The sequence below is a fragment of the Pseudoalteromonas sp. G5_S1_54_S4 genome (assembly GCF_054968565.1).
Genome location: NZ_JBQKUL010000008.1, coordinates 57,672 through 111,201, shown reverse-complemented (window position 1 = coordinate 111,201; position 53,530 = coordinate 57,672). Strand labels below are relative to the sequence as shown.

Genomic DNA, 53,530 nt, shown 5'->3' with positions numbered 1-53,530 from the left:
GTTAAGCAAATAGCATAACTTTAGGCTTTTTGGTTTTAACCCTTTAATTGTTATATTTACCCAAAAAACAGTAAGTTGGCACCCAACGCAGACGTGGGGTAAACCTGCTAAAAAATAGAACCTGTAACGGATTCAGTGTAACTACCGGTGTTTAGTTTTTCTAACCTAATATCTAATACCTAATACCTAATACCTAATACCTAAAATATAACACCTGCACTTTGCTCTTAATCCCTAGACAAGTTATATTTTTTCATTTTTTCGACCAGTGTGGTTCGCCTTACGCCAAGTACTTCAGCAGCACGGGCGACAACGTAATCAAAGCGCTCTAATGCCTGTGTGATTAAGTTAATTTCAAGCTCAGCTAAGTACTCTTTAAGCTCAATACCTTCATCGGGCAATAAACCAGGTGCGGCCTGAGCAAAGTCATCTTCTAGATCTATTTCGTCTTCACTAAATCCGCCGCTAAAAATATCATTAAACGCATCACGCTCCATCAGTTCTTCTGGATACTGAGGCTCATAGGCTTCAACTTCAATGTAGCGGTATTTGTTAGGTAAGTCAGGAACATCCACCACCTTATCTGGGAACATAATAACCATACGCTCAACTAGGTTCGCGAGCTCACGGATATTACCCGGCCAAGAATGTTCTTTTAAACTATCAATAGCACGCTCTGTAAACTTAGCCGTAGTACCGCTTTGCTCATTTACGCGGCGCATAAGCTCTTTAAGTAGTAATGGTATGTCTTCTGCGCGTTGAGCAAGAGATGGGCTCTCAATAGGAAAAACATTTAAGCGATAGTATAAATCTTCTCTAAATGAGCCTTTTTCTATCATGTTTTCAAGGTCTCGGTGGGTTGCGGCAATAACACGCACATCAGCTTGAATCGCTTTAGTACCACCAACGCGCTCATAGCTGCGCTCTTGTAGCACTCGCAGTAACTTAACCTGCATTTGCAGTGGCATGTCGCCGATTTCATCTAAAAATAGCGTGCCACCTTGCGCTAACTCAAAACGGCCTTTTCGTGCTGAAATAGCCCCAGTAAACGCGCCTTTTTCATGACCAAATAGTTCACTTTCTAGTAGCTCTGCAGGAATTGCCCCACAGTTTACTGGTACAAATGGGCCTTTGTTACGCTTAGAAAGCAAATGTACGTTTCGGGCAACTACTTCTTTACCTGTGCCCGACTCACCTAAAATAAGTACGTTAGCATCGGTTTTAGCAACCTGCGTAATTAAAAAGCGTAAATCTTTTACGGCTTTGGTTTCACCAACAAGACCATCAAAGGTGCTTTTCTCTTTATTATTTTTATGTTCATGCGGCAACATGCGCTGATATTGCTGACAGTCGTGTAACAGCTGTGTGGTTATTTCATGAGTAAATGGCTCACATATCAACCCCACAACATTAGCCAAACTCAACAAAGGTTTAAGCGTTTCACCAATGAGTAAAAAAGGAAATGTTGGGTATCGTTTAATTAAACTTTCGTGATCTAAAGACTGCAAAGCACCTAACACCACAATACATTCTTTGTTTTGATAGTGGCTACATGCCTGTTCAAAGTCAGCTTCTGTTTGCAACTGTACCGCCTCACCAATAAAAGTAAGCGATGCGTATAATCCAATAGAGCGATTGTTATTATTATCTAAAATTAAGATCATCTTTAGCGAGCCATTTATTTCACTAATTTGTTTTATTAATCAAATTGTAAGCCAGTTGGGTTTGGATGCAAGCAATAGCGGCGATTTTTTGACATTAACGCCAAAAAACAGACACTGGCCGCACAAAGTCAATACTTTATAACTATTAATTGCCTGGGTAGTTTTAGTGACATACATACTTAGGATGAATTAAACGACATATAATGCGATTTTCAATGATACGATTTCACACAGTAAAAACTCATAAAAACTGCTATTATTATTTAAAGGTGTGACTGTTTTGGCCGATAAAGTAATAGTCAAACTTATGTTGGAACTAAACTTGCTTAGAGTTCTGAACATGTAATTAAAATTTAAGGAATTACCTATGGCTCATGCATCAATCAATAAATACCGTCAAATAACAGTTAGCAGCGTTAAAGAGATGACACCTTATGATCAAGTCAAACTCGTGTTTGTAAATATTGTTGGCAAGCTCTCTGCTGCAAAAGGATTTATTGAACGTAAAGAGTTAGAAAAAAAAGGCAACGCAATCTCTGATTGTATTGTGCTACTTGGTGCGTTGCAGCAAGTGTTAAATTTTGAAGACAATAATGAAGTATCAACTAACTTAGACTCTTTGTACGATTACTGTCAGCGTTGCTTATTAACTGCAAACCTTGAAAACAACATTGATAAAATTGATGAAGTAATTACCTTAATTAAAGAGATTAAGTCAGGCTGGGAAGCAATTCCATTCGAACAAAGAGAACCACAACTGTAATGTCTTTAAATCGGGTTACAAGCTCACAAGTTAAAGATAGTGAGACTCGAGCATATTGCAATGAGCTAGTAAGTTTGATTGCTGACTCAGAAGATTGGGATATTGAGCAAGCGCTGAATATTCATAATAAACTTGATATTCACATAAGTAGCTCACTTTCTAGAGAAAAAACTCATTATTCAGCTACTGAACTTGAGTTTTTAATTAACCTAATAGAACAGCTATCTGTTAAAATAGATAATCAAAAGCAACTATTAGCGGTTAAAATAGTTGGTAATCAAAAAAATAAAAAAGCTGTAAATAAGTATAAATCTAATATTTAAAAACACTTCTTGCCTTAGCTAACCCCCTATTTTATTCCCCTTTACAGAGTGATTAAGCAGATTTTTCACTCTGTATTTTTATTTCCTCAAACCTCACTATAAAACAACACAGTTAGTTACTAACAATCGAACAAACATAAAAAAACCTGACTCATAAGCCAGGCTTTATTTGCTAAACAAAGTTAATTGTTTAGCTAGACTTTTTAGCCACACCCGGTAGGTTAGCTAATTGCTGCTGCAAGTAACCTCCTGTCGAGTTTAGGTTAGCAACTAATATATCCATGGCATTGTATTGGCTATATAGTCGCTCTTCATACTTTTTCATTCGGCTATTAAATGCATCAACTTCATCTTGTAGCTTATCGAGTTGTGTTTCACGCCCTTCAATACGTGAACTAAAAATACCATCAGAGGCCGTATAACCTTTAATAACAGTATCTAACTGGCCAACAAAACCATCACCGTCATTTTCGCCAACAAAAAACGTTTGGATAGCTTGTGGATCACTTTCTACGGCAGCTTTAAGAGCGTCAGAATCAATACTTAACTTACCTGAGCGCTCAGTTCTAATACCAAAGTTAGCTAAAAAGTCGGTATTACCATTACCCGTGCTAAATTCAGATGTTAACATCGAGCGTACTTGGTTTACAGAGCCTCTAAGTAATGAATCACCCGCAAGTGCACCAACGCCCTCTTCAGCGCTAGAGCGACCGAGCTGATTTGATAAATCAATAAATGCATTAAACTTCTCTACAAACGACTTTAATCCAGCAGCAACATTATTATTATTTTCAGTGATAGTTGCTTTACTTAAATCATCGTCTGCATTGTGAGTTTTTTTGGCATTAATGGTGACGCCCTCAATGACATCTTTAAATTCATTTGTACTGCTTGTCGCAACAAGCGTCCCATCAATCGTAATTGAAGCATCCGTCGCTGCTGTTACTTCGTTTAAGTTTTCAGCATACGTTGTTGATGTTGTATCACTATCATACGCAAGACGAGACAAGCCAGACAAGTCTGTATTACCACCATCACCGACATCATCAACTACAATTTTTATTGCGTTTTCTGCGCCGGTTTCTTTACTTGATAACACTAATCGCTGCCCCGTATCATCGGTAATAATAGTAGCATTAACTGAATCATTGTCAGCAGAGTCATTAATCGCGTCACGTATATCAGCCAGCTTTGCTGTGTCTGACACATTTATGTCAAAACTGTTAGAGCCAGAACTAATCGTGAGCTTACCCTCTCCCACCGCTTCATCGCCAGCTATAGCATTTGATGTTAGCTTTTGGTTCTCAGCCAAACTATTAACTTTAATAGAGTAATTATTGGTTTGCGCGTTTTTTTCAGAGCTTAAAGAAACAAAGTCGTCACTGCCACTGATAGTGCGCTTTTGAAAGTTTTCGATGTCACCCAATGATTCTAGTGAACCATTAAGCTCTTCCAAAGAGGCTTTTAGGGTCCCTACTGCAGATATATCGGTAGTAAAGTTTGCTTGCTGTTTAGTTACTCGAGCTTGGTAAGGGCTTTTTTCAGCATTCACTAAAGCAGTTACAATTTCATTAACTTGCAGCCCTGAACCTATACCTTTAAATGAAATATCCATAATAATTACCCTCTTAAATTACTGAAAACTAAACTTTAAAATCAACCAATACACCGGTGGCTTCCGCTAATTTAGCAACGATACCTAACACTTCTTCAGAAGGATACTGCTTAACTAAATCACCACTTTCTTTATCAATCACCTTAATAACATTACGGCCAGAATCCTCATCCACTTTAAACTGTAGACTACGGTTCATTTCGCCCATAAAGTCCTGCAATTGCTGTACCACCTTCTCTAGTTTTTCAGGTGATAACTCTGTTTCAGAAACTTCACTATTACTTGCAGTGATGGTGATGGGTGTATTCTTTTGTTCATCAGCATTTTGCTTAACTTGTGATGGGGTTTGGTAACTTGAGGTAACCTCACCTTTTTGCGCTGAGCTGATATTTAGATTTAAACTTTGCGTTTCCATAATTCGCTCCTACTATAAAGCGATATAAAGCTTTATACCTATACAAGAAAGGAAGGGTTGCCCCTTCCTTAGTAGTTAAGTATAGAGCTTATTGTTAAATTAACCTAATAAGCTAAGTGCTGCCTGTGGCAACTGGTTAGACTGAGCTAAGATTGTTGTACCAGCCTGTTGCATAATCTGGTTCTTAGTTAGTTTAGCCGTTTCTGCTGCGTAGTCTGTATCTTCGATACGACTTTTAGAAGCCGACACGTTTTCTGATACGTTTGCAAGGTTCGCAATAGTGAAGCCAAAACGGTTTTGCACCGCACCTAAGTCTGCACGTTGTGCATCAATTTGCGCAAGCGCTGCATCAATTGTTTGAATTGCATTTTGCGCACCTTCGCTAGTCGAACCAGAAATATCAATAGATTCAATGCTAACAAGACCGCTGCCCGCACCTGTTGTAGTCACAGAGGAATTTGCAGTATCATCACCTAAATATTCAGTTACATCGGCACTTGCTGTTGAATCACTAATCGCTATTTTATTAGCAGAAGTAAGCGACAATGTTGATGCTACTGCTTGATCACCATCTGCTGTACCTGTATATGCAGCGGCTCCCTCATTAGCATTAACTAGCTGCACTGTACCTGTCCCCGTGCCTGCAGCTGTGTTAACTTGAACCCCGTTAACTCCGGTTGCATTTAAGGTAATAGTTTTGTCATCTGAGTTATAAACGGCATCATAACCGTCAGCCACCATAGCTTCAGCTAGTCTAGCACCATCCCCACCGAAATCACCCAAATCGTAATCATCTCCGCCAACAGATAACACGTCATCATCCGCTGAACTCAAATTTTGGATTGTAACGCTTAATTTGGCTTCAGCTGTTACACCCGTTGCAGCAGCATTTATTTTTTCTGCCATATCATTTGCGCCGTCAGTACCTCCAAAAGAAACTGCAGTACCATTAACGCTCCAGTTTGCTGCTTGAGTTTGAGTGGCTAACTGAGCCGATAAAAGAACATCATCACCAGAGCCTAAAACCGAACCTGAACCTGTTATATTATTTGCACCGATCGCATCTGCAGATACATCACGCAAAGTTACATTGATTGTTTCATTTGCGTTAGAACCAACTTGGAATTGTTTAGTACCGAACGAGCCATCTAGTAAGCTTGTACCACCAAATTTAGTCGTTTCAGCGATACGAGTAAGCTCTTGCTGTAATGCGCCCACTTCTTTTTGTAGTGCTGCACGAGCGTTAGCATCGTTTGAACCATTAGCTGATTGTAGAGATAGATCACGCATACGTTGTAAGATGTTTGATGACTCTTGCATCGCACCCTCAGCAGTTTGCGACATTGAGATACCATCGTTAGCGTTACGCTGAGCAACACCTAAACCATTAATTTGTGAAGAAAGACGGTTAGCAATTTGTAGACCTGCCGCATCATCTTTCGCGCTATTGATTTTCATACCAGATGAAAGGCGTTGCATTGATGTACCTAACGCATCGCTAGATTTTGATAAGTTTCTTTGTGCATTTATTGATGCAACGTTAGTATTTACTGATAAAGCCATGTTATAACTCCTGATTACTTTCGTAATGTAACTAATTGATTTTAACCAAGAGCCATCACAATAAAAATCTGTTCAAGCTCCGTTCTAATTAAGTTAACGGCCGTTATAAAATTACCTTTAGCTTTTTTTTAAAAAAAATAATAAAAACTTTTAGTTGATTGAAATACAAACAAAAAAGCCAAGCAATATCGCTTGGCTCTTTTATAGTTAGCGGGTATTAGCCACCTAAAAGACTTAATGCGGCCTGTGGTAACTGGTTTGCCTGAGACAAAATAGTAGTACCGGCTTGTTGCATGATTTGGTTTTTAGTTAACGTTGCGGTTTCAAGCGCGTAATCGGTATCTTGAATACGACTACGCGAAGCTGACACGTTTTCAGATACGTTAGCAAGGTTGGCAATGGTAAAGCCAAAACGGTTTTGCACCGCACCTAAGTCTGCACGCTGGGCGTCAATTTGCGCTAATGCAGCATCAATAGTTTGAATTGCAGATTGAGCACCTTCACTAGTTGTACCACTAATATCAATCGCCTCCACTGATGACAATTGACTTAATGAGCTATTAAACATCTGGAGCTCATTTGCTGCTCCATCGTTTGAAATACCAATTTTGCTCGGTGATGACAAATTTATTTCCGATGTTTTTGAAGCTGTTGTTGCTCCCGCAGCAGTTCCATCAAACGTTAATCCACCAGCAGGCGTACCAACTGCTTCCATTACAGATTCAATACCATCAACACCTGTTGCTTTTAGGCTAATATTGCCTGCAGCTGGGTCATAAACAGCATCATAACCGTCAGCCACCATCTCTTCTGCTAGGCGCGCCATATCACCACCAAAAGTGCCTAAGTCATATTCATCATCGCCAATTTTTATAGTTGCATTATCGGTACTCGTTATCCCTGCGATAACAACATTTAGACGAGCCTCAGCTGTAACACCAGCCGCAGCTCCATTAATAGAATTAGCTACACCATCAGCGCCATCATTTGCTCCAATTAAAACATCAGTACCGTTGATATTCAGTGATCCAGGAGCTACAACTTCATTTGCAGCCATACTGCCTGCAGCTACTACACCAAATACAGTTCCTGGCCCATCAATTTCGTTGGAACCAATAGCATCGGCAGCAACATTACGTAAACTTACATTAATGGTTTCATTCGCGTTTGCGCCCACTTGGAATTGTTTTGTACCAAATGTACCGTCAAGTAAGCTGGTTCCACCAAATTTGGTGGTGTCTGCAATTCGAGTAAGCTCTTGTTGCAGGGCTGCTACTTCTTTTTGTAGGGATGCACGGTCAACCGCACTGTTTGAACCATTCGCTGATTGCAGTGATAAGTCACGCATACGTTGTAAGATGTTTGCAGACTCTTGCATCGCACCTTCAGCAGTTTGCGCCATAGAAATACCATCATTGGCATTACGCTGAGCTACTGTTAGACCATTTACCTGAGACGTTAGTCGGTTGGCAATTTGTAAACCTGCAGCATCGTCTTTTGCGCTATTAATACGCAAACCAGATGATAGTCTCTGCATTGAGGTTTCAAGTGCCATGCTAGATTTAGATAGATTGCGTTGCCCATTAAGTGATGCAACATTTGTATTTACGCTTAAAGCCATTTTACCATCTCCTAGTTTCAATCAGAATGTGGTTCAAAATATTTAAGCAAAAACCACACTTTCTATGACTAGTTGAATGCATTACTTGTGCCAACTAATAATAAAACATTAAACCCATGTTTTATAACAACTAAATAACATTTATTACGGTATTTAATGAATAGTGAGCATTTTTTTGACAGGAGAGAAAAAGAGGGGTGACAGTTTTTTGCCGCTTCGTTAAGGCAAGTTATTACCTATTTTTCCTAAAAGTAATAACCTGCCTTGGATGGTGTTTATAAATAATCGAATAATGAGAGTTTAGCCAAACGACCAAAAGTCGCTTGTGAAGCCTGTAAACCAGACTCTTGTTTAGTAAGTTCGCTAATCGCTTCAGCGGCATCAATTTCAATCAGGCTGGATCTGTTTTCTTGATTATTGATATCTAGTGCACTGTTTGAATCGGTCACACGCTCCACCACGTTCATACGCCCACCTAGGCCAGCCTGAGTAAACACAATTTGCTCACTGGCATTTTTAAGCTGAATTAACCCATCCGATAACGCTTGGTTAATTTGCGCTCCATCAAGTTGATCGTCATTTAGGCTGATGATCAGATCTTGCAGCGTATTTAACACATTTTCTTTACTTGGTTTTTCAAGGGTAAAATCAAGCTGCCCTGGTGCTGCTCCTTCGAGTTGAATTTCCATACCAGCAAACTCAATCGGTTCGTCGGTTACTTCACCCGTAACGGGTGGCACAAGCGAGGCGCCGTCTCGTAATATTTCATACTGTTCAGGCGATGAAGGGGTTGCACCTGGGATCACATTAACATTATAGGTATTGATCGTTGGAGAAATAAGCGGATCTGGGTCTGAGTTATAATTACCTTTGTGAAAGCGGTCAAACTCACCTTGGTTTTCAACATACACAGTACCCGCAGTAATACCGCCGCTTGGGGTGCCTTGATTTGAAATAACATCAAGACGTGCATCAACTCGTTCAAATACATTAAAGCCATTATCGCTTGATTTGATCTCAACGCCTTTGGCGATCGTCACTTCGTGCTGACCTTGATCGCCTTGGTATTCATATTTGCCATTAGTGCTATTAAAAGTATATGTTTGAATATTATCTTGATAGCCAGAGAATAGGTATTTCCCCCCTTCTGATTGACTATTCATTAAGTTAAGCAGCGATTTTTGCAATTCTTTTAGTTCACTGGCAACTGAAGCCAAATCACTTTGACCTAACGAACCATTGCCCGCTCGTATGGTTAGCATTTGCGCTTCTAAAATAGTGTCGTTCATACCCTTAAGTATGCTTTCTTCGGTTGATAAGCGACCATTTAGCTGCTTTATATTTTTAGTTAACTGCTCATTGGTTTCTATTTTATTGGTGTACAACATCCCTTGCGATATAGCAGCTGGGTTTTCAGAGGTACTCAAATACTTTTGACCTGTGTTTGCTCGCTCTAAAGCGCCTGCAACGCCCTGTTGATTATCTAAAATTTTATTAATTTGACTTTGATACATTAAATTATTTGATAAACGCATAATTACCTCGCCGCACTCAGTAAAGTGTCAAAAATAGAACGTGCTGCAGACAGTACTTGAGCCGATGCAGCATAAGATTGCTGAAAACGCAGCAAATTAGCCGCCTCTTCATCTAAGTTTACGCCCGACAATGATTCATACCAGGCTTCTGATTGTTGTGCTAATGCATCAAATGCAGCACCGTTGGTCATTGCTTGGCTGGTCACTACCCCAACATCAGTTACCAAGCCTGCATAGGCCTGATTCAACGTTTTATGATTATCGGCTGAGGCACTTGCCACTACATTTTGACGTACTAAATCGGTATTTTGTAAATCTGCGAGCTTTTGGCCATTACGGTTATCATCAAAACCGCCTTCATTAAATTCTAAATTAAAGGTATCACCTGTAGCCGGTACACCTTCAATATTAAAGTCAAAACCATAGCCATCGTAAGGCGCTCCAGCTTGAGCGAGTATATTATTAGCAGGCGGTGTAACTGTAAACGTGGTCGTGCCATTACCGTCAGTCAGTTGATATTCGTTAGCATTAGCTGTTTTAACAATGCTAATAGGGCCATTAGCTAGCCCTAGAGGGTTACTAAAACTGCCAGTGGTTACATCGCTCACATCACCCGGTGAAATAGTACCTGTCCCTGTATTATCTAGGCCGTCAGCTGTTCTAATTGGAGAGGCTAAGGCAATGTCTTCACCTCGACCACTGGTCAACGATATATTACCCGCAGCGCCACTATTGAGTTTTACCTGAAATTGATCCCCAGCATTACCGGCTCCCGTTACATTAAGCTCTAAGCCAAACGATTCCCCACTAGTAATCGCTGCTGAATCGATAATGCCGCTGGGTGGGATAGTTGCTAAAGACGCTGTACCTAAAGGCTCACCTTTATTATCAATAGGCTGAATACTTACTTCGTTAGGGTTACCCGTATAAGTGATCACAAAGTCACTGGCTGGTAGTTCACTGCCTTTACCAGCCTCAACGGTTGCTGACATATTAGCTGTTCCGGTATTTGCTTGATAAACATAAGCACTGACCGTTGGAATTTCAAAAATATCTCCACCTAATTCACCATTAGCATCCATCCCTAAACGGTTTTGCTGATTAAACGAATCGGCAAGTGCAATGCCCATCTGGCCAATTTGATTTTGTGCAGGCACCAAAATATCGTCTCTAAATGCCAATAAACCGCCAATTTTACCTTTTAATTTAGTGGGGTCTATTTCAAGTGGTACAGCCTTACCGCCATTTACATCTAAGCGTAGCTCTTTAAAATTAGCATCAGGATCGCCACTAATAGAAAACAAGTTAAATGACCCATTTTGCATAACAACGGCTTCACCTGTACCCATAAACACTTGTTTTTCACCATTAGGGCCATCAAGTGTTTCTATATCAATTAGCTCAGATAAATCACGTATTGCTTTATCACGCTCATTATAAGCTGAGCTCGCATCCGCTTCGTTCTTGGTACCATGAACACCCGCAATTTCTTGATTTAACGAACTAATACTTTCGATTAACGTATTCGCCTCTTCAGAAAAAATTTCTAATTGCTCATTAACCACCGCTTTTTGCTCTGAAACAATACCTGCAAGCCTGTCCATTTGATCAATCAAATTTTGCGCATCACTCATCACTAATGAACGAGCAACCGTTGATGAAGGTTGATTAAGAGCTTCTTGTACGTTATTGAACATTGAGTTGATACTAGTTGATAAGCTGTTTGATTTTTCTGAAAAGATTTGATCAACTCGACTCGCTTCACTAACAAATTGATCAAAAAAGCTTTTATTTGAGGTATCTCGGTTTAATTGCTTTTGCGCAAACTCATTCAATAATCGATACGTTTGGCCACGGCCTACCTGATTATCAATCATAGTGGTAAACTCGGTGCGCTCACGTACATACCCTTCAGTATTAACGTTTGCGATGTTTTTACTTGTCGTTTGCAATAACTCAGAGTTTGCTCTTATTCCTGAATTAGCAATATTTAATAAATTAAACGACATGTTACTCTACTCCTTGGCGGATAACGCTTGTGGCGATATTCTTTAACTCGTTACTGTTAAGCACTCTTTTTATTTTGTCTGCATAGTTAGGGTCGGTTGCATAACCTGCTTGCTGTAGAGAGTCTAAAAATTTATGCGGCTTTGCTGTATTGTTTAATGCATCTTGATAGCGAGGGTTCTGCGTTAAAAAATCCACAAAGTCATTTACGCTATCTTTTATTGAGTCATACGCTCTAAAGCTTGCTTGCTTTTTAACTGCAGCGCCTTGCTCAAACTCTAAAGTGACCTTACTGGCTTTTTCGCCCTGCCAACTTTTATCTGACTTTATATTGAATAAATTATTGGAGCTATTGCCATCGCCCTTATTAATAATATGCTTACCCCAGCCGGTTTCTAATGCCGCTTGAGCGACCATAACCGCCGGATTTAAACCAATTTTTTTAGCCGCTGTTTTTGCGTGTTCCCACACTGTGCTTACAAATTCCTCAGCATTTTCAAATGTGCCAGACGCTATGTTTTGTTCGCTTTTTTCAGTTGAATCAACGAGCGGCACTTTTTCAGTGACCTTTTGGTTTTCTTGATGAGGTAAGGTGCTACCCGCACGTTGGTCACTAAAGAAATCTGACGTTGTACGAAGAACAGAGCCTGGCATAAAGTTTTTTCCATCTGGCGATAGTTGCTGCACAATTAAATCAGCAAGCCCTAATGAGCCATTTGATGAAAGCTCTGTAGCTAGCTGTTGATCGTGCATTTCTTCAAAAAACTTCACGCCACTTGCATTAAATGGGCTTTCTTTGTCTTCAAAAGCCTCATTGGCTTTACGCATACTTTTCAGTAGCATTTGGGTGAAGATAGCTTCAAATTGTGCCGCCGCTTTTTTTAACGCCGCTTTAGATGCATCGGTTGATGCATCACCGCTGTTTAAAGCATCTCGACGCAAAGAGTCTAAGTTGCCTAAATCAAAAAAGTTTTGCTTATCTAGATGATTTGTTTCCATCAGCTTTTTGACACAATAATTAATAATACCTAGTTAAATGCAATAATTGAGCCAAAAGAAGAGTAGCGATGAAAGGTTAAGGGTTAAGGGTTAAGGGTTAAAGACCCTAGGGCTTAGGGTCTAGAATCTTATAAAACTAAATTACAACAAGCTGACCGTTAATTGCACCGGCTTCTTTAAGTGCTTCAAGAATCGCCATTAAATCGCCAGGGGCAGCGCCAACTTCATTAATAGCACGAACTAAATCATCAAGGCTTACACCTGGGTCAAATACAAATGCCCGTGAGTCATCTTGGTCAACGTCAATAATACTTTGTTGGGTAACCACTGTTTCCCCCTCAGCTAGAGGATTTGGCTGCGCCACATTTTGTTGCTCAGCAATGGTCACAGTAAGGCCACCATGGGTAATTGCCGCTGCTTGTAACTTTACATTTTTACCTATTACTATAGTGCCTGTGCGTGAATTAACGATAATTTTTGCCGAGGTATCGGCTGGTTTAAACTCGAGGTTTTCAAGAGTCGATAAATAAGCAACACGCTGCGATGCATCACGCGGTGCAATCACCCGAATAGATGCTGCATCGAGTGCTTGAGCGCTATTTGGGCCGATTAAATCATTTATGGTTTTCTCTAAACGTTTAGCAGTAGTAAAGTCAGGGCGGTTTAAATTAAAGGTAATATAATCGTTTTGCATAAATGGGCTTTTAACAGCACGTTCAACGGTTGCACCATTTGGTACGCGTCCTACCGTTGGCGTATTAATCACAACGCGACTACCATCAAGGCCTTCAGCGCCTAAGCCACCTACAATTAAACTGCCTTGAGCGATGGCGTAAACATTACCATCAACCCCTTTTAGGAATGTTTGTAATAATGTACCACCACGTAAACTACCTGCACTACCAATAGATGATACGGTAATATCTATAGTTTGCCCGGGCTTTCTAAAAGGCGGTAGCTCAGCATGCACTGCAACCGCAGCCACGTTTTTAATTTTTAGTTTTAAGCTTGCCGGTAGCGTAATGCCAAAGCTGTTTAACATGCCTTTAAAGCTTTGCTCGGTAAATCGGTTTTGCTCGCCCGTACCAGGCTCGCCCGTACCAGGTAAGCCAACAACTAGGCCATAGCCTACTAATTGGTTTGAGCGCACCCCTTCAACCGTAGACACATCTTTAATGCGCTCGGCCATGGCAGGAAGTTGCCAGCCAAGTAACACCATTAAACAAAGAACTTTAAATACATTCATAATGAATGTCCTCTAAAAAGGAAAAAGTGAGCTACTAAAAAAGCGTGTTAGCCAACCGGCACTTTGCGCTTCTTGAGTTTGCCCTTTGCCCGAATATTGAATTCGTGCATTAGCAATACGATTAGACTCAACGGTATTATCAGCATTAACATCTTGTGGACGCACTAACCCCTCTAAGCGAATAAATTCTTCACCGGTATTTAGCGTTAGCCATTTTTCACCGCGAATCACCAAATTACCATTTGGTAATACTCGCATCACGTTAACCGAAATATCGCCAACTAGGCTGTTTGATTGATTTGATCTTGAGTCACCTTTAAACGACGCATCACTACCAACCCCAAATTGAATACTATCGCCGCCAATATTAACTGGTAGTCCGCCTAAACCAATGACAGGGTCGAGGCTAGCATCGCTTTGTTTATCCGTTTCAGTTTTAGCTGCTTTTGATGATTGCGTTGATTCTTGCAGTTTAACTGTAATGATATCCCCGGTGCGTAAGGCTTTTTTGTCTGAATATAAATCGTTTGATAATTGTGTACTGAATAAAGAGCCAGTTGCTACCACTGGCTCCATATTAGGCTCAGGATACATAGGTGCATAGTAGGGATCGTCCTGCACTACTTCATTATTTTGTGTAGATACACAACCGCTTAACAGTAAAGTCCCTACTGCAAATAACATGATATTACGCATACAATCCCCCAAGACTATAATTGTTGATTGATGTAGCTCATCATTTCATCAACCGCTGAAATTACCTTTGAGTTCATTTCGTAAACTCGTTGAGTTTCAATCAAATTCACCAACTCTTCGGTCACATTTACATTTGATGTTTCAAGTGAACCTTGAATAATTGTACCTAAGCCCTCAACTCCCGGATTACCTTGAACAGGCGCACCACTTACCGCAGTTTCGGTATAAAGGTTTTGCCCTATAGGCTCAAGGCCCGACGGATTGATAAAATCACTAATAGTAATTTGACCAATAACCACGTTTTCGGCTTGACCTTTAATGCGAACTGACACTTCACCATCTTGAGATACGGTGATTGACTGTGCATCATCAGGCACATTCATTTCAGGCTGAACAACATAACCAGCGCCCGAGGTTACAACACGCCCGTCGCCGTCGGTAGTAAACTGGCCATTACGCGAATAAGCAATATTGCCATCAGGCTGTAAAACTTCAAAAAAGCCAGGACCTGAAATCATCCAATCTAATGAATTTTCAGTGGTGAGCATATTACCTTGCGAAAAGTTTTTTTGGTTAGCCACCACCTTAGTACCCGCGCCCAACATTAAGCCTGACGGCATTTCGGTGTCTTGCGATGAGCGACCGCCTGGTTGATTAATATTTTGGTAGAGTAAGTCTTCAAAAATAGCGCGGCTTTTTTTGTAACCCACTGTACTGGCATTCGCTAAGTTATTTGATATAACCGATATATCTGTTTGTTGAGCGTCAAGCCCTGTTTTACTTATCCATAATGCTGGATTCATAATAATATCCTCACGTTATAGTTAAACGATGCGCATCAGCTGTTCTTGACGTTGATCAATCTCTTCAGCTGTTTTCATCAGTTTTACTTGTAATTCAAATTGGCGTTGATGACTGATCATATCGACCATTTCATGCACAGGATTTACATTCGATTTTTCTAATGTGCCACCTAATACTTGTACATTGGCTGATGTTTCAACTATTTGGCCTGGTTTAGCTCTAAATAAGCCATCGTTACCCTTCTCGAGTGTAGCGTTGTTTGCATCAACCACTTTTAGCCGATCAACTTCTTCTAAAAAGTTAGCCGGTGCACCTTGAGGGCGAACTTGAATAGTGCCATCTTTGCTAAATTCAATTTTTTCAATCGGTACAGGTAATATGACTGGCCCACCTTCGCCAATAACTTGACGACCGTCGCTGGTAGTCAACATTCCTTCAGCCGTTATATTTAACGAACCCACTTTTGTATAGGCTTCATTACCGGAGGCATCCTGAACACTCAGCCATGCATTATCACTCATAGCAATATCAAGGCTGCGACCTGTTTCGACAACACCGCCCGATGTCATGTTAGATCCTGGGCGCTCCTGCATAGCAAAAACACGAGTCGGCAAACCTTCACCGAAAGCCTGCATTGACCGTGCTTGCGAAAAATCAGATTTAAACCCAGTGGTATTCGCATTTGCCAAATTATTGGCTTTAAGAGCAAGCCCTTGCATGCTTTGTTTAGCGCCAGATGCCGCTATGTAGACCATTTTATCCATAACATCGACTCATTAAGAAATCTATGTATGAGTAAATGCAATATAAGTGCCAAATTAAATTTAAGTGTGAATAAGATTTTAGGAGAGGAATAAAAAAGGCTGCACTAAGCAGCCTTAGTAAATCAAAATATGATTATCTGATCTGAAGGATGTTCTGTTGAATAGTTGAGTTAACCTCAAGCGCACGAGAGTTTGCTTGGAAGTTACGCTGCGCACTAATCAAATCAACCAGCTCATTGGTTAAGTTTACGTTAGACTGCTCAAGAGCTGACGAATTAATGTTGCCTAGTGTGCCTGAACCTGGCTCACCCGCAATTGGTTCCCCCGAGGTCAAACTTTTTTTCCATGAAGTGTCACCTACTTGCTGCAAACCTTGTGAGTTTGAAAAGCGCACCATGGCAACTTGACCTAAGTAAGTTGAATCACCATTACTGTAAGATGCAACAACTTTTCCATCTGTACCAATATCAATACCCGCTAAGCGACCTACTGTCGCACCATCTTGCTCTAGTGCTTTCACCTCAAAGCGACTCGCATATTGAGTAGGCGTTCTATTTGCAGTACCGGCCTCATCGCGCCAATTAATCGCAATATCATCAAATTGGGCGCCATTAGATAAAATACCCGATAAATTAGCTCCGGTTAAATTAACATCAGTAAAGGTTGGACCAACATTTGGAGCACCATTAGTCGTTGCAGGCAAACCGCTAGCATCAAACCCAAAGGTACTTAGCGGGCTTGGTGTTGCTGTCGCGGCACCAGTTGCATCAAAGGGAGTTTTGTCAAGCGTACCATGTACTTGCCATTCATTAGGCGCTGTTTTTACAAAAAAGAATTGTAGAACATGTGGCTCACCAAGTGAGTCATACATTGTGGTCGATGTCGAAGAGTTATAAGTAGTACTGTCTGTTGCATCAAAAGGGACAGCTATTACATCTTCTCGAGAATCGACGTTAAATGATGTATAAACGTTTGAAGTAGAGCGCGGAGAGCCCGAAGAATCTGGTATTTGTAAAGCAGATGAAGTACTAAGACTTACAGAGGTCGTATCACCACTAACTTCATCAACTGGGAAGCTTTGTAAAAAATTACCTTTAGCATCTACAACAAAGTTATCTTTATTAAGCTTAAATGCACCCGCACGCGTGTAGGTAAAGTCTTGTGCGCCTAAGTCTTGACTGGTAGCAAAATACCCCTCACCTGTGATCGCTAAATCCAGTGAATTATTAGTAAACTGCAGCGAGCCCTGATGAAACTGCTGGGCAACCATGGTGGTTTGCACACCATCACCATTTTTTGTTTTACCGGCGCTAAATACTGATGATGCGTATACATCAGCAAACTCGGCGCGAGACTCTTTAAAGCCCGTGGTATTTACGTTGGCAATGTTATTGGCGGTAACATCTAAATCTTTTTGTGCGGCAGCAAGGCCTGTTAATGCAATATTGAAGCTCATAATTAACCTCTAACCTAAAAAATATTTAGCCTATTGGCTAAAAAATACATAAAATCTATTACGCGATTTCTGCGACATCAGTCAGCCTAACCGCACCTTCTTTAGTATTAATAATAATGCCGCTTGAGCCGTTAATATTAACACTTTCAATATTTTTGAATGTAGCTAATGGGAGGCTTGAAAATTCCCCATTTGTACTACCCTCTGCTTTGATGTTGTATTCACCAGGTGGTAGCCGTTCACCCGCTTCATTTTTACCATCCCATGCAAAACGGATGGCTCCTGCAGGCTGAGTGCCTAAATCTATAGTTTTAACCAACTGCCCGGATGCATCTTCAATGCGGATCATTAAACTATCGACTGGCTTTTCAGCTACAACAGAACCTCTTGATTCACCCGACTCATTAAGCTCCAGTGTATCCGACTCCAACAAAGCTTGTTTGCCTACCAGTGTTGATGCTTGCAATGCCGAATTTGATGTCATCGACGCGGCTAAAGACTCAAAGTTAGAGTTTAAATTTGAGATCCCTTCAGCCATGGTAAAGTTTGTCATTTGTGCAATCATCTGATCGTTATCAGCTGGTTTGCTGGGATCTTGATATGACAACTGCTGTGTTAACAACGAAAAGAAATCTTCTTGGGTTAACGCATCACTCTCTTCTTTTTTTGGCACTTGCTTATCTTGCCAACGTAAAGAGTCCATGTAGGATGAAGAAGTACTAATATCGTTACTCATGAGCTACCCTCAGTTACCGCTGACCTAACAGCAGTGTTTTACTTAACATTTGCTTAGCTGCATCAGCAACTTGAACATTTGTCTGATAAGAGCGAGAAGCAGAAATCATATTTGCCATCTCCTCCACAACATTCACGTTGGGTTTGTAAATATATCCATTTTCATCCGCACTCGGGTGATTTGGGTTATATTCGATTTGTAGTGGTTTATTACTTTCAACCACTCCTAACACTTTTACACCAACGGCAGAGCCCTGTGGGTTGCTTGCTGACGCTGACGCTTTTGTAAGCTCCGCAGCAAATACAGGTTGTCGCGCTCGGTACGTCTCATTTTGCGAAGAGCTAATTGTATTGGCGTTAGAGATATTACTTGCCGTGGTATTTAATCGCACGTTTTGCGCGCTCATACCTGAACCAGCAATATCAAACACATTATATAAACTCATAATTAGGCTCCTTGACTACCGAGGGCTTTTTTTAGGCCTTTAAATTTACCATTAAGAAACTGGACACTGGCCTGATACTCCATAGCATTCTGTGTATACAAGTTCCGTTCCACTTGTATATCAACAGAGTTGCCATCACCTGTATCTGTTTGATTTGGCGTACGAAATAGTTCATTACTACCTACACTACGGGTACCACCGGCAATGTGTTTTTCATTGGTTCTTACCATGGTATTGCCGCTTAGTTGGTTGGACTTTGCCGTTTTTAATGCTGAGGCAAAGTCGATATCTTTTGCTTTATAGCCGGGCGTATCAGCATTTGCGATATTAGTAGCGAGCATTTCTGCTCTTTGCGAACGGATCAACATCGCATGCGGATGCACGCCTAATGCTTTATCAAAACTGATAGCCATAACTACCTCCAAAAAATTGACTCAGTACCGATAAAGCAATAAATGAGCCAGCAGTGAAAATAGTGATGATAAAAACAAAAAACGACGCAATAGGCGTCGTTTAGAGGAGGGATAATATATTAATGAAGGTCATTTCTTTTGATAAATGATACCAGGGTTACAACGCACCATATCAAAGTCAGTACTTAAACCAGACATAGACTCCGACGCACCTAAAAATAAATACCCCTTAGGGTTAAGTGCTTGAGAGAATTGTGCAATTATTTTGGCTTTCACCTCAGGTGAAAAGTAAATTAAAACATTACGGCAAAATATAATATCGAACTTACCCATTAAAGCGTACGAATCGAGCAAATTTAAATGCCTAAAGCTCACTTGCTTTTTCAATGAATCAACCACTTGTGCCATACCATTGCCGCTGTCTTTAAAAAACTTTTTACGACGTTCAGCAGAGAGTCCGCGAGCCAATGCCAATGCATCATATTCAGCATGTTTACACATATCAAGCATGGTATTTGATATATCTGTACCAATTATTTGTGCACCCATTTTTAAAACACCAGGGCTGCTGGATTGAAACTCAGCAACCGACATCGCTATTGAGTAGGGTTCTTGTCCTGATGAGCTCGCCGCAGACCATATTTTTAATGGCCTATTTAACGTTTTAAACTCAGGGAATAATCTGGTTTTAAGTAACTCAAACGGATATTGATCTCTAAACCACAATGTCTCATTGGTTGTCATGGCATCAACAACGGCTGCGCGCAACTGGCGCTCATGCACACCGAGAGTTTTACTTACCAATTCAGACAACGATTCAACATTAAATCGAGACATTAATGGTGCCAAACGGCTCTTTACCAAATACTGCTTATTTTCACCTAAAACAATACCGCACTGTTGTTCTAAAAATAAGCGAAATTGATCGTATTCGTTTTGCTGCAAATCTTTATTAGTCAAATCAATAACACCTATGTTTATTAATCACGATGAACCCATTTATTAACGGCTGTTGCAAGCTCGTCTGGGTTAAATTTTGCAATAAAATCATCTGCTCCTACTTTTTCAATCATCGCTTGATTGAAAACACCACTCAATGATGTGTGTAAAATCACATGTAGTGGCGCAAGTTTAGGATTAGCTTTGATTTCTGCAGTCAGCGTGTAACCATCCATTTCTGGCATTTCTACATCAGAAATGAGTAGCCCTACTCGCTCTGTAATATCATTTACGCAATCGAGCTCTGCAATTTCTTTTAATCTTATTAAAGCTTCTTTACCATTTTTAGCCAACTCAGTTGTTACACCTAATGGTTCCAATGCTCGTTTTACTTGATTTCGCGCAACAGCCGAATCATCAGCAATAAATACTATTCTCTCGCCTAAATCTTTTTGTATATTACCTTGCGAGGCAACATCATCGCTCACGGTAGTATTAACTGGGCAGATTTCGTTTAAGATTTTTTCTACGTCGAGTATCTCAACGAGCTCATTTTCAATTTCAGTGACGGCTGTTAAATAAGAATAACGACCCGCTCCTGACGGCGGTGGCATTATTTTTTCCCAGTTCATGTTAACTATACGTTCAACACCACCTACTAAGAATCCTTGCACTGTACGGTTATACTCAGCAATTATTATAAAGCCATCTTCGATGCTTTTTATTGGGCGCCCGCCTACGGCCATAGATAAATCAATCACCGAAATAGTTTGCCCACGAATATGTGCTACGCCACGGATATAAGTGTTAGATTTCGGCATGCTAGTCAATGGAGGGCATTGAAGAACTTCTCTTACCTTGAACACATTAATACCAAAGCGCTGACGCCCATTAAGCTTAAATAACAATAATTCCAAGCGGTTTTGCCCAACCAACTGTGTACGTTGGTTTACTGAGTCTAAAATGCCGGCCATTTAAATCTCCTAAGAAAACAAATATAAGGAACGATAATTGCTTTCAATTAATAAAGCGTCATAACACAACGGGGGCGTCTAAATTCTGACGCAAAATATTTATACCCTGTTTGCAACCATAAGCATAGTCGAAACATTATGAGTTTGTTAAAAAAAACCAGAAGATACAGTGTTTTTTATTTTCTTGCTAGCCTCTGCTTCGCTTTGCCACTAAAGGCACAAGTATTTAGTAAAGAGTTATTGCAAGAAATGGCTGTATCTTATGTTGCTCAAAAAGCAGTGACTACAAATGATAACAAAATACAGTTTAGCGCATTACCGCTAGATAGCCGCATTCCCGATCGCCAATGTAATTCTGAGCCTGAGCTAATAACGCCAAGTGAGCCTCCCTTTAATCGCCAAGTCACTATTCAAATAAAATGTAACGATAGTGACAACTGGGCACAGTACGTTCATGTCAGAATCACTGAATCAGCACCTGTTGTAGTTGCAACTACCAATTTAGCACGAGGTGAAGTGATTACTCCATCCCATTTAAGTATTGATATGCGCCCTGCACACTTTATCAGAGCGCAGTACCTTGAAGATACAACGGCTCTTATTGGTAGTCGTAGCAAACGCAACATCCGTGAAGGAATGCCCGTTTTACTTAATCAAATATGTATGGTGTGCAAAGGTGATTCTGTTACAATTTATGCTAATATCAAAGGGTTAAGAGTAAAAACGACGGGTATTGCATTAGAGGATGGCACCTTGGGCGAGCAAGTAAGAGTAGAAAACCAAAAGACAGGTAAAGTTTTAAATGCGCGTGTAGATGGTGTAGAGTCTGTGCAAGTAAATATTTAATATAAATTTATGCTAAAGTATCTTTAATAAATGCCGATATAAAGGCATCAGTTGGGCAATATACGGATTTTTATTATGGTCGGTCAAGTAAATAAATCAAATCAACAACCGAGTGTTTTAACAAACACTCAACAGCAAAAAGTTGATTTAAAAAGAGATAATGCAAATACACAGGCGGCACAAACGCCTTCACCTAAAGCTGCCAGCGATTCGGTGAGCTTAACACCGCAAGCTAAGCAATTAAAATCGTTACAAGAGAAAGCGCAGCAGTCTTCTGGTTTTGATAGCAACAAAGTTGCTGAGCTTAAAAAAGCGATTACTGAAGGTAATTATCAAATCGACAGTGAGAAGCTTGCCAAAAATCTAGCAGACTTTGAGTTTAACGTTTATGGCTGATCACAATAGTTTAATTACAATTAAACTAAATGAGCAAATTACTTGCTTAACAAAACTGAGCGAGTTACTCACTCAGGAGCTTACAGCGATTGCATCTCGAAGAGGTGAAGGTTTAAAAGAAATTGCCCAACAAAAAATGTCTTTTTTAACCAGTATAAGCACCCTTGATAAAGAACTCAGCAAACTTATTGCCAGTAATGATCAGCAAACAGATGAAAACGCTGACTTAATAAAGCTAACTCGAGAAAAGCTTGAGCAGTGTCAAAAACAAAATGAAGTTAACGCTCATGCAGCGCACCAGGCGCAGTTAAGTGTAAAGCAATTAAAGGGTATTTTAATTGGCGCACCTTCGTCTATGACCTACGATCAAGCCGGTAGCGTAGTTAATACTGACAACAGCATTGTGCGTAACCTAAAAGCCTAAAGAATACTCATAAAAAAACGCCTAAACGATTATTCGTTTAGGCGTTTTTTTATGAGTAATAATTTGTCGGTTAGTAATAAGTGACTTTTTTCACTTCCCGTGGTTTTATCTCACCGATGTACAAGTCGTGTACGCGCTTCATATTAAGCTCAAGCTCAGTAATATACATATCATTAACAGCATAAGTTTTTATAATTTGCGCGCCTTTTATAATACCTTGTACTTTGCTTTGTAAATAATCATCTTGGGCAACAGAGCCTGCGACGGTTGTGCCTGCGGTAATTTTTTGCCCGTACACTTGTTCCGTTAGTTCGCGGTATGCTTCTAGCTTGGAGGCTTTAATTGCCATAAGCTGTTTTTGAGTGTCATTACTTCCCGACTGCAAACTAATGGGCGCGTACCCTATTGCTTTTAATACAGGGTAATTATTTGGCTCAACATATTTATATTCAACGTGCTTATCAAATATATTGCTACAACCGCTTAACGTTAAGCAGCCTAATGTGATCATTAATGGCATTACTCGCATCATACAGGGCCTTTAAAAACTAATTAAACTCAGTTATGCATGTTTAATGCCAGTGATACATATATTCTGTAACAACAAATAATAGTGGTACATTACTTGCTGAGACTCATTAACGCTAACGTTTAATTGGAGTAAGAGTATGAAGTCGTTTTTAAAAGCAGTATTGGCAGGATTAAGCACCACTGCTGTATTAACGTTTTCACCTTTTACCCACGCTCAGTGGTATGAGTCTACAGGCCATGCGGTTATTCAAAATAGCGACATTCCCGGTGCAAAGGCCGCTGCAATAAAAGATGCGATTACCCAAGCCCTTGTATTCTCTGGTGCGCGGGTGAGCTCCGTGCAAACACTTGTTGATGGTGTTTTAACCCAAGATCAGCTAAAAATAAGTAGCCAAGGCGAAATTCAAAAAATAGAGCTTGTCAGTGAAAATCGCAGTAGTGATGAGTTTGCAATTACCTTACGCTTAGATATCTTTGCGCAAACAGAGCAATGTCCACAAAGTAACTTTAATAAGTTTATAGCCGTCACGCAAAGCCAATTAACAAATCGTGAACAAGCGAGAATGGGTCAAATATTTGACATTAACAAAGCAGTCAGTAAAAACATTTATACCTCGTTGCAAAAATCAAAAATGAGTGCAATACCCGTTGCCTATTTCAACAAAGCTATAAAGGTTGATACCTACTTTAATCAACAGCATGACTATTCAAACAGTCAGTTAGAAGAAATTTCATCACGCAGCAACGCGCAATATGTGCTGTTAAGTCAAATAACCAGTTTATCTACCAGCGATAAACTCAATAGCGACTATGCGTTTTGGCAAGATGAAAGCTATCAGCGCCACTACCAAATAGAGTTTAGCTTATTTAATGGCACCACTTATGAGCCTTTATGGCAAAATAGCTATCAAAGCCAAGCAATTTGGCCATTTGAAAAAACAGCCATTATTGATGTAAATAGTAATCGGTTTTGGCAATCACCTTTTGGCCAAAGCATTAGTGATATAAACCAAACCTTAAGTTACGACCTACAAGCTGCCATGGCCTGTCTACCTACTCAAGGTAAAATAATGCATATGGAAAACAATAAATTAGTGATTAATTTAGGTAAGGCTCATGGCTTAGAAAAAGGCCAACAACTGAGTATTGCCCATCATAATTATTTAACCGACGCACAAGGCAACACTATGCCGCATACCATCACTACACTTAACCGTATACGAATTGAACAGCTTTATCAGCACAGCGCTATTGCCGTTAGTATTAATGATCAGCCTTTGCCGGGCGTACAAATTAATGACATTGTAGAAATTGCCGAGCAATAGCCGCATGTAAAATGCTAAAGCGCCTCGCTTAGTTTAGCCCTTAAATTAGAGTGGGCGCTTAACCACTGAGCCAATTGCTCAACCCCAGATAAGTGCGGGTAATGCTTTCTGCATGCAAACACAATATTACGTTGTTGATTAGGAAAAATAGGCAAATAATGAATACCCACTCGTGGTATTGCTGCAAGTTTTGGCACAAATGTAATTCCATCATCCATCGCCACCAGCGCTAATAAAGTCTCAAGGCTATTTCCTTGATACTGGCTGGAAACATCGACTCCTGCCGAAAAACAAAATTGCTGGGCTTGATCTTTAAAGCAATGGCCATCACTTAACATTAATAGGTTGCAACCTTGCAGGTCTTGCAGTGCCACTTTTTTATGCTTACACAATACGTTATCGCTTGATACGGCAACTAAAAAGTCTTCTTTATATAAATCAATGGTATGGTAACTTTTAAGTTCAGGTACATCCGCTAAAATTGCAAAGTCGACTTCACCACTTTCTAGCGCAGCTAAAATAGTGGTTGTTTGCATTTCAATAAACGAAAACTGGCTGTTTATAAACGCTGCTTTCATTGATGTTAGTAGCGTAGGTAATAAATAAGGCGCAATCGTTGGAATAATACCAATGGTAAGCTTGCCCTGCAGTGGTTCATTAGATGTTGCTGCCAGCTCTTTTAATATTTGTGTTTGCTCTAGAACGACAGCTATTTGTGTCAATAAACGTTCACCTTTGGCAGTTAAGGTAACGTGCTTGGTAGAGCGATCAAAAATAATAACACCCAATTCTTGCTCAAGCTTTTTAATTTGCCCGCTTAAAGTAGGCTGGCTCACAAAACAGGCATCGGCCGCTTTACGAAAATGCTTATAGTGGGCAACCGCTTTGACATACTCTAAATCTTTTAAGTTCATATTCACACTCAACCTGATAGTTTACATCTATCAGTTTAATACAAACAAACGATTGGAACTATATTTAAATACTCGCCATAATGGCTATCAACAAATCAAGAGGAACTAAAAAACATGTTAAACAATATTGAAGGTCAAACAATCCCAAACGTAACATTCGCAACGCGTCAAAACGACGAATGGAAATCAGTAACTACAGACGACATTTTTAAAGGTAAAACGGTTGTTGTATTTTCACTACCAGGTGCATTTACACCTACGTGTTCATCAACGCACTTACCACGCTATAACGAACTAGCTGGCGTACTTAAGCAAAATGGCGTTGATGACATTGTTTGTGTATCAGTAAACGATACCTTTGTAATGAACGCATGGGCTGAACATCAAGAAGCGCAAAACATTACCTTACTACCAGATGGTAACGGTGAGTTTACCGACGGCATGGGCATGTTAGTTGATAAAAACGATTTAGGTTTTGGCAAGCGCAGCTGGAGATACTCTATGCTGGTTAAAGATGGCGTAGTAGAGAAAATGTTTATTGAGCCAGATTTACCAGGCGACCCATTTGAAGTATCAGACGCTGACACTATGCTTGATTACATCAACCCAACTCAAGTAAAACCAGAAGCGGTTACTCTATTTACTAAACCAGGCTGTCCTTTCTGTAAAAAAGCAAAAGAGCTACTTACAGCTAAAGGCTTTGCTTTTGAAGAAATTGTAATGGGTGCTGGCGCATCACTTACCAGCCTTAAAGCGGTATCGGGCCGTGAAACCGTACCACAAGTATTTATAGGCGGTAAGCACATTGGTGGCTCAGACGACCTAGAAAAATACTTTGCTTAATTAAGTAAATAAAACAGGGGCGCAATGCCCCTGTTTACTAAAGGATAAACACTATGAAAGAATTGCAAACCGACGTTGTTGTTATAGGTGCAGGTACCGCTGGTTTAAGTGCCTATCGTAATGCTAAACAATTTACTCAAAACGTACTTATGATTGAATCAGGCCCATACGGTACAACCTGCGCACGTGTTGGTTGCATGCCAAGTAAATTATTGATTGCCGCAGCAGAAGCCGCCCATTCAATAGAAATGGCCCCTGCCTTTGGTGTTCACAGCTCAAAACCGGTTATTGACGGTAAAGCCGTTATGGCACGAGTAAAAAGTGAGCGCGATCGCTTTGCAGGATTCGTAGTAGAAGCGGTAGATGAAATACCTAGCGAAGATAAAATTCGTGGCTATGCACAATTTTTAGACGCCAACCGCGTACAAATAGACGACCACACCATTATTACTGCCAAACGCTTTGTAATTGCAACGGGTTCACGCCCTTCTTACCCAGGCGTATTTAATAACTTTGGCGACCGACTGATTATAAATGACGATGTATTCGACTGGGATGATTTACCAGAATCAGTAGCCGTATTTGGCCCAGGTGTTATAGGCCTTGAAATTGGCCAAGCGTTACACAGATTGGGTGTAAAGGTAAAACTATTTGGTGTAGGTGGTGCCATAGGTCCATTAACCGACCCAGTAGTTAAAGATTACGCTAATACCGTATTTGCAGAAGAATTTTATGTTGATACCGACTCAAACGTATCAGACATGAAAAAAGTTGGTAATAAAGCAGAGCTCACCTACACCAACAAACAAGGCATTAAACACACTGAACAATTTGACTACGTGCTGGCTGCAACAGGGCGAGTACCAAACACAGATAAACTAGGGTTAGAAAACACCGGCATAGACCTCGATGAACGTGGCGTACCAACGGCCGATGCCCATACTATGCAATGTGGCGACTCACACATATTTATAGCCGGTGATGCCAGTAACATGATCCCACTGCTTCACGAAGCATCCGATCAAGGAACAATCGCAGGGCAAAACGCAGGCCGTTATCCTCAAGTGCGTGCTGGTTTACGTAGAGCTAAAATTGCCGCTGTGTTTAGCGACCCACAAATAGCCATGGTTGGTGAAAGCTTTAAAGAAATTAGCGAACGATTAGGAAGCTGTGACTGCTTTGAAATAGGCGAAGTCAGCTTTGAAAACCAAGGCCGTAGCCGCGTTATGCTAAAAAACAAAGGGCACATGCGTGTGTATGCCGAGCACGGTACCGGCTTATTTTTAGGTGCTGAATTTATTGGCCCACAAGCAGAGCACATAGCACACTTACTTGCATGGGCTGTACAAAACAAAATGACTGTACCACAAATGCTAGATATGCCTTTTTATCACCCTGTTATTGAAGAAGGTCTACGCACTGCACTGCGTGATTTAAACGCTAAATTAAAATTTGGCCCAGACATTCTTAACCATTGTATGGAATGTGGCCCAGGCGCATAACACATCACTAATACACACTTGCTACTCAAAGCCAAAACCATTGTTTTGGCTTTTTTTATGTTAAAAACTGGTATATAAAATGGAGTTTAAACTGCTACAATCAGATTAATAAACAAACAAAAATGGACCGAAAATGAGCAATAATAAATATAGACTTGTCACTCGAAGCGATTTTGACGGCCTAGTGTGTGCCGTATTACTTAAAGATTTAGATTTAATCGACGATATTTTATTTGTGCATCCAAAAGACATGCAAGACGGTAAAATAGCCATTACCAGCAACGACATTACCACTAACCTCCCCTATGTTGCCGGTTGTCATATTGCATTTGATCACCACTTGAGTGAAACCGTTCGTAACGAAAGCGATATTAAAAACCACATTATTGACCCAGATGCGCCCTCTGCAGCACGCGTTGTATACGACTATTATGGCGGTGCAGAGAAATTCCCTAATATTTCAACTGACATGATGGAAGCGGTCGATAAAGGGGATTCTGCACAATTTTCAAAAGATGAAATTTTAAACCCAACTGATTGGGTACTGATGAACTTTATTATGGATGCGCGCACAGGGCTTGGTCGTTTTCGTGAATTCAAAATTTCTAATTACCAGTTAATGATGAAGCTAATTGACGCCTGTAAAGATCACAGCATAGAACAAATACTAGCAATGGAAGATGTTGCCGAGCGTGTTGCTTTATATCACGAGCACAACGCACAAGCTAAAGAGCAAATAGACCGCTGCTCATCAGTACACGACAACTTAGTGGTCCTTAATTTAACCGAAGAAGAAACCATTTACGCCACTAACCGCTTTGTTATTTACGCCATGTTCCCCGAGTGTAATATTTCAATTCATAAAATGTGGGGGCTTAAAAAGCAAAACGTGGTGTACGCCATTGGTAAATCAATCACCAACCGCAGCTCAAATACTAATGTTGGCGAGTTATGCCTTAAATACGGCGGCGGCGGCCATTTAAATGCCGGCACTTGCCAAGTAGAAACCAGCAAAGCCGAAGAAGTATTGAGTGAGCTGATTGCTACGATTACCAGTGATGGCTGATTTATAGCCTCGGGGTTCGGGGTTCGGGGTTCGGGGTTCGGGGTTCGGGGTTCGGGGTTCGGGGTTCGGGGTTCGGGGTTCGGGGTTCGGGGTTCGGGGTTCGTGGTTCGGGGTTCGGGGTTCGGGGTTCGGCAAAGTATTTTATAAAGCGGGCTAATTGATAGCTCGCTTTTTTATTATGAAAAATTTAATGGAGGGCTTCTTTGAGAGAAATATAGCCATTCGGGTGAGTCATCATTAACTTAGTAAGAATAAGAGGAAACTTTCCTATTTTTACATGTTTATATAAGCTACATAAGGCATAATATTTATAGCTGGCAATAGCTTACACTATTTGCTATTAATACAAGTTCATAAAATAAGGATGTTTTAGCGCTAAAGTAGGGGAAGTGTTCTCTGATAAAGCTGTTATGTTTCAAGGAGAGTTTGTGAGTCAATATGAAATAATAAGCACTTCAATTGCTTTAATTGCAGTATGTGTTTCTTTTATGGCAATAGTACGAACTCGTAAACTATCAGAAAAACAATTAGCGTTTGAAAAAACAAATGCTAAGTTGTCTGCTCTAGCTATTCTAGTTTCAGAATATAAATCTGAAGCAGAATCAATTAGAGTTGCGTTAAATGATGGCACTATCGAGATAGAAAACCTATCTAGAATTTGTATGGAAAACGCTTTAGATGAAGTTCTCGACAAGCAATATAAAGCTATTGGGGATATAGAAAAAATACTAATTACTCATCAAGCAACTGAAACATAACAAGCGAATAAGTCAGGACTAAAAACTGTTGGCTTTTGCTCCTGCCCCGCTTATTTTAGTCAACCATTTTTAGCCCATGATTATGGGCGTTACCAATCTAAACTGTTGGCACTCAGCCGATAGTCGTTATAGAGTGGTTTAACTTACAGTGTAAAGCCGTTGTTTCTGGTAGATTCATCATTTTTGTCGGATGGCGTGGCTCTGCCACTTATCCGACCTACGTCAAAATGTAGGTTGGTTAAGCCGAAGGCGCCACCCAACAGGCTTTCAAATTCACTTTTTATCCGCAAATGCCACATTGCTGACATTGCTGACATTGCTGACATTGCTGACATTGCTGACATTGCTACAAATATACTACATAGAGTTGGGATAGGAATAGAAATAAAACCATAACCTGTTGATTTCATTGGTAGCCCCTGCAGGAATCGAACCTGCAACTGCCCCTTAGGAGGGGGCCGTTATATCCATTTAACTAAGAGGCCACGCTGGGTGCTAAGTACTAGGTGTTTGGAAATTATAACGGCATCTGGTTTTTTATACCAAGCATCAAATTAAGTTAATTGCTTGATAAATATATATCTTCTTTATTTAATACGTAAAGCGGTATGAATGTTCGGCTGCTGGCTGCTAAGCGTTTGCTTTGAATATCAATAACGCGTGCGTTTATTTCTACGCCGTCCTCTCTATAAATAAGGGTGCCTGACAATACATGGCTGGCTATACTGGTACCTGCAAGTTTGCGAGTGTTTCGTGTAAAGGCAAAATCGCCTTGCTTATTTACGGTAATTAAATTGGCTGTTTTAAAATCAACGGCGCTATAACCAAACTTTTGTAGCTGATGTATAAAGGTTTCTGATAACTGATTACCTAACTGGCTTGCTGTAGTTAAACTTGCGTCTAAATCAACGAACGACGTAACCGCAATCGCTGCATCTTGAGGGGCTACTTGCATGGTGTCGGTTAAATCAAGTGCCATTTGCTCAACGTAATTAACTAAGCTTTTGTGGTGCTTGTTTGGATTAAATTGCGTTGTATCAGCATATTGCTCTTGCTCGTCATTGCGCTGCATTTGCGCCATGATCTGGTTAAAATCAAGATCACTTACCACTGTTTTCTCTGGCTCAGATTTGGCGGGTTCGGCCATGCTAGATTCACCAAGTAAATTACAGCCTGAAAGTAATAATGATAATGCACTTATGCTAATTAAAGCTGAGCGCTTAGCTAAGTTAGCCATGATAAACCTCACTTACTCGCTTGTTTTAGCATGATGCCATCAGCACTGTTACTGCTATTTAACGCGTCGATCACTGATTGCGGAATAAAGCCCTGTGCAGAGCCTACAACCGCTTTACTCGCTAAACCAACAATACGTGCGTTTACTAGTATGCCACCTTGGTGGTTTACTAGCGTGCCGGCTAATACGTAACTAAAATTTTGTTCTTGGTTAAGCTCTAAGTAGTCGCGACTAAAAACAAAATCGCCGCCAGGTGTTACACGCATATAATCGGTGGTTTTAAAATCGATTACCGGTACACCAAAATTATGCAGCTCATGCATAAAGCTCTCTGCTATTTGGTTACCCACTAAGTCAGCATTGTTGTAGTCACGGTCTAAAAAAACAAAGCTTGATACCGCTAATGGCGTTTTAGTATTTACGTACTGTAAATTTTCAGCCATGTCTTGCATGATGCCACGCACATAATGATTAATATTTTTACGTGTTGGCGTGTTAACTTGTTTGTTTTTATTCATCACTGCTGTTTTATTTTGATACAGCGAGTCGCTTTGTGTAGGTGCGGCTACAGGGCGTTGTTCAAAAAACATAGGCGCATCGTCGGTAATTTGTGTGTCACTATGGTTTGTCATTTGTGAACAACCAAAGCCTAGTGGCAAACATAAAGTTAATAGTAGGCGTTTCATGTGTGCTCCTAATTAATATTCACTGCGGTAAATATAGTCACCGCGCTGCTGTATTTTTTCATTGCTCCACATCACATTGATGGGAATTTCAGTACTGCCGGCAGATACAACTTGGTTGGTTTGCATATTTACCATTCGTGCATTAACAATATAAGCATGCTCTTGGCGAGTTAAAGTACCGGTGATGACAAAGTCAATAATCTGACGCTGCTTTAAGTTGCCAGTATTGCGGCTAAGTACTGAGTCTGCACTCGCTGATAAGTTAAGTTGGTTTTCAAGCCGATATTCAACCGTGTTATAACCTAATTGGGTGAACTGGGTTATTAAGCTTTCCTGAATCTGCTGGCTAAGCCCTGCCCCCTGCCCTTGAGCAACGTGAGAATCTAGGGCATCTGCTAAATAAAAGCTACTGACCGCAATTGAAGCAGTGCTTTTAAAAGGCTCTTTAATATGGCTAAGCTGGGCACTTAAGCTACTTACGTACTGGTTCACCGTATAAGGTGCCATAACCGCTTTAGGCGCATCAGTGCCTATACTCGGCTTTGGCTGAGGTGTTAAACTACAGCCCGCTAAATTTAATAATAGTAAGGGTAACAAAAGGCGCATAGTTGCCATCCTCTAAAAACATAATAACAACAAAGCAATTATTATGCCGAATACCCTTATCACATATTTATTTTAAAGGCTGCTGGGTGTAATGACTCACAATACAGTTAATTTGGCGCTGTTTAAGTTTATCGCAATCAGCAGCCGCATTCGCTTGTTCCTGATAAGCCCCAAGCTTTAAACGGTAGTAAGTAACCCCACTTACATTAATAGTTTCTACATTCGCCACAAATTCACCCTGAAATAATGAAGATGCGCTGGCTTTTATTTCATTTAAACTTTGGCTAAGTCGGTCTTTGTCGGTAACGGCTGCAACTTGGAGGGCAAACAGCGCTTTAACGGCTTGTTTTTCATCAGCTGCTGCATTCGTTGCCACTTGAGCTTTTTGTGCTACTTTTGGTGATAACGTTTCAGCTGAAGCTTTAGCTGTTGGTACTACAGGCGTATTTGTTGATGCGGTGTCTTGATTTGCCACCGCATTTAATTGGCTTATTAATAGCTTTAAGTCTTGTTCAATCACTAATAGACGCTCAACACCTGCTTTGGCTGCTTGCCACTGCTGAGACGATGCTTTTAGCTGCGCTAACTCCTCGTCAGAAAGGCTTACACTGGCTTGTTTAGGCTGAGGCGACTCTACTGTTGTTTTGGGACTGCTGCATCCAGATATAAAAAGAGCACCAATACAGGCGATGAGTATTGAATAGCGTCTATATAAATTAGCATGTTGCATGGTTAAACCTTATTGTTATTAGTGGCTAATAAGTTGCGCTTGGACTTGGCAGTTCAAGCCTTTCACTTTTAATTCTGCGCATACTTGTTCAAGCTCTCCTTGGGCAGACTCGGCATAAGCGACGGCTAAAATATACCGCTTTTGTTTATCGTCTTTAATATAAAAAGCATCACGCTTTGATTGCTCATTTAGATGGCGCTTAATTAATTGATAATACGCTTTCATAATCGGCAATGATGAAAACCCACCCGCATTAGCAATATACGCTGGCGTTTGTGTTTTTTCTTTAAGCTCAAAGTCAACGCCCATTACCACTTCACCTTGTGCTGGTAATTTAACCACCACCTGTTGCGTATCTTTTAAGGATTTACGTTGCTTAAACTCATCATCTATAACCGCTTTATATTCGCCAGGGCGTAAATCGGTAAACAAATAATAGCCATCATAGGCAGCTTGCGTTTGCGCCACTTGCTTACCTTGTTTGTCGAGTAATTTAATGGTAGCAAAAGGCTGTACTTCACTGCTGCCTTGCTCATCTTGTTTGTAAACAGTTCCCTCCAATTCACTACTGTGATTAAGCGGTATTTCCATATATTCAACAAAACCGGCACGCGGTGTAATAGAAAAGCCATCGTTGGCGGCAACTAAAAAAGGCTCACTAATACTACCAGGCTCAATCACTATGTCGGTGGTTAAGTTAGCCGGCATACCCGATAATAAAGCCATGCCATTTTTATCAGTAACAGCTCTTCGATAGTTTTGTAGCCCTTTAACTTTTACGCCTTCTAGATTTTGTTCGCCTTGGTCAAATACACCATTATTATTTTGATCTAAGTATACATGTACCATCAACGAACCAGACTGCACCAAGCTGCGCCTATTAATAAAGTAATCGTTGTTTTTATTATCAAATCCTAAACTAAAACGACCGAATAAGCCTACACGCCAATTATCATCTGTATCGTAGTTGACGTTGCTGTTTAAGCTAAATAAATCTGTTTGCCAGTTTAATCCCAGCTCAGCAAACTTAACCTCTGTTTTTAACTCATGAGTAAGTTTTAGCTCTGCCTGTAGGTTTGATGTCAGCGAGCGGCTAAACTCGGTTTCATAGCTGGTAATTTCGCTTGTTGGCTCTAAGGAGTAGTTAATACCAAAACGAGTACCTAAACGCCCGAATCTTTTTTGCAAACGGCTACTACCAAAAAAACGGTTATTATTGGCCCATTGAAGATTATTGTTAAACGCATATCCGCCCGCAGTATAATTTAAAATATTACCAAACATCGTAATGCTATCTTGAAAGTCGCTATCCGTGTAATTGGCTGTGTTTTGATAACTTAATCGGCCATAGGGATTTTCCATTAAGTTACCTGAAAAAAATAATTCATAGCTATTTAAGTTATTAAAGCTCTTACTTTGTTGTGTTTGACTTTGTAATTGTGATATTTTTCGCACGCTAAGCCTGACTGATTGGCCTAACAATTCAGAGCGTGTAGAGAGTCTTAGAGCTTTTTCTTCAAGACTATTTTGTTCATAGTCAAAATTAACTAACACTCTGTTTAATATACTTAAATTAGAGCCAAGCGCATAATTAGTTAGGTTTTCTGTTTCATCACTTTTTAATGCAGAAACTCCCGTATAAACAGAGAAATAATCGGTTATACCTTTTTCGTAGCGCCCTGATAAAAGCCAACCCTCTTCACCTGCAACGGTATTGCCAGAATTTAATAACAGCTCTCCTTGCTGGGTAAGTGATAGTTCATAAAAACCATCTCCCCTTTCTAAGCTATTACCATCAATGAGGTATTCTTCAACTTTACGCTCCACCTCTCCTTGTGGGCCATAAAATATAAGCTCAAAAGTGTTAGTACCAAATAATAAGTCAACATTTTCAAATAGGTAGCGCCCATCAGGTAAGCTAAGCTGCTGATCGATCAGAATATTATTTCGATATAACTCTACATCCCAACCGGCTTGCACTGCTCCCGTTAAGGTTATTTGATTGCTGTTTATTTCTTTGTAAAGCGGTTTATTATTTACTTTAACGCCGCGCGCATAATTGCTTTTAAAGCGAGTGCCAATTTGTGTTGCAAGTACATCACCAAACTCAATACTTGTCGCGTTGAGTGGGCCAAGTAAATTACCTTCAGCGTTTTCCCGGTTAAATGAAAGCCGTGAATCTTTTAATAAATCGCCATTGCTACCCGCTAAATAATATTCACTATTGAAGTAGGCTAAATCTTGCGAACCTAATATGGCATAGTTTAATATGTTGTCATTATTTGTAGCTGTATAGCTGAGTTGTAAGTCAGCCACAGGTGACGACATTGCTTTATAAGGACTAGGTTTCCAAGGTAATGTAGGGGTATTATTTTGGCTACCAGTGTAAAAACTACGTTTTTCGCGTGCCAGCTTTTTTTCTATGGGTAATTGAATGTTTGGGGAAAAAACCATTTCTAAGCTACTGTAGTTTAACTGTATATTTAATCCAAACCACGTATTGAGTAAGTCATAATCTACAAACAGTTCGCCAGTATCAGTATAGTAATCTTGTGCATTTAAAGAATAGCTATCACCTCTAATACGCACTGTTTTATCTGTTAAATTTAAATCAAACTCGTTATCTGGCGATATATACCAGCCTTTAGCATTTAGCTTTTCATTATTTACGTTAATAGCAAAATTAAGTAACTCAAATAAACTGTTTAATTCAACCCATGCGCCATTTTCACTTTTAATTGCAAACAACTCACCTAAATAATACTTGTGTAAATAGGCCGAAAAAAACAACAATTCGCCTGCAGGTATACCTACATCATTAGCCTGTTCAGTACTAACTAGCTCATTATTTTTGATTAGAGATGTTTGGCTAGTATCGGTGTCTAACTGCTTCCATTTTTTTTCAATATTAAAAAGCGTGTTGTAAACAGCCTCATTATTTTGCTGGGCAGCAAACACACCAAAGCCCAATACCCATAAAGGTATTAGACTTGTATATAAAACGGAGCGAGTAAGCAAGGTCAGTTTAGCAATCCTATTGAGTTTGCATCTACATTCACCACTTTTTCGGCAAATACTTGGCCACGATATTCTTTAAGTCCTGAATATACGATGCGTAATTTACCTGGGGAAGTAATAACCGCAGGATCAAATATATTTAAGGCTAATTTACCTAATGAGACCTCTGGGTAAATACTGTAATCGTTCACCATTGCAACGGTTACTTCTTCGTTACTGTTGTTGGCTTTATAAAAAACCTCTACTTTGCCAAAACTACTGTATTTACCCTCTCTGGCTATTGCCATTAGCAATGACTTTTTATCGTCACTTTTATCAAGCGATACACTTTGAATATTAACCTCTGGCAAACTTGTACCTTGGCGTAAAATAACAGGAATTGAGTAGCTTAAAATTAAATCTATTTTAATCCCCACCCCTTGGCCTTCACGTTGGCTTTTGCTCTCATTAGGTAACGCTTGAAACAATAAGTGTGAACGATACTCTTGCTCTGCTAAATTTTGTGGTTTTCTCAGTGCTAATTTTACTATTTGTCTTTCCCCTGGTGCTAAGCGTACCTGCGAAGGGCTCATACGTACCATATTACTCAGTGCAGCTGGGTGAGCTACACCCTCTTCTAACCTTGTATAGCCGCCTACTGGTTTGGCTTTTTTTTCTTCCCACGCAAGGCGATACGTTTTGTATTCATTACTGTTGTTAATAACAATAACCTGGGCAACTCGTTGTCGCTCATCAAACGCTATACGGGTAGGTGAAATAAGTAAATTTGCATGTGCATGATAGCTGGTTACTAATGCGTTAAAACACAAAAATAACGCAATAATTTTAAATACCTTCATTCATATTCTCAATAATCAATGGTAACTTCTACTATTGCACTGTAACTACCGTCTAAATAAGGCAACCCGTTACCGCTAGTAGTTAATTGCCCGCCTATTTTAACCGTTGCCATACCATAAGCATTAGTTGTTACAGTAGCAGGTAAAAAAGTTAAGTTAGACAAAGTAAATTCGTTACCGCCGTTTACTCTTCTAAATTGTGTAGGGCTTGCAAAGTCATTTACGGTAATTTGTATCCGAGGTGCAAGCCCCTCAAACAATAGCTCGGCAGGTTGCCCAACTTGCATTATATGTATATTTTTACTTGTGATTGACCCATTGGGAGACAGTGTAACTGAGGTGTCAGGGGCATTTTTAACCACAACAATAGTGCCAAAGCTGAGTGGCTCTATAACACTAACTTGACCATATACTTTACCGATAAGGCTTATACATATTATTAAATAAAATTTAGTCATAAAAATGCCTACCATAAAATGATGGTAGGCAACCCTAAATTAATATTCAAGTGTTAACGCAAATGTGCCACTGTAATCGCCATCTATATAATCAGAAGTTGTAGTATCATCAGTATTATTAGACGTAGTTAAAGTTGCACCTAAACTAAATGTTGCAGCCCCTGTACCATCAACTTGCAGCTGCCCAGCAGGGATAGTAAGGTCTGTAAGGTCAAGTGTTGTATTAGCATTACCACCAGTTAAAACACGAATACTAGGATCAGATACTTTAAAAAAGGCTGCACCTGTTGGTACAGGGCTTACCGAGGTAATATTGCCCTCAGCATCATCTATATTAAAGGTTAAAAAAGCAAAAGCAGAAACCCCTGAAACAGTAAACGTAGCAGGCTCACCTTTTACTAACTCAGCAATGGTTGCACCAGTACCATTTGCAATAACCGATGCAGCCGTTGAGTTTGGTGATAACGTAAGTGTAGCCTCGGTGGCTGCAGCAGTATCCGCATTAGCACGCAGTGTACCAAAGTTTAAAGGCGTATCGTTTGTTAAGGTAAATGCATTTTGCACTGTAACCGTGCCGTTAAAGCTTACATTTTCTACTGCTACAGCTCCAAAAGAAAGAGCAGCCATTGATGCAGCCAATGCTGCTTTAGTAAATATTTTGTTCATAGTTTTCCCTTAGATATATGTTATTAACCTTTTGTTCAGGTTAATTTAAGTATCGGCCAAAATCACTAAAAATTTAGAAAATATTTACTTTATTTTTGATTTAAATTAATTAGATGAAAAAGCAATCGTTAAAATAACCTCAAATTCCCTCTGAAAATGCTGCTAAGGTACATTTATTACCCACCTTATAAAAAAACAAACACAACTGCGCTGCTTGCTGTTGATTTTTCAGCGGACCGGCTACAACACTATAAAACGTAGTTGATTCTTTTTGTTGCTCATCAATGCGGTATTGCAAAATACTGTTTAATTGAGGGTATTGCTCTTTTAGTCGCTGCACTTGCCTTTTGGCCCCATTAGAAATTAAATAGCGACCAATTTGCACACCGTACATTGCTTCGTTTGTACTGGTAGTGTTATCAGCTAAAGCGGTTTCTGATGAGGGTTGTAAAGGTTGCTTAGAGCCATATTCAACACGTTTTACCTTCTCTTTCATCGGCTCTGGTACGGTATCAATATCTGTTTGAGCAGAAAGAGCTTGAATCAATAACGATAAGTCTTCTTCCATGGTGCTTAAGCGCGCTATTTGCTCTTTGTTGTTATCCCATTGCTCTAGGTAAGGTTTTATATCTTTTTCACGCACAAGCTTGTCGCTTTGTGAATCTGAGGGCATTAGCTGGTTGCTGCAACCAGCTAATGCAAATGGTATTAATAATGTTATTAAATGAAGTTTCACTTTAGGCACCCATTACAAAAGACTAGCTATCTAAAGCTATTATGCAATAAAAGCGCCAAGTAATACTGTTTTATAACCTGATTGGTCCGTCAGTGTAGTTACTCACAAAACAGTCAACTTTATAAAATTTAAATACTTCGCAATCATCCTCTGCACTTTTAAAGTTAAAATACTCACCTAATTTTAGTCGATAATAGGTTTTGTTATTAACCTTTGCTTTTTCAATATTTGTCGTGATTTTGTCCTTAAACAAAGGCGCTGCTTTTTTGTTAATTTGCTTCCATTCTTTAGCAACACTCTCTTGTGAATCGAGTGACGCAACCTGCAATGCAAATACTTTTTTGTTGGTATCAACCATTGCCACTTTTGTTAGCTTCGATGTTTGAGGGAATACTTTTTTCTTCACGATTGAGTTCGTTGCTTTCACAGGCAAACTAACAGCGCGCTTACTGTAGCTTTTTGAAGGGGCTGTAATCATTTTTGTAGGCACGCTAGCATAGCGACTACTGTGTCGCTGATTGTATGGAGCGTCCCCTTTAGAGGATTTTGCGTAGCGATTACTATACCTTTGCCTTGGTCGTTCAACTTTATCTGAGGTGCTTGCGTAATTATTACCATACCTAAGATTTGGCGGCGCCTTTGTGTTTATTACTGAGCGAGCATAACGATTGCTAACAGCCTGATTAGATTGCGCTATTGCTTTACTGTTAATAATATCCAGGTTATCAACTAAATATGTGAGCTCACGTTCTAACTTTAATAGCCGCTCTATGCCAGAGCGTGCTTGCTGCCATTGCAAGGCGGCATCTTTTAGTTGAGCAAGCTCAAGTGCAGTGATAGTTACATATTCAGGTGAATCTTTAACTTGTTCATTTAATGATGTTTTATCAGGCGATATCGTACAACCAGTACTTAATAACAACAGTAATACGACTAATAGATATCGGTGATACTTTTTGCTGTATTCACACATTGATTGTTTCTCTTTCAATAGTTTAGACCGCTCAATTAAGTCAATTTTCAATTGAATCAATAAAGCACGTTAACAACAAAACAACTTGGGTTAACATAAAGATTACAACACAATGTTAAATATGTCTGTATAACTGCAAAAATAGTGATAATTTAAAATACTAAAAAAGCTATTTTACAATCAAAAAAAGCGCCATATAAGCGCTTCTAATAATGATAAGTTTATTTAAATTAACGTTTTAATAAACGTTTTAAGCTCACCGGCGAATTCATCACGACGAAGAGCAAATTCAATGGTTGCTTTTAAATAACCAATTTTACTGCCACAATCATGGCTTCGGCCTTTCATTGCGTAGGCATCTACTTTTTCATCTTGCATAAGCATGGCTATTGCATCTGTTAGCTGAATTTCATCACCAGCACCTTGAGGGGTTTTAGCCAGTAATGGCCAAATATTTTTACTCAACACGTAACGACCAACCACAGCAAGGTTTGAAGGTGCCTCGTCAACGGGTGGTTTTTCTACCATGCTTTGAATGGGTGAGCTTTCACCTTGGTTTAACTCAACATCACCTAAATCCACAACACCAAATTTATCTACGTCATCTTTAGGGACTGGCTCAACCATAATTTGACTGTGTTTAGTTTGCTCAAAGCGAGTAATCATTTCAGCTAAGTTGTCTTTTGTTAGGTCACTTTCTACATCATCAATAATAACGTCGGGTAAAATAACCACAAAAGGTTCATTGCCAATAATAGGAGCGGCACAGTTAATAGCATGACCTAGGCCTTTTGCTTCACCTTGACGTACATGAATAATGGTCACATCTTTAGGGCAAATAGACTGTATTTCGGCAAGTAATTGCCGCTTTACACGTTTCTCTAACGTTGCCTCTAGTTCAAAGCTGGTATCAAAATGGTTTTCAATTGAGTTTTTACTCGAATGCGTTACTAACACTATCTCTTTAATGCCAGCGGCAACGGCTTCGCTAACAACGTATTGAATTAGTGGACGGTCTACAACTGGCAGCATTTCTTTTGGAATTGCTTTAGTGGCCGGTAACATACGTGTTCCAAGGCCCGCTACAGGGATCACTGCTTTCATTATGCTCTCCTTATTTTTTAAACTGAAAATGGGTACTGAATCGCTTCATGGCATTGATAGCCAACCACCTCAAAGTCATCACGTGTTACCCATGTTTCTATATCTTCGAGTGATTTAATCTCTGGGTTGATTTTTAATTGGGGAGAAGCAAATGGCTCACGCTTTAACTGCACATCTCGCATTAAATCGAGCTGGTTTTCATAAATATGAGCATTGGTAATTTTATGATATGCCTTACCCGCTTTATGGCCGGTAATTTGGGCAACTAATGCAAGCAATACAAAACATTGAATTTGATTAAAATTAAGCCCCAATGGAACATCACAACTGCGTTGATATGAGGTTAAATACAGGGTGTCGCCCAATAATGAAAAGGTATGTGTGTGCATACATGGGCGCAAGCAACCAAGTTCAAATTCACCAGGGTTGTAAAATGTAATAATTTCGCCGCGATCATCTATGCCATTTTTTAAATTATTAATGACCTTTGCCAGTTGATCCAGTGTTGAACCATCAGGGCGTTGCCAGCCACGTCCTTGAACGCCATAAACGCGCCCCATATCATCCTCACCTTTACGGTTAGGATTATTGAGCCAGGCACTATTTTCATTGGCGTTAGCATCCCAGGTTTTACAGCCTATACTACGAAACTGCTCAGCACTGTCATAGCCTCTTAAATAACCTAATAATTCAGCAATAGCCGCTTTGTAATAGCTTTTTCGCGTAGTGATCATTGGGAACTGATTATTAGCCACATCGTATTCTAAATCAGCGTTTATAACCGTTAAACAACGTGTACCGGTACGCTTGTTTTCAATCCATTGTCCTTGGTCAACAATGCGCTGACATAATTCTAAATATTGTTTCATCTAACTTCTTCTTTTAAGCTTTTGCCGCTGTTTTTGATTGTGGTTGTTTATAGGCCCAAATAAGTAAGCCTAACCCGCCAATTATCATTGGTAACGATAGAATTTGCCCCATAGAAATGAAATCAGCAAATAGCCCCAATTGCGCATCTGGTTGGCGAAAATATTCAATACAAAATCTAAATACGCCGTAACCCAGTAAAAACAAACCCGACACACTTCCCGCAGGACGTGGACGCTTAATAAACCACAATAATATGACAAACAATACAAGCCCTTCAAAAAAAGCTTCGTAAAGTTGTGAAGGGTGGCGTGCAAGCGGGCCTCCGGTTGGAAACACCATTGCCCACGGAACATCAGTGGTACGCCCCCATAATTCGCCGTTAATAAAGTTACCTATACGCCCAGCCAGTAAACCAACAGGCACTAAAGGTGCTACAAAATCACCGACTTGTAATAACGATTTTTTACGCTTGTAAGCAAAAATAGCAATTGCAGTGATCACCCCCAGTGTTCCACCATGAAACGACATGCCACCTTGGTCGATTCTAAATAAATATAAGGGGTTTTCGATAAAATAGCTAAACTGATAAAACAGAACATAACCAATACGCCCACCTAATATAACGCCCAGCATGCCGTAAAAGAGTAAATCGCTGACTTCGTCTTTAGTCCAACCTGAACCGGACTTACTAGCTTGGCGATTCGCAAACCACATCGCAAACGCAAAACCAATTAAGTACATTAATCCATACCAACGAACGCTAAGTGGCCCAATAGAAAAAATTATTGGATCAATTTGAGGAAACTCCAGTGCCATAAAAATAAACCTTTAGCTAAAAACCATTTTAATAGCGATGATAACAAGTAACATCGCGAAAACTTTCTTAATTGTATTCACAGGTAAGTAATGCGTTGCTTTGGCGCCTATTGGCGCTATAAACCATGAGGTAACAACAATCCCTAACAATGCAGGTAAATAAACAAATCCCATAAAACCATGCGCTAAGTCAGTTACTCGCCAACCGGCGCTGACATAACCAATAGAGCCAAAAAAGGCAATTACAATACCACATGCAGCAGCGCAACCAATTGCCTTTTTAATATCAACCGAAAAATAGTGCAGCATAGGCACAAGTAATGCGCCACCGCCAATCCCAATCAACCCAGATAGTGCCCCCATTATCGCACTAATACTTCCTAGCACGGGGCCTGCAGGCATCGGGTGACCTACGCTCACTTTATTACGGGCAGAAAGCACCATTCTCATAGCAATAAAAACCACACTCACCGCAAACACGGTTCGTAACATTTTCTCAGGTATAAAGCTGGCAGCAAAGCCGCTAATCAAGGCGCCAATGGCCACACCCGACATTACCCAAGGGGCAATTTTCCAAGGCACATTATCATTTTTATGATGAGCTAACGCTGAAGAAGTCGAGGTAAATAAAATAGAGGCTAAAGATGTCGCAATAGCGATAACTAATACATGATCGGCAGCGGCCACATTAAAACCCAGTAACAAGCTCGTTAGCACCGGCACAATGATTAAACCACCGCCTATGCCTAGAAGTCCTGCTAAAAAACCAACAATGCAACCTAATAACGCACAACTTGCAACTAGAAGTCCTAGTTCATACATAGTTATCTCTAATACATTTAAGAATATGTATATTTTAATTGATTATATAAACAATAACAGCTCTATCATTTAGGTGTATAAAATAAATTACCTAGCTGATGCTCTATCATAAAATTACGGGTTAAACGCAACACTTGTTTAGCATTGGGCTGTGCTAAACACTCGCTCAGTAATTGTTCCATGTCACTAACATTCAAGCGCCTAAGCACCCATTTCACTTTATTTAACGACGATAAGTTCATACTTAAACGTCTATAGCCCATGGCAATGAGTAATATTGCTCCCTCGGGATCGCCGCCAAGCTCACCACATAAACTAAAGGGCAATTCATAGTGCTCACATTCGCTGGCAATATTATTTAATACACGTAACACAGCTGGATGATAAGGATTGAATAAATCGGCCACACGGGCATTTGCTCTATCTACCGCTAATAAATACTGAGTTAAATCGTTACTACCCACTGAGCAAAAATCGACTTTTCTAGACCACTCTGGCAGCATAAATACACTTGAAGGTACCTCAAGCATAATGCCAATATCTGGCTTTTCTATTAGTTGCTCAGGAAATGTTTCGCTTAACTCATAATAGGCTTGGTTATACAATGCCAGCGACTCTTCAACTTCATCAGTGCCACTGATCATAGGCAGCATTATTTTTAAATTACCTAAACCAATATTCGCTTTGAGCATGGCTTTGAGCTGATCTAAAAAAAGCTCAGGATGATCTAGGCTAATTCTAATACCACGCCATCCTAAAAACGGGTTTTCTTCGGTAATATTAAAATAATCTAAAACTTTGTCGCCACCAATATCTAACGTTCGCATAACTACGGGGTTAGGATAATAGCTACTGAGTACTTCGCGATACCATTTTTCTTGTTCTTGTTGCGATGGAAACTGCCCTTTTTGCATAAACCACGCTTCGGTTCTGTAAAGACCAACACCATCACAAATATGGGCACAATTTTGTTGCGTATTAAGTTCAAGCCCAGCGTTGAGCAATAAACTAATATGCTCCCCGTCCAAGGTAATTGCAGGCAGTGATTGCTCTTCTAAAAAACGATTGTTGAGTAAGTTATCTTGATGTTGTAACTCGGTATACTCATCAATAAGCATTTGCGAAGGCGAAATATATAAACGCCCAGCAAAAGCATCTAAAATCATTTCTTTGTTATCAAACTGCAGTAACGGTAAATCTTCAATACCCCAAATTGCAGGCACCCCCATTGCTCGCGTTAAAATAGAGGCATGGCTATTGGCTGAACCATTAATGCTTACCACACCTGCTAAACGCTCATTTGGCACTTCGGCTAACATAGCTGGCGTTAGTGTGTGCGCTATTAAAATGGTGTTTTCAGGGTAGTCTTTTATTGCATGCTCAGTGTTCACTAAGTGATGAAGCACCCGTAAGCCAATGTCTTTAACATCAACCGCACGCTCTTTAATATAAGGGTCTTGCATTTCATTAAACTGCGCAACTAAACGTTCAATCACAATTTTTAATGCACTTTTTGCACACCAACCTTCTTGTAATTGTGCCTCTACATTATGACCTAAGCTTTTAGCATCCAATAATTGCTGATACACATCAAACACCGCCAACGCTTCTTGAGGTATGGTATCGCTTAATGTCATCGATAAAGTGCTAAATTCTTTGCGCGTTGCAGCAACCGCTTGCGTGAATAAACGGCGTTGTTCATTCACATCGCTATTTTTGGTAAGCTCTATAGACTTAAAATTAAGTTTAGGAATAACAACAAAGGCTTTACCAATACTAATGCCTGGGGCACTAGACACCCCTTTTAAAACCGATGTTTGATGAGATGACTCATCTTGGCGTAATACTTCTTTTATTTCAGCATGGGCTAATTGCGAAGCTAACTGAGCAGAAAGCGTAATTAAAAACGACTCTTCATCTTGAGAAAATACTCGAGCCATTTTCTGTTGCACAACAATAACGCCCAATACCTTTTTTTGATGAACAACAGGCACAGACAAAAAGGCGTTATAGCCTTCTTCGTTCACTTCTGGGGAGAGTTTAAAGCGAGGGTGCGATTTAGCAAAGGCAATGTTAATTGCTTCTTCACGCTGAGCAACTAGCCCAACAAGTCCTTCAGTAAAGCCAATTCTAAATTTACCCACCGCATCGGGGTTTAACCCTTCGCTGGCCATTAGTACAAAGTTATCTTGACTGTAATCGGCAAAATAAATGGAGCAGCACTGGGTATTCATGGCATCTTTTACCATTTTCACAAAGCACACTAACGCATCGTCTAAATTCGCTTGTTGCGAAACAGACTCAGCTATTGATCTGAGTGTTGCCAGCATACACTGCTCCTTTTTATGTAAAACTACCTTTTGCTTCGCCAATTGTCTTTTTGTTGCTCTCGCTTATTGAAGGGCATAGCAAAAGGAGCAAACTCTTTCATTACACGTCGATAAACATCCCGTTTAAACGATACTACCTGCCTTACTGGATACCAATAACTCACCCACCGCCAATCATCAAATTCAGGATGGTGCGTTTTTAGTAAGTTTACATCTTCATCTTTACAGCGTAACTTCAGTAAAAACCATTTTTGTTTTTGCCCAATACACACCGGACTTGAGTCGCGGCGGATTAATCGTTTGGGTAATTTATAGCGTAACCAATGTTTTGAGCTTGCAACTATTTCTACATCTTCTGGTCGCAAACCTACTTCTTCGTGTAATTCACGGTACATAGTTTGTTCTGGTGTTTCACCATCATCAACACCGCCTTGGGGAAATTGCCAAGAATGTTGACCATAGCGTCTGGCCCAAAACACTTGCCCCTGATTATTGCAAATTACAATTCCGACATTGGCACGAAAACCTTCGGCATCAATCACCTTAGTGCCTCATTTGTAAGTCGATTTTTTATGATTGTTCCACATTAGCTGCAATACGGCAAATACTATTACGTACAAGCCCCGTTAACGTCCTCGGTTAAGGCAAATTAATAGCGAAATCCATTGCATGTGAATAACAAACAACACTGCCATGTATAAATACATAAAAACCACACTGTTTATGCTGGTTACTCACAGCTTGTGCATAACTTTTGTAAAACACGCTCATTTAGCAAACAAATCCACAATACAAGATATAAAAGGTGATGTTCTCCACAGAATCTGTGGATAAACATGTTTATACATCTGTATTTATCCTAACAACAATTATAGACCTTAATTAAAACTGAACACCAAAAACAAAAAAAACAATGTAGTTCAGTTACTTAGTTAATTTTAGCGTTTTAAAGCAGTGCATAAAATTACACCAACCACGGCGCGTATAAAAATCAACCAACCGCTAAAGATATCCACTAACACACTAATTTGCTATCATGGCGTTGGTATTTATTCAACTAAATTAACAGTATGCAACCTTTAAAACCTCATTCAATTAATCAATTAATGCAACGTGTCAATAATATTGCAGGACTCACACTTGGACAACTCGCACAGCAGTACCACTTTAAAACGCCAGATGATTTATTGCGTGAAAAAGGCTGGACAGGTCAACTGATTGAGTATGTATTAGGCGCAAGTGCTGGGTCAAAACCGCTACCCGACTTTGAGGATTTAGGCATAGAGCTTAAAACATTGCCTATTTCATATAAAGGTAAACCGCTAGAAACCACCTTTGTGTCGGTTACCCCGCTAATGAATGTAACTGGCATGACGTGGCACACAAGTAGCGTACGTAAAAAGTTGAATCATGTTTTATGGTTACCTATTTTAAGTGAGCGCAATATCGCCCCGTTTGATAGAACCATAGGCAGTGGCTTTTTGTGGCAACCCTCCCCCGCGCAAGATGCGCAATTACAGCGAGACTGGGAAGAGCAAATGGAGCTTATCGCGCTTGGTCGGGTAGATGAAATATCAGGGCATTTAGGCGACGCTATGCAAATACGGCCAAAAGCTGCTAATAGCAAAGTAGTTACCGATGCCATAGGCCCCAACGGACAAATTATACAAACACTGCCCCGTGGCTTTTATTTAAAAACCAGTTTTACAAAAGAGATATTAAAACAGCAGTTTCAGTTGTAATTATTTGTCGGTATTAATTTTTGCACCAAATAGATTCGCGTAACCAAAAAGGTTTTTCTCGCATCCAAAGCGTACAAATCCACTTTTCACCTAATAATACGGGTTTTCCACTATGTACTGAGTTTTTATCTACCTGATTACCAATCATATTATTAAATTTAATCACTTGTCCTTGCTTGGCTTTAACACTTACATTCCAGTCTTTAAAGGCGGTTTCTCCACCTTCAAATCCGTCATTTAAATTTATAATACGTGTTCGCCGTCTTTGACCAAAAAAATTAAGTTCTTTTTTAGCATTTTCATTTGAAGGTGTAATAAAATCATAGTGCCATTTGTATTGCTGACCTTGAGTATAACGATAAATAATCATAGGCTCAGCATATGCTAAGTCAGCATAGTCGTCTGAACATATGATGCGCTGTAATATAGCTATTAAAATATTATCGACTGGTAATTGTGTTATAAGCTGCTCATTGTCTCTGATGTCTATAACTTTTTGTCTTGTAGAGTTTTCAGCATACACTCCAGCTAAATTTAAATTATTATTAGCAAGCTTTATAATCTCCTGCGCTAATTCATTCGTTAGTTGCGTTTCTAATGTTGTCACAGGTAATGATTGTTCAGAGGATTGAATATTCAATGGCATAATTAAGCTACTCCACAACCCTATTAAATCGGTTTCAATACCCTGCTGTATAGTCTTAGGAAGGCCTGATATATGTTTTTCAAAGTTAATTGTTACTTGTGGATCAGCAGTTCGGATTGGCCAAAAGTGAGATAAAACCTTAAGAGCTTTAATTTTATGATACTTAGCTAAGCATAAAACAATGGCTAGCTCCTGAGAAGAAGTTGATGATGAAAGCGCATGGCACAACCAATAGTGAACAAATTCAGGAGCTGTTAGCGCAAAAGACACTATTTCTTGTTTTGGAGGAAGCGTGCCATGATATTTGGCATTTATAAGGTGAGTAACATAGTTATTTTTCATAATCATTTTATTGTTATTTTTAATACGCTCCTAAAGTAACAATAAATTTACAAACAATAAACCACCCACCTATTATATTTGCATTTATGATTAAAAATCCCCGCATAAGCGAGGATTTTTATAATCTTAAATATCAGATTCTGATTGGAGAATTACTGACCTTTAACTTCTTTTAAACCATTGTACGGTGCTTTAGCGCCTAATTGCTCTTCAATACGTAGCAATTGGTTGTACTTAGCAACACGATCTGAACGGCTTAATGAACCTGTTTTAATTTGACCTGCAGCAGTACCTACTGCTAAATCAGCAATAGTTGCATCTTCAGTTTCACCAGAGCGGTGAGAAATAACCACTGTAAAACCTGCATCTTTTGCCATTTTGATTGCCGCTAACGTTTCTGTTAGTGAACCAATTTGGTTAAATTTAATTAAGATTGAGTTAGCAATACCATTGTCGATACCACGTTTTAAAATCTTAGTATTGGTTACGAATAAATCATCACCCACTAATTGAACTTTATCGCCCATTAGTTTGGTTTGGTGTGCAAAGCCATCCCAATCAGACTCATCTAAACCATCTTCAATTGATACAATTGGGTATTGCTCAGTTAAATCTTTTAAGAAGTGGTTAAACTCTTCAGATGTAAATTGCTTACCTTCACCTTTAAGGTCGTAGATATTTGCTTCTTTGTTATAAAACTCAGAGGCCGCACAATCAAGTGCAAGGGTAATATCTTTACCAAGCTCATAACCGGCATTTGCAACAGCCACTTTAATAGCTGCAAGTGCAGCTTCGTTTGATGCAAGGTTTGGTGCAAAACCACCTTCGTCACCTACAGCTGTTGAATGTCCATCTGCTTTAAGTACTTTTGCAAGGCTATGAAATACTTCAGCACCCATACGCAATGCTTCACGGAAGTTAGTAGCACCTACTGGCTGAACCATAAATTCTTGAATATCTACTGAGTTATCAGCGTGCTCACCGCCGTTGATGATGTTCATCATTGGTAGTGGCATAGAGTAAACACCTGGCGTGCCATTTAAGTCAGCAATGTGCTCGTAAAGCTCTACTTTTTTAGATTGTGCAGCCGCTTTTGCGTTAGCAAGTGAAACCGCTAAAATAGCATTAGCACCTAGTTTTTCTTTGTTTTCAGTACCATCTAAATCAAGCATTACTTGGTCTACATCACTTTGAGCAAGTGCGTTTTGACCTTTTAGCGCTTCTGCAATTTCATTATTAATGAAGCCAACCGCTTTTAATACGCCTTTACCTAAGTAACGCGCTTTATCACCATCACGTAATTCTAATGCTTCGCGAGTTCCTGTAGATGCACCTGAAGGTGCAGCAGCACGGCCCCATGAACCATCAGCTAAATATACCTCAGCTTCAACAGTTGGGTTACCACGCGAGTCCATAATTTCACGACCGATTACTTTTACGATTTCTGACATCTTGATTCCTCTATATTCCCAAAATGGTGAGTGCGGCTAACCTGAGTTTGGCTAGCCTTAGAAACAAAAAAGGCCGCGCAATATGCACAGCCTTTTTTAAATTACGAAGACGCTTTTTGGTAGGTATGAGCCGCAGCTACAAACCCTTCAAATAGCGGATGACCATCGCGTGGTGTTGAAGTGAATTCCGGGTGGAATTGCGCTGCAATAAACCAAGGGTGATCTTTATTTTCAATAATCTCTACTAGCTTTTTATCTTCAGATAAACCAGTAAAGCTTAAACCTGCTTGTTCAAGCTGTGCAACGAAGTTGTTGTTAACTTCATAACGGTGACGGTGACGTTCAACAATTTCGTCGCTGCCATACACTTCGTGTACTTTAGAGCCAGGCGTTAAATGGCATTTTTGTGCGCCTAAACGCATTGTGCCACCTAAATCAGATTTTTCATCACGTACTTCTACGTTACCCTCAGCGTCTAGCCACTCAGTGATTAAACCAACCACTGGAGCCTCTGAGTTTGCATTAAATTCCGTTGAGTTTGCATCAACTAAACCGGCAACATTTCGTGCGTATTCAATAAGCGCAACCTGCATACCTAAACAAATACCTAAGTAAGGCACTTTGTTTTCACGAGCATATTTAGCCGCTAGAATCTTACCTTCAACACCACGACCACCAAAACCACCTGGCACTAAAATAGCATCTAAGCGAGAAAGAATATCCGTTCCTTTAGTTTCTAAGTCTTGTGAATCAACGTATTGAATATTAATAGTTAAACGATTTTTTAGTCCCGCATGTTTTAATGCTTCGTTTACTGATTTGTATGCATCCGGTAATTCAATGTATTTACCAACCATACCAATTGTCACTTCACCCGTTGGGTTAGACTCTTGATACAATACTTGTTCCCACTCAGCTAAATCAGCCTCAGGCGCGTCTAAATGAAAACGACGACATACAAAGTTATCTAACTCTTGCGATTTTAATAACGCAGGGATTTTATAAATACTGTCTACATCAGGCAGTGAAATAACGGCTTTTTCTTCAACGTTTGTGAACAATGCAATTTTTGCACGCTCGTTATTTGGCAGCTTACGATCTGAGCGACAAATAAGAATATCTGGTTGAATACCGACTGAGCGTAACTCTTTAACTGAGTGCTGAGTTGGTTTTGTTTTCACTTCACCGGCAGGGCCTAAGAATGGCACTAGCGTTAAGTGAATAAATAGCGCACGTTCACGACCAATCTCTGTGCCCATTTGACGAATAGCTTCGATAAATGGTTGTGACTCAATATCGCCTACCGTACCACCAATTTCAACGATTGCTATATCATGGCCTTCTGCGCCATCATAAACACGTTGCTTAATATCATTAGTGATATGAGGAATAACCTGAATTGTTGCGCCAAGATATTCGCCACGTCTTTCACGACGTAGTACATCTTCATATACGCGCCCTTGCGTAAAGTTATTACGGCTGGTCATTTTGGTGCGAATAAAACGTTCGTAGTGACCTAAATCAAGGTCGGTCTCTGCGCCGTCTTCGGTAACGTATACTTCACCGTGTTGAATTGGGCTCATTGTGCCTGGGTCAACGTTGATGTAAGGATCCAGCTTTAAAATGGTAACATCTAAGCCACGGGCTTCTAAAATAGCGGCCAATGATGCTGCTGCAATACCTTTACCCAACGAAGAAACAACTCCGCCAGTAACGAAGATAAATTTTGTACTCATGCGAACCCTAGAATATCAGGAATTAAAAGGAATATAATACCCAAACAAGTGATTTTGGAATATAAACAAGACGGGGCGAAATTGTACCAAAACATGGCTGAGCAATCCAGCTATAAATGGCAAATCTGTGCACAAAAAACAGACATTTTTTATGTCCCTATTTATTTAATTTTTTTTATCGCATCCCATGCCGCATCCATTTCCTCTAAAGACGCTGACTCAATACATTTACCCTGTGTAATTAAGTAGTTTTGTACCTTTTCAAATCGTGCAGAAAACTTATCGTTGGCACTACGGAGCAATTGCTCTGGATCCCGTTTAACATGGCGCGCTACATTCACGGTCGCGAACAACAAATCACCTAGTTCTTCTGCTGTATGGTCTGAGTAAGGGTCATGTTCTAAGGCTTCTTTGACTTCCTCAACTTCCTCACTCACCTTATCTATAGCGCCATGATAAGTGGGCCAGTCAAAGCCTAAAGCGGCTACACGTTGCTGAATTTTTTTGGCTTTTGTTAAGCTAGGTAAACTGTTTGGTATATCTTGCCAAAGTACTGAGCTTTGACCTTGGGGTTTAGCCGCACGCTCTTGTGCTTTTATTGCTTGCCACTGCGCAGCTAATTCGGCATCGGTTTTAGGTGTGTCTTGCGCTGAAAATACATGCGGATGACGACGCACCAACTTTTCATTTAACTGTGCCACTACATCGTTAAAATTAAATAATTGCTGCTCTTGTGCTAGTTGCGCATAAAACACAATTTGAAATAGTAAGTCGCCTAACTCATTTTTTAAATCGTTTAAATTATTCGTTTCAATACAATCAGCCACTTCATAGGCTTCTTCAAGAGTATGCGGCACGATTGACGCAAACGTTTGCTTGAGATCCCAAGGGCATCCGCCCTCAGGGTTTCTCAGTGTTTGCATTATTTCCAGCAGTTGGCTTAAAGCATCATTATTAGCCTGATTACTGCCCTCGTTTTGCACTGTGCACCCCTTCTATCTGGTGTAACTTAGAAAGCACTTTATTTGTGCCTTGTAAGTCATGCACTTCTATTTGCATCACAAAAATAGCCGTTTGAGTGCTATCAACCGTGTTGACATTCATATTGAGCACATTGACTTTTTCATTCGCCAAAGCAGAACTAATATCACGAATTAAACCAGACCGATCGCTGGCTTCAATACGAATAGTTAACGCGTAGGAGCTGCTAATATCATCTGACCAACTTACTGAAATAACGCGCTCTGGGTGCTTGTTTTTTAAATTACTAAACGAGTCACAATCCTCACGATGCACGGCAATGCCACGGCCTTGGGTAATATACCCAATAATTTCATCCCCAGGTACAGGGCGGCAACAGCGAGCAACATGACTCATTAAACTGCCTACTCCATCAACCACAATACCGTTTTTATCGCCAGTCACTTTACTGGGCGATTTAAAGCGAATAACCGGCTCGTGCTCCGTTCTATCGGTAATAAAGTTAAGCATTTGGTTAAGGCGAATATCGCCTGCACCAATGGCGACCATTAAGTCATCAAGCTCTCTAAAGTTAAAGCGCTTTATCGCTGGGTCTAAATCTTTGTAAGTTAACTCTAACTTTTGTAATTCGTTATCAAGGATTTCTTTACCCGCACTTAAATTTTTATCGCGGTCGAGCTGTTTAAACCAATGGTGGATTTTGGCTCTAGCGCGAGACGATTTTATATAACCCAGCGACGGATTTAGCCAATCACGACTTGGATTTGGCTGCTTTTGGGTCAGTATTTCAACCTGATCGCCGGTACTTAATTGATGAGTAAACGGCACTATTTTGCCAAATATTTTTGCACCAATACACCGATGCCCTACATTGGAGTGAATGTAGTAAGCAAAATCAAGAGGCGTTGCCCCTAGCGGTAAGTCAAAAATATCTCCACGTGGAGTAAACACATAGACGCGGTCTTCAACCACTTGGTTTTTAAGCTCTTGCGCTAAATCGCTGCCATCAACCACTTCTTCTTGCCATTGCAGTAACTTACGCAACCAGCTAATTTTTTGCTCATAGCCTGAACCACGCCCTGGTAACGCACCTTCTTTGTACATCCAATGTGCGGCAACACCCAGCTCTGCATCTTGATGCATGTCGTGCGTTCGTAT

General features: G+C 40.0%; 53 protein-coding genes and 1 tRNA gene (1 of these 54 running past the window's edge). 11 read left to right on the top strand and 43 right to left on the bottom strand.

All coding sequences use genetic code 11. The features are described from left to right. Nucleotides 1-227: 227 nt before the first annotated feature. On the bottom strand, nucleotides 228-1,664 hold the full coding sequence (locus ACTRWE_RS05600) for a sigma-54 dependent transcriptional regulator (protein WP_008112169.1): 1,437 nt from the start codon (nucleotides 1,662-1,664) through the stop codon (nucleotides 228-230). A 367-nt stretch (nucleotides 1,665-2,031) separates the two neighbouring features. Here ACTRWE_RS05600 and fliS point away from each other — a divergent pair, with 367 nt between their 5' ends. Continuing rightward, a complete protein-coding gene (fliS, locus tag ACTRWE_RS05595) occupies nucleotides 2,032-2,427 on the top strand; it encodes a flagellar export chaperone FliS (RefSeq protein WP_008112168.1) in 396 nt (131 codons plus the stop codon). Next, the gene (locus ACTRWE_RS05590) at nucleotides 2,427-2,750 is read left to right on the top strand and encodes a hypothetical protein (RefSeq protein ID WP_024602019.1); all 324 of its coding nucleotides are present in this window, start codon (nucleotides 2,427-2,429) and stop codon (nucleotides 2,748-2,750) included. Before fliS ends, ACTRWE_RS05590 begins: the two co-directional genes overlap by 1 nt. 190 nt (nucleotides 2,751-2,940) lie before the next feature. Here ACTRWE_RS05590 and fliD read toward each other — a convergent pair whose 3' ends face one another. From fliD to ACTRWE_RS05505, 17 genes are all read right to left on the bottom strand, one after another. Continuing rightward, nucleotides 2,941-4,365 carry a flagellar filament capping protein FliD gene (gene fliD / locus ACTRWE_RS05585; RefSeq protein ID WP_024602018.1) on the bottom strand — a complete coding sequence of 475 codons (1,425 nt, stop codon included), beginning with the start codon at nucleotides 4,363-4,365 and terminating at the stop codon, nucleotides 2,941-2,943. A 28-nt stretch (nucleotides 4,366-4,393) separates the two neighbouring features. Continuing rightward, nucleotides 4,394-4,780 (bottom strand): flagellar protein FlaG, encoded by a 387-nt coding sequence (locus ACTRWE_RS05580; protein ID WP_462879616.1) that lies wholly within the window; start codon nucleotides 4,778-4,780, stop codon nucleotides 4,394-4,396. A 99-nt stretch (nucleotides 4,781-4,879) separates the two neighbouring features. After that, complete coding sequence (locus ACTRWE_RS05575; protein ID WP_462879615.1) at nucleotides 4,880-6,343, bottom strand: flagellin N-terminal helical domain-containing protein; 1,464 nt, start codon at nucleotides 6,341-6,343, stop codon at nucleotides 4,880-4,882. Nucleotides 6,344-6,560: 217 nt separating this feature from the next. After that, the gene (locus tag ACTRWE_RS05570) at nucleotides 6,561-7,964 is read right to left on the bottom strand and encodes a flagellin (protein WP_008113080.1); all 1,404 of its coding nucleotides are present in this window, start codon (nucleotides 7,962-7,964) and stop codon (nucleotides 6,561-6,563) included. Nucleotides 7,965-8,239: 275 nt separating this feature from the next. After that, complete coding sequence (gene flgL, locus ACTRWE_RS05565; protein WP_462879614.1) at nucleotides 8,240-9,499, bottom strand: flagellar hook-associated protein FlgL; 1,260 nt, start codon at nucleotides 9,497-9,499, stop codon at nucleotides 8,240-8,242. 2 nt (nucleotides 9,500-9,501) lie between these two features. Next, nucleotides 9,502-11,508, bottom strand: coding sequence for a flagellar hook-associated protein FlgK (gene flgK, locus ACTRWE_RS05560; RefSeq protein WP_462879613.1), 2,007 nt, complete (start codon nucleotides 11,506-11,508; stop codon nucleotides 9,502-9,504). A gap of 1 nt (nucleotide 11,509) precedes the next feature. Further along, nucleotides 11,510-12,505 (bottom strand): flagellar assembly peptidoglycan hydrolase FlgJ, encoded by a 996-nt coding sequence (flgJ, locus tag ACTRWE_RS05555; protein ID WP_462879612.1) that lies wholly within the window; start codon nucleotides 12,503-12,505, stop codon nucleotides 11,510-11,512. Between the two features lie 136 nt (nucleotides 12,506-12,641). Then, nucleotides 12,642-13,751, bottom strand: a complete 1,110-nt coding sequence (locus ACTRWE_RS05550) for a flagellar basal body P-ring protein FlgI (protein ID WP_462879611.1) — start codon at nucleotides 13,749-13,751, stop codon at nucleotides 12,642-12,644. Nucleotides 13,752-13,763: 12 nt separating this feature from the next. Further along, nucleotides 13,764-14,447, bottom strand: coding sequence for a flagellar basal body L-ring protein FlgH (flgH, locus tag ACTRWE_RS05545; protein WP_462879610.1), 684 nt, complete (start codon nucleotides 14,445-14,447; stop codon nucleotides 13,764-13,766). A gap of 14 nt (nucleotides 14,448-14,461) precedes the next feature. Next, on the bottom strand, nucleotides 14,462-15,250 hold the full coding sequence (flgG, locus tag ACTRWE_RS05540) for a flagellar basal-body rod protein FlgG (RefSeq protein WP_008113073.1): 789 nt from the start codon (nucleotides 15,248-15,250) through the stop codon (nucleotides 14,462-14,464). Nucleotides 15,251-15,271: 21 nt separating this feature from the next. Further along, the gene (locus tag ACTRWE_RS05535; RefSeq protein ID WP_008113072.1) at nucleotides 15,272-16,015 is read right to left on the bottom strand and encodes a flagellar basal body rod protein FlgF; all 744 of its coding nucleotides are present in this window, start codon (nucleotides 16,013-16,015) and stop codon (nucleotides 15,272-15,274) included. A gap of 133 nt (nucleotides 16,016-16,148) precedes the next feature. Then, nucleotides 16,149-17,471 (bottom strand): flagellar hook protein FlgE, encoded by a 1,323-nt coding sequence (gene flgE, locus ACTRWE_RS05530; protein WP_024602010.1) that lies wholly within the window; start codon nucleotides 17,469-17,471, stop codon nucleotides 16,149-16,151. Nucleotides 17,472-17,529: 58 nt separating this feature from the next. Next, nucleotides 17,530-18,207, bottom strand: coding sequence for a flagellar hook assembly protein FlgD (locus tag ACTRWE_RS05525; RefSeq protein WP_024602009.1), 678 nt, complete (start codon nucleotides 18,205-18,207; stop codon nucleotides 17,530-17,532). Between the two features lie 13 nt (nucleotides 18,208-18,220). Next, the gene (gene flgC / locus ACTRWE_RS05520) at nucleotides 18,221-18,652 is read right to left on the bottom strand and encodes a flagellar basal body rod protein FlgC (protein ID WP_013465593.1); all 432 of its coding nucleotides are present in this window, start codon (nucleotides 18,650-18,652) and stop codon (nucleotides 18,221-18,223) included. A gap of 2 nt (nucleotides 18,653-18,654) precedes the next feature. After that, a complete protein-coding gene (gene flgB / locus ACTRWE_RS05515) occupies nucleotides 18,655-19,065 on the bottom strand; it encodes a flagellar basal body rod protein FlgB (protein WP_013465594.1) in 411 nt (136 codons plus the stop codon). 129 nt (nucleotides 19,066-19,194) lie between these two features. After that, nucleotides 19,195-20,025, bottom strand: coding sequence for a CheR family methyltransferase (locus tag ACTRWE_RS05510; RefSeq protein ID WP_013465595.1), 831 nt, complete (start codon nucleotides 20,023-20,025; stop codon nucleotides 19,195-19,197). A gap of 20 nt (nucleotides 20,026-20,045) precedes the next feature. Then, nucleotides 20,046-20,978, bottom strand: coding sequence for a chemotaxis protein (locus ACTRWE_RS05505; protein WP_013465596.1), 933 nt, complete (start codon nucleotides 20,976-20,978; stop codon nucleotides 20,046-20,048). Nucleotides 20,979-21,116: 138 nt separating this feature from the next. Between ACTRWE_RS05505 and flgA the strand changes: the two genes are divergently transcribed. The 3 genes from flgA to flgN all read left to right on the top strand — a co-directional run bounded on the left by flgA (nucleotide 21,117) and on the right by flgN (nucleotide 22,644). Beyond that, nucleotides 21,117-21,824, top strand: a complete 708-nt coding sequence (flgA, locus tag ACTRWE_RS05500) for a flagellar basal body P-ring formation chaperone FlgA (RefSeq protein ID WP_462879608.1) — start codon at nucleotides 21,117-21,119, stop codon at nucleotides 21,822-21,824. A gap of 75 nt (nucleotides 21,825-21,899) precedes the next feature. Continuing rightward, entirely contained in the window at nucleotides 21,900-22,220 is a 321-nt protein-coding gene (gene flgM, locus ACTRWE_RS05495) for a flagellar biosynthesis anti-sigma factor FlgM (RefSeq protein WP_013465598.1), read from the top strand. Continuing rightward, nucleotides 22,213-22,644, top strand: a complete 432-nt coding sequence (gene flgN / locus ACTRWE_RS05490) for a flagellar export chaperone FlgN (protein ID WP_013465599.1) — start codon at nucleotides 22,213-22,215, stop codon at nucleotides 22,642-22,644. Before flgM ends, flgN begins: the two co-directional genes overlap by 8 nt. A 70-nt stretch (nucleotides 22,645-22,714) precedes the next feature. On the opposite strand, the gene ACTRWE_RS05485 is transcribed toward flgN, so the two are convergent. Next, nucleotides 22,715-23,173, bottom strand: coding sequence for an LPP20 family lipoprotein (locus ACTRWE_RS05485; RefSeq protein ID WP_010387855.1), 459 nt, complete (start codon nucleotides 23,171-23,173; stop codon nucleotides 22,715-22,717). A 139-nt stretch (nucleotides 23,174-23,312) separates the two neighbouring features. Between ACTRWE_RS05485 and ACTRWE_RS05480 the strand changes: the two genes are divergently transcribed. Further along, nucleotides 23,313-24,500, top strand: coding sequence for a flagellar assembly protein T N-terminal domain-containing protein (locus ACTRWE_RS05480; protein ID WP_013465600.1), 1,188 nt, complete (start codon nucleotides 23,313-23,315; stop codon nucleotides 24,498-24,500). Between the two features lie 14 nt (nucleotides 24,501-24,514). On the opposite strand, the gene ACTRWE_RS05475 is transcribed toward ACTRWE_RS05480, so the two are convergent. Then, entirely contained in the window at nucleotides 24,515-25,414 is a 900-nt protein-coding gene (locus ACTRWE_RS05475; RefSeq protein ID WP_462879607.1) for a LysR substrate-binding domain-containing protein, read from the bottom strand. Between the two features lie 114 nt (nucleotides 25,415-25,528). Here ACTRWE_RS05475 and ACTRWE_RS05470 point away from each other — a divergent pair, with 114 nt between their 5' ends. The 4 genes from ACTRWE_RS05470 (at nucleotide 25,529) to ACTRWE_RS05455 (ending at nucleotide 29,583) form a co-directional block, all read left to right on the top strand. Then, a complete protein-coding gene (locus ACTRWE_RS05470; protein WP_008466566.1) occupies nucleotides 25,529-26,257 on the top strand; it encodes a glutathione peroxidase in 729 nt (242 codons plus the stop codon). A 53-nt stretch (nucleotides 26,258-26,310) separates the two neighbouring features. After that, nucleotides 26,311-27,759, top strand: a complete 1,449-nt coding sequence (locus ACTRWE_RS05465; RefSeq protein WP_128583554.1) for a dihydrolipoyl dehydrogenase — start codon at nucleotides 26,311-26,313, stop codon at nucleotides 27,757-27,759. Nucleotides 27,760-27,892: 133 nt separating this feature from the next. Beyond that, a complete protein-coding gene (locus ACTRWE_RS05460) occupies nucleotides 27,893-28,825 on the top strand; it encodes an exopolyphosphatase (RefSeq protein ID WP_462879606.1) in 933 nt (310 codons plus the stop codon). A 428-nt stretch (nucleotides 28,826-29,253) separates the two neighbouring features. Then, on the top strand, nucleotides 29,254-29,583 hold the full coding sequence (locus ACTRWE_RS05455) for a hypothetical protein (protein WP_462879605.1): 330 nt from the start codon (nucleotides 29,254-29,256) through the stop codon (nucleotides 29,581-29,583). A gap of 143 nt (nucleotides 29,584-29,726) precedes the next feature. Here ACTRWE_RS05455 and ACTRWE_RS05450 read toward each other — a convergent pair whose 3' ends face one another. From ACTRWE_RS05450 to rppH, 18 genes are all read right to left on the bottom strand, one after another. After that, nucleotides 29,727-29,993, bottom strand: a complete 267-nt coding sequence (locus tag ACTRWE_RS05450; protein WP_462879604.1) for a hypothetical protein — start codon at nucleotides 29,991-29,993, stop codon at nucleotides 29,727-29,729. After that, a tRNA-Arg gene (locus tag ACTRWE_RS05445) sits at nucleotides 29,994-30,068 on the bottom strand. A 74-nt stretch (nucleotides 30,069-30,142) separates the two neighbouring features. Next, entirely contained in the window at nucleotides 30,143-30,820 is a 678-nt protein-coding gene (locus ACTRWE_RS05440; protein WP_462879603.1) for a FlgO family outer membrane protein, read from the bottom strand. A gap of 8 nt (nucleotides 30,821-30,828) precedes the next feature. Then, nucleotides 30,829-31,506, bottom strand: coding sequence for a FlgO family outer membrane protein (locus ACTRWE_RS05435; RefSeq protein WP_013465606.1), 678 nt, complete (start codon nucleotides 31,504-31,506; stop codon nucleotides 30,829-30,831). Between the two features lie 12 nt (nucleotides 31,507-31,518). Next, complete coding sequence (locus ACTRWE_RS05430; RefSeq protein WP_462879602.1) at nucleotides 31,519-32,112, bottom strand: FlgO family outer membrane protein; 594 nt, start codon at nucleotides 32,110-32,112, stop codon at nucleotides 31,519-31,521. A 67-nt stretch (nucleotides 32,113-32,179) separates the two neighbouring features. Beyond that, nucleotides 32,180-32,842, bottom strand: coding sequence for an SPOR domain-containing protein (locus ACTRWE_RS05425; RefSeq protein WP_462879601.1), 663 nt, complete (start codon nucleotides 32,840-32,842; stop codon nucleotides 32,180-32,182). Between the two features lie 18 nt (nucleotides 32,843-32,860). After that, entirely contained in the window at nucleotides 32,861-35,800 is a 2,940-nt protein-coding gene (locus ACTRWE_RS05420; protein ID WP_462879600.1) for a carboxypeptidase-like regulatory domain-containing protein, read from the bottom strand. Nucleotides 35,801-35,862: 62 nt separating this feature from the next. Beyond that, nucleotides 35,863-36,699 (bottom strand): fimbrial biogenesis chaperone, encoded by an 837-nt coding sequence (locus ACTRWE_RS05415; protein ID WP_462879598.1) that lies wholly within the window; start codon nucleotides 36,697-36,699, stop codon nucleotides 35,863-35,865. 8 nt (nucleotides 36,700-36,707) lie between these two features. After that, entirely contained in the window at nucleotides 36,708-37,157 is a 450-nt protein-coding gene (locus tag ACTRWE_RS05410; RefSeq protein WP_462879597.1) for a DUF4402 domain-containing protein, read from the bottom strand. A gap of 39 nt (nucleotides 37,158-37,196) precedes the next feature. Continuing rightward, entirely contained in the window at nucleotides 37,197-37,823 is a 627-nt protein-coding gene (locus tag ACTRWE_RS05405; RefSeq protein WP_462879596.1) for a DUF4402 domain-containing protein, read from the bottom strand. A gap of 139 nt (nucleotides 37,824-37,962) precedes the next feature. Beyond that, the gene (locus tag ACTRWE_RS05400) at nucleotides 37,963-38,559 is read right to left on the bottom strand and encodes an SPOR domain-containing protein (protein ID WP_462879595.1); all 597 of its coding nucleotides are present in this window, start codon (nucleotides 38,557-38,559) and stop codon (nucleotides 37,963-37,965) included. 70 nt (nucleotides 38,560-38,629) lie between these two features. Next, complete coding sequence (locus tag ACTRWE_RS05395; RefSeq protein ID WP_174818634.1) at nucleotides 38,630-39,481, bottom strand: SPOR domain-containing protein; 852 nt, start codon at nucleotides 39,479-39,481, stop codon at nucleotides 38,630-38,632. A 276-nt stretch (nucleotides 39,482-39,757) separates the two neighbouring features. Then, nucleotides 39,758-40,636 (bottom strand): UTP--glucose-1-phosphate uridylyltransferase GalU, encoded by an 879-nt coding sequence (gene galU, locus ACTRWE_RS05390; RefSeq protein WP_013465615.1) that lies wholly within the window; start codon nucleotides 40,634-40,636, stop codon nucleotides 39,758-39,760. 17 nt (nucleotides 40,637-40,653) lie between these two features. Next, on the bottom strand, nucleotides 40,654-41,505 hold the full coding sequence (locus ACTRWE_RS05385) for a thymidylate synthase (protein WP_462879594.1): 852 nt from the start codon (nucleotides 41,503-41,505) through the stop codon (nucleotides 40,654-40,656). Between the two features lie 13 nt (nucleotides 41,506-41,518). Further along, on the bottom strand, nucleotides 41,519-42,322 hold the full coding sequence (gene lgt, locus ACTRWE_RS05380) for a prolipoprotein diacylglyceryl transferase (RefSeq protein WP_064663050.1): 804 nt from the start codon (nucleotides 42,320-42,322) through the stop codon (nucleotides 41,519-41,521). A gap of 12 nt (nucleotides 42,323-42,334) precedes the next feature. Next, nucleotides 42,335-43,144, bottom strand: coding sequence for a sulfite exporter TauE/SafE family protein (locus ACTRWE_RS05375; RefSeq protein ID WP_090495311.1), 810 nt, complete (start codon nucleotides 43,142-43,144; stop codon nucleotides 42,335-42,337). A 65-nt stretch (nucleotides 43,145-43,209) separates the two neighbouring features. After that, complete coding sequence (gene ptsP / locus ACTRWE_RS05370) at nucleotides 43,210-45,474, bottom strand: phosphoenolpyruvate--protein phosphotransferase (protein WP_462879592.1); 2,265 nt, start codon at nucleotides 45,472-45,474, stop codon at nucleotides 43,210-43,212. A 23-nt stretch (nucleotides 45,475-45,497) separates the two neighbouring features. Continuing rightward, nucleotides 45,498-46,016, bottom strand: coding sequence for an RNA pyrophosphohydrolase (gene rppH / locus ACTRWE_RS05365; protein ID WP_013465620.1), 519 nt, complete (start codon nucleotides 46,014-46,016; stop codon nucleotides 45,498-45,500). Between the two features lie 528 nt (nucleotides 46,017-46,544). Here rppH and mutH point away from each other — a divergent pair. Continuing rightward, nucleotides 46,545-47,216: a DNA mismatch repair endonuclease MutH gene (gene mutH / locus ACTRWE_RS05360; protein ID WP_033102795.1), complete on the top strand. Its 672-nt coding sequence runs from the start codon at nucleotides 46,545-46,547 to the stop codon at nucleotides 47,214-47,216. Nucleotides 47,217-47,229: 13 nt separating this feature from the next. Here mutH and ACTRWE_RS05355 read toward each other — a convergent pair whose 3' ends face one another. The 5 genes from ACTRWE_RS05355 to relA form a co-directional block, all read right to left on the bottom strand. After that, on the bottom strand, nucleotides 47,230-48,204 hold the full coding sequence (locus tag ACTRWE_RS05355) for a prolyl hydroxylase family protein (protein WP_033102796.1): 975 nt from the start codon (nucleotides 48,202-48,204) through the stop codon (nucleotides 47,230-47,232). Between the two features lie 152 nt (nucleotides 48,205-48,356). Beyond that, on the bottom strand, nucleotides 48,357-49,655 hold the full coding sequence (gene eno / locus ACTRWE_RS05350) for a phosphopyruvate hydratase (protein ID WP_008111781.1): 1,299 nt from the start codon (nucleotides 49,653-49,655) through the stop codon (nucleotides 48,357-48,359). 101 nt (nucleotides 49,656-49,756) lie between these two features. Continuing rightward, the gene (locus ACTRWE_RS05345) at nucleotides 49,757-51,391 is read right to left on the bottom strand and encodes a CTP synthase (RefSeq protein WP_013465625.1); all 1,635 of its coding nucleotides are present in this window, start codon (nucleotides 51,389-51,391) and stop codon (nucleotides 49,757-49,759) included. Between the two features lie 161 nt (nucleotides 51,392-51,552). Next, complete coding sequence (mazG, locus tag ACTRWE_RS05340; protein WP_462879591.1) at nucleotides 51,553-52,374, bottom strand: nucleoside triphosphate pyrophosphohydrolase; 822 nt, start codon at nucleotides 52,372-52,374, stop codon at nucleotides 51,553-51,555. Continuing rightward, nucleotides 52,355-53,530 carry the 3' portion of a GTP diphosphokinase gene (gene relA / locus ACTRWE_RS05335; RefSeq protein WP_013465627.1) on the bottom strand. It continues 981 nt past the right edge of the window, so the window shows 1,176 of its 2,157 coding nt (coding positions 982-2,157); its start codon lies off the right edge, out of view; its stop codon occupies nucleotides 52,355-52,357. Before relA ends, mazG begins: the two co-directional genes overlap by 20 nt.

Bases quoted from the DNA above. Each gene is read 5' to 3' on its own strand.
- ACTRWE_RS05600 (WP_008112169.1), bottom strand. From the start codon at position 1,664: ATGATCTTAATTTTAGATAATAATAACAATCGCTCTATTGGATTATAC.
- fliS (WP_008112168.1), top strand. From the start codon at position 2,032: ATGGCTCATGCATCAATCAATAAATACCGTCAAATAACAGTTAGCAGC.
- ACTRWE_RS05590 (WP_024602019.1), top strand. From the start codon at position 2,427: ATGTCTTTAAATCGGGTTACAAGCTCACAAGTTAAAGATAGTGAGACT.
- fliD (WP_024602018.1), bottom strand. From the start codon at position 4,365: ATGGATATTTCATTTAAAGGTATAGGTTCAGGGCTGCAAGTTAATGAA.
- ACTRWE_RS05580 (WP_462879616.1), bottom strand. From the start codon at position 4,780: ATGGAAACGCAAAGTTTAAATCTAAATATCAGCTCAGCGCAAAAAGGT.
- ACTRWE_RS05575 (WP_462879615.1), bottom strand. From the start codon at position 6,343: ATGGCTTTATCAGTAAATACTAACGTTGCATCAATAAATGCACAAAGA.
- ACTRWE_RS05570 (WP_008113080.1), bottom strand. From the start codon at position 7,964: ATGGCTTTAAGCGTAAATACAAATGTTGCATCACTTAATGGGCAACGC.
- flgL (WP_462879614.1), bottom strand. From the start codon at position 9,499: ATGCGTTTATCAAATAATTTAATGTATCAAAGTCAAATTAATAAAATT.
- flgK (WP_462879613.1), bottom strand. From the start codon at position 11,508: ATGTCGTTTAATTTATTAAATATTGCTAATTCAGGAATAAGAGCAAAC.
- flgJ (WP_462879612.1), bottom strand. From the start codon at position 12,505: ATGGAAACAAATCATCTAGATAAGCAAAACTTTTTTGATTTAGGCAAC.
- ACTRWE_RS05550 (WP_462879611.1), bottom strand. From the start codon at position 13,751: ATGAATGTATTTAAAGTTCTTTGTTTAATGGTGTTACTTGGCTGGCAA.
- flgH (WP_462879610.1), bottom strand. From the start codon at position 14,447: ATGCGTAATATCATGTTATTTGCAGTAGGGACTTTACTGTTAAGCGGT.
- flgG (WP_008113073.1), bottom strand. From the start codon at position 15,250: ATGAATCCAGCATTATGGATAAGTAAAACAGGGCTTGACGCTCAACAA.
- ACTRWE_RS05535 (WP_008113072.1), bottom strand. From the start codon at position 16,015: ATGGATAAAATGGTCTACATAGCGGCATCTGGCGCTAAACAAAGCATG.
- flgE (WP_024602010.1), bottom strand. From the start codon at position 17,471: ATGAGCTTCAATATTGCATTAACAGGCCTTGCTGCCGCACAAAAAGAT.
- ACTRWE_RS05525 (WP_024602009.1), bottom strand. From the start codon at position 18,207: ATGAGTAACGATATTAGTACTTCTTCATCCTACATGGACTCTTTACGT.
- flgC (WP_013465593.1), bottom strand. From the start codon at position 18,652: ATGAGTTTATATAATGTGTTTGATATTGCTGGTTCAGGTATGAGCGCG.
- flgB (WP_013465594.1), bottom strand. From the start codon at position 19,065: ATGGCTATCAGTTTTGATAAAGCATTAGGCGTGCATCCGCATGCGATG.
- ACTRWE_RS05505 (WP_013465596.1), bottom strand. From the start codon at position 20,978: ATGGCCGGCATTTTAGACTCAGTAAACCAACGTACACAGTTGGTTGGG.
- flgA (WP_462879608.1), top strand. From the start codon at position 21,117: ATGAGTTTGTTAAAAAAAACCAGAAGATACAGTGTTTTTTATTTTCTT.
- flgM (WP_013465598.1), top strand. From the start codon at position 21,900: ATGGTCGGTCAAGTAAATAAATCAAATCAACAACCGAGTGTTTTAACA.
- flgN (WP_013465599.1), top strand. From the start codon at position 22,213: ATGGCTGATCACAATAGTTTAATTACAATTAAACTAAATGAGCAAATT.
- ACTRWE_RS05485 (WP_010387855.1), bottom strand. From the start codon at position 23,173: ATGCGAGTAATGCCATTAATGATCACATTAGGCTGCTTAACGTTAAGC.
- ACTRWE_RS05480 (WP_013465600.1), top strand. From the start codon at position 23,313: ATGAAGTCGTTTTTAAAAGCAGTATTGGCAGGATTAAGCACCACTGCT.
- ACTRWE_RS05475 (WP_462879607.1), bottom strand. From the start codon at position 25,414: ATGAACTTAAAAGATTTAGAGTATGTCAAAGCGGTTGCCCACTATAAG.
- ACTRWE_RS05470 (WP_008466566.1), top strand. From the start codon at position 25,529: ATGTTAAACAATATTGAAGGTCAAACAATCCCAAACGTAACATTCGCA.
- ACTRWE_RS05465 (WP_128583554.1), top strand. From the start codon at position 26,311: ATGAAAGAATTGCAAACCGACGTTGTTGTTATAGGTGCAGGTACCGCT.
- ACTRWE_RS05460 (WP_462879606.1), top strand. From the start codon at position 27,893: ATGAGCAATAATAAATATAGACTTGTCACTCGAAGCGATTTTGACGGC.
- ACTRWE_RS05450 (WP_462879604.1), bottom strand. From the start codon at position 29,993: ATGAAATCAACAGGTTATGGTTTTATTTCTATTCCTATCCCAACTCTA.
- ACTRWE_RS05440 (WP_462879603.1), bottom strand. From the start codon at position 30,820: ATGGCTAACTTAGCTAAGCGCTCAGCTTTAATTAGCATAAGTGCATTA.
- ACTRWE_RS05435 (WP_013465606.1), bottom strand. From the start codon at position 31,506: ATGAAACGCCTACTATTAACTTTATGTTTGCCACTAGGCTTTGGTTGT.
- ACTRWE_RS05430 (WP_462879602.1), bottom strand. From the start codon at position 32,112: ATGCGCCTTTTGTTACCCTTACTATTATTAAATTTAGCGGGCTGTAGT.
- ACTRWE_RS05425 (WP_462879601.1), bottom strand. From the start codon at position 32,842: ATGCAACATGCTAATTTATATAGACGCTATTCAATACTCATCGCCTGT.
- ACTRWE_RS05415 (WP_462879598.1), bottom strand. From the start codon at position 36,699: ATGAAGGTATTTAAAATTATTGCGTTATTTTTGTGTTTTAACGCATTA.
- ACTRWE_RS05410 (WP_462879597.1), bottom strand. From the start codon at position 37,157: ATGACTAAATTTTATTTAATAATATGTATAAGCCTTATCGGTAAAGTA.
- ACTRWE_RS05405 (WP_462879596.1), bottom strand. From the start codon at position 37,823: ATGAACAAAATATTTACTAAAGCAGCATTGGCTGCATCAATGGCTGCT.
- galU (WP_013465615.1), bottom strand. From the start codon at position 40,636: ATGAAAGCAGTGATCCCTGTAGCGGGCCTTGGAACACGTATGTTACCG.
- ACTRWE_RS05385 (WP_462879594.1), bottom strand. From the start codon at position 41,505: ATGAAACAATATTTAGAATTATGTCAGCGCATTGTTGACCAAGGACAA.
- lgt (WP_064663050.1), bottom strand. From the start codon at position 42,322: ATGGCACTGGAGTTTCCTCAAATTGATCCAATAATTTTTTCTATTGGG.
- ACTRWE_RS05375 (WP_090495311.1), bottom strand. From the start codon at position 43,144: ATGTATGAACTAGGACTTCTAGTTGCAAGTTGTGCGTTATTAGGTTGC.
- ptsP (WP_462879592.1), bottom strand. From the start codon at position 45,474: ATGCTGGCAACACTCAGATCAATAGCTGAGTCTGTTTCGCAACAAGCG.
- mutH (WP_033102795.1), top strand. From the start codon at position 46,545: ATGCAACCTTTAAAACCTCATTCAATTAATCAATTAATGCAACGTGTC.
- ACTRWE_RS05355 (WP_033102796.1), bottom strand. From the start codon at position 48,204: ATGAAAAATAACTATGTTACTCACCTTATAAATGCCAAATATCATGGC.
- eno (WP_008111781.1), bottom strand. From the start codon at position 49,655: ATGTCAGAAATCGTAAAAGTAATCGGTCGTGAAATTATGGACTCGCGT.
- ACTRWE_RS05345 (WP_013465625.1), bottom strand. From the start codon at position 51,391: ATGAGTACAAAATTTATCTTCGTTACTGGCGGAGTTGTTTCTTCGTTG.